Source organism: Cupriavidus sp. FW305-46, assembly GCF_058787075.1.
The window spans coordinates 56,468-105,222 of record NZ_JBYSZI010000005.1 but is presented as its reverse complement, the minus strand read 5'-3'; the positions used below and the strand labels follow the sequence as shown (position 1 = coordinate 105,222).

General features: G+C 67.0%; 45 protein-coding genes and 1 tRNA gene (1 of these 46 cut by a window edge). 27 read left to right on the top strand and 19 right to left on the bottom strand.

The features are described 5' to 3' along the window. Nucleotides 1-38: 38 nt before the first annotated feature. The 4 genes from nadB to radC form a co-directional block, all read right to left on the bottom strand. Nucleotides 39-1,631 carry an L-aspartate oxidase gene (nadB, locus tag AC3WON_RS03965; RefSeq protein WP_010814981.1) on the bottom strand — a complete coding sequence of 531 codons (1,593 nt, stop codon included), beginning with the start codon at nucleotides 1,629-1,631 and terminating at the stop codon, nucleotides 39-41. Between the two features lie 187 nt (nucleotides 1,632-1,818). Continuing rightward, on the bottom strand, nucleotides 1,819-1,989 hold the full coding sequence (gene rpmG, locus AC3WON_RS03960; protein WP_010814980.1) for a 50S ribosomal protein L33: 171 nt from the start codon (nucleotides 1,987-1,989) through the stop codon (nucleotides 1,819-1,821). 13 nt (nucleotides 1,990-2,002) lie between these two features. Further along, nucleotides 2,003-2,236, bottom strand: a complete 234-nt coding sequence (gene rpmB, locus AC3WON_RS03955) for a 50S ribosomal protein L28 (protein WP_006575661.1) — start codon at nucleotides 2,234-2,236, stop codon at nucleotides 2,003-2,005. Nucleotides 2,237-2,427: 191 nt separating this feature from the next. Further along, the gene (gene radC, locus AC3WON_RS03950) at nucleotides 2,428-3,114 is read right to left on the bottom strand and encodes a RadC family protein (RefSeq protein ID WP_492351193.1); all 687 of its coding nucleotides are present in this window, start codon (nucleotides 3,112-3,114) and stop codon (nucleotides 2,428-2,430) included. 105 nt (nucleotides 3,115-3,219) lie between these two features. On the opposite strand from radC, the gene AC3WON_RS03945 reads away from it, so the two are divergent. The 7 genes from AC3WON_RS03945 (at nucleotide 3,220) to AC3WON_RS03915 (ending at nucleotide 10,329) form a co-directional block, all read left to right on the top strand. After that, complete coding sequence (locus tag AC3WON_RS03945) at nucleotides 3,220-3,708, top strand: FKBP-type peptidyl-prolyl cis-trans isomerase (RefSeq protein ID WP_010814978.1); 489 nt, start codon at nucleotides 3,220-3,222, stop codon at nucleotides 3,706-3,708. A gap of 39 nt (nucleotides 3,709-3,747) precedes the next feature. Next, on the top strand, nucleotides 3,748-4,713 hold the full coding sequence (gene ispH, locus AC3WON_RS03940; RefSeq protein ID WP_492319665.1) for a 4-hydroxy-3-methylbut-2-enyl diphosphate reductase: 966 nt from the start codon (nucleotides 3,748-3,750) through the stop codon (nucleotides 4,711-4,713). 567 nt (nucleotides 4,714-5,280) lie between these two features. Continuing rightward, nucleotides 5,281-6,483: a branched-chain amino acid ABC transporter substrate-binding protein gene (locus AC3WON_RS03935; protein WP_492319666.1), complete on the top strand. Its 1,203-nt coding sequence runs from the start codon at nucleotides 5,281-5,283 to the stop codon at nucleotides 6,481-6,483. A gap of 215 nt (nucleotides 6,484-6,698) precedes the next feature. Continuing rightward, a complete protein-coding gene (locus tag AC3WON_RS03930) occupies nucleotides 6,699-7,634 on the top strand; it encodes a branched-chain amino acid ABC transporter permease (RefSeq protein WP_439668224.1) in 936 nt (311 codons plus the stop codon). 13 nt (nucleotides 7,635-7,647) lie between these two features. After that, entirely contained in the window at nucleotides 7,648-8,805 is a 1,158-nt protein-coding gene (locus AC3WON_RS03925; RefSeq protein WP_010814974.1) for an ABC transporter permease subunit, read from the top strand. Nucleotides 8,806-8,818: 13 nt separating this feature from the next. Next, nucleotides 8,819-9,595: an ABC transporter ATP-binding protein gene (locus tag AC3WON_RS03920; protein WP_492319667.1), complete on the top strand. Its 777-nt coding sequence runs from the start codon at nucleotides 8,819-8,821 to the stop codon at nucleotides 9,593-9,595. Nucleotides 9,596-9,612: 17 nt separating this feature from the next. Further along, nucleotides 9,613-10,329 (top strand): ABC transporter ATP-binding protein, encoded by a 717-nt coding sequence (locus AC3WON_RS03915; RefSeq protein ID WP_492319668.1) that lies wholly within the window; start codon nucleotides 9,613-9,615, stop codon nucleotides 10,327-10,329. Between the two features lie 226 nt (nucleotides 10,330-10,555). On the opposite strand, the gene AC3WON_RS03910 is transcribed toward AC3WON_RS03915, so the two are convergent. Together AC3WON_RS03910 and AC3WON_RS03905 are read right to left on the bottom strand one after the other, a co-directional pair. Then, nucleotides 10,556-11,743 (bottom strand): acetylornithine transaminase, encoded by a 1,188-nt coding sequence (locus AC3WON_RS03910; protein WP_492351192.1) that lies wholly within the window; start codon nucleotides 11,741-11,743, stop codon nucleotides 10,556-10,558. A gap of 279 nt (nucleotides 11,744-12,022) precedes the next feature. Then, on the bottom strand, nucleotides 12,023-13,081 hold the full coding sequence (locus tag AC3WON_RS03905; protein ID WP_492351191.1) for a CDP-6-deoxy-delta-3,4-glucoseen reductase: 1,059 nt from the start codon (nucleotides 13,079-13,081) through the stop codon (nucleotides 12,023-12,025). Between the two features lie 9 nt (nucleotides 13,082-13,090). On the opposite strand from AC3WON_RS03905, the gene AC3WON_RS03900 reads away from it, so the two are divergent. The 11 genes from AC3WON_RS03900 to hutG all read left to right on the top strand — a co-directional run bounded on the left by AC3WON_RS03900 (nucleotide 13,091) and on the right by hutG (nucleotide 25,318). Beyond that, a complete protein-coding gene (locus AC3WON_RS03900) occupies nucleotides 13,091-14,098 on the top strand; it encodes an NAD-dependent epimerase/dehydratase family protein (RefSeq protein WP_492351190.1) in 1,008 nt (335 codons plus the stop codon). Between the two features lie 311 nt (nucleotides 14,099-14,409). Continuing rightward, the gene (locus tag AC3WON_RS03895; RefSeq protein ID WP_492319672.1) at nucleotides 14,410-15,378 is read left to right on the top strand and encodes an ABC transporter substrate-binding protein; all 969 of its coding nucleotides are present in this window, start codon (nucleotides 14,410-14,412) and stop codon (nucleotides 15,376-15,378) included. A gap of 27 nt (nucleotides 15,379-15,405) precedes the next feature. Further along, nucleotides 15,406-16,275, top strand: a complete 870-nt coding sequence (locus tag AC3WON_RS03890; protein ID WP_492351189.1) for an ABC transporter permease — start codon at nucleotides 15,406-15,408, stop codon at nucleotides 16,273-16,275. Further along, nucleotides 16,272-17,051: an ABC transporter ATP-binding protein gene (locus AC3WON_RS03885; protein ID WP_010814966.1), complete on the top strand. Its 780-nt coding sequence runs from the start codon at nucleotides 16,272-16,274 to the stop codon at nucleotides 17,049-17,051. Before AC3WON_RS03890 ends, AC3WON_RS03885 begins: the two co-directional genes overlap by 4 nt. Before the next feature lie 16 nt (nucleotides 17,052-17,067). Then, the gene (hutC, locus tag AC3WON_RS03880) at nucleotides 17,068-17,829 is read left to right on the top strand and encodes a histidine utilization transcriptional repressor HutC (RefSeq protein ID WP_492319673.1); all 762 of its coding nucleotides are present in this window, start codon (nucleotides 17,068-17,070) and stop codon (nucleotides 17,827-17,829) included. A 62-nt stretch (nucleotides 17,830-17,891) separates the two neighbouring features. After that, nucleotides 17,892-19,469, top strand: coding sequence for a histidine ammonia-lyase (hutH, locus tag AC3WON_RS03875; RefSeq protein ID WP_492351188.1), 1,578 nt, complete (start codon nucleotides 17,892-17,894; stop codon nucleotides 19,467-19,469). 51 nt (nucleotides 19,470-19,520) lie between these two features. Next, complete coding sequence (gene hutU / locus AC3WON_RS03870) at nucleotides 19,521-21,221, top strand: urocanate hydratase (protein ID WP_492319675.1); 1,701 nt, start codon at nucleotides 19,521-19,523, stop codon at nucleotides 21,219-21,221. After that, a complete protein-coding gene (locus tag AC3WON_RS03865) occupies nucleotides 21,218-21,820 on the top strand; it encodes a HutD/Ves family protein (RefSeq protein ID WP_492351187.1) in 603 nt (200 codons plus the stop codon). The genes hutU and AC3WON_RS03865 overlap by 4 nt, the downstream gene beginning before the upstream one ends. Next, nucleotides 21,817-23,070 carry an imidazolonepropionase gene (gene hutI / locus AC3WON_RS03860; RefSeq protein WP_492319677.1) on the top strand — a complete coding sequence of 418 codons (1,254 nt, stop codon included), beginning with the start codon at nucleotides 21,817-21,819 and terminating at the stop codon, nucleotides 23,068-23,070. Before AC3WON_RS03865 ends, hutI begins: the two co-directional genes overlap by 4 nt. Next, a complete protein-coding gene (locus tag AC3WON_RS03855; RefSeq protein WP_492319678.1) occupies nucleotides 23,067-24,473 on the top strand; it encodes a formimidoylglutamate deiminase in 1,407 nt (468 codons plus the stop codon). The genes hutI and AC3WON_RS03855 overlap by 4 nt, the downstream gene beginning before the upstream one ends. Nucleotides 24,474-24,505: 32 nt before the next feature. Then, on the top strand, nucleotides 24,506-25,318 hold the full coding sequence (hutG, locus tag AC3WON_RS03850) for an N-formylglutamate deformylase (protein ID WP_492351186.1): 813 nt from the start codon (nucleotides 24,506-24,508) through the stop codon (nucleotides 25,316-25,318). A 42-nt stretch (nucleotides 25,319-25,360) separates the two neighbouring features. Here hutG and AC3WON_RS03845 read toward each other — a convergent pair whose 3' ends face one another. From AC3WON_RS03845 to AC3WON_RS03820, 6 genes are all read right to left on the bottom strand, one after another. Beyond that, entirely contained in the window at nucleotides 25,361-26,269 is a 909-nt protein-coding gene (locus tag AC3WON_RS03845; protein ID WP_492351185.1) for an SMP-30/gluconolactonase/LRE family protein, read from the bottom strand. A 40-nt stretch (nucleotides 26,270-26,309) separates the two neighbouring features. Continuing rightward, nucleotides 26,310-27,323, bottom strand: coding sequence for a GntT/GntP/DsdX family permease (locus tag AC3WON_RS03840; protein ID WP_492351184.1), 1,014 nt, complete (start codon nucleotides 27,321-27,323; stop codon nucleotides 26,310-26,312). Nucleotides 27,324-27,596: 273 nt separating this feature from the next. After that, a complete protein-coding gene (locus AC3WON_RS03835; RefSeq protein ID WP_492319682.1) occupies nucleotides 27,597-29,222 on the bottom strand; it encodes a bifunctional aspartate transaminase/aspartate 4-decarboxylase in 1,626 nt (541 codons plus the stop codon). A gap of 95 nt (nucleotides 29,223-29,317) precedes the next feature. Continuing rightward, a complete protein-coding gene (gene aspT / locus AC3WON_RS03830) occupies nucleotides 29,318-31,003 on the bottom strand; it encodes an aspartate-alanine antiporter (protein ID WP_492351183.1) in 1,686 nt (561 codons plus the stop codon). A gap of 483 nt (nucleotides 31,004-31,486) precedes the next feature. Then, a complete protein-coding gene (gene loiP / locus AC3WON_RS03825) occupies nucleotides 31,487-32,230 on the bottom strand; it encodes a metalloprotease LoiP (RefSeq protein ID WP_010814953.1) in 744 nt (247 codons plus the stop codon). Nucleotides 32,231-32,424: 194 nt separating this feature from the next. Further along, a tRNA-Leu gene (locus tag AC3WON_RS03820) sits at nucleotides 32,425-32,509 on the bottom strand. Between the two features lie 150 nt (nucleotides 32,510-32,659). Here AC3WON_RS03820 and AC3WON_RS03815 point away from each other — a divergent pair. Next, nucleotides 32,660-33,580 carry an alpha/beta hydrolase gene (locus AC3WON_RS03815; protein WP_492351182.1) on the top strand — a complete coding sequence of 307 codons (921 nt, stop codon included), beginning with the start codon at nucleotides 32,660-32,662 and terminating at the stop codon, nucleotides 33,578-33,580. A gap of 22 nt (nucleotides 33,581-33,602) precedes the next feature. On the opposite strand, the gene AC3WON_RS03810 is transcribed toward AC3WON_RS03815, so the two are convergent. From AC3WON_RS03810 to AC3WON_RS03795, 4 genes are all read right to left on the bottom strand, one after another. After that, nucleotides 33,603-34,529: an NAD(P)-dependent oxidoreductase gene (locus tag AC3WON_RS03810; protein WP_492319685.1), complete on the bottom strand. Its 927-nt coding sequence runs from the start codon at nucleotides 34,527-34,529 to the stop codon at nucleotides 33,603-33,605. Next, a complete protein-coding gene (locus AC3WON_RS03805) occupies nucleotides 34,513-35,679 on the bottom strand; it encodes an ABC transporter substrate-binding protein (protein WP_492351181.1) in 1,167 nt (388 codons plus the stop codon). The genes AC3WON_RS03810 and AC3WON_RS03805 overlap by 17 nt, the downstream gene beginning before the upstream one ends. Before the next feature lie 85 nt (nucleotides 35,680-35,764). Beyond that, nucleotides 35,765-36,928 (bottom strand): methyltransferase, encoded by a 1,164-nt coding sequence (locus AC3WON_RS03800; RefSeq protein ID WP_492351180.1) that lies wholly within the window; start codon nucleotides 36,926-36,928, stop codon nucleotides 35,765-35,767. Nucleotides 36,929-37,015: 87 nt separating this feature from the next. Then, a complete protein-coding gene (locus AC3WON_RS03795) occupies nucleotides 37,016-37,957 on the bottom strand; it encodes a CysB family HTH-type transcriptional regulator (protein ID WP_010814948.1) in 942 nt (313 codons plus the stop codon). Between the two features lie 166 nt (nucleotides 37,958-38,123). On the opposite strand from AC3WON_RS03795, the gene AC3WON_RS03790 reads away from it, so the two are divergent. From AC3WON_RS03790 to cobA, 7 genes are read left to right on the top strand one after another with little or no spacing between them, the layout of a single operon-like run. Continuing rightward, nucleotides 38,124-38,897 (top strand): sulfite exporter TauE/SafE family protein, encoded by a 774-nt coding sequence (locus AC3WON_RS03790; RefSeq protein WP_492319688.1) that lies wholly within the window; start codon nucleotides 38,124-38,126, stop codon nucleotides 38,895-38,897. Between the two features lie 28 nt (nucleotides 38,898-38,925). After that, nucleotides 38,926-40,608: a nitrite/sulfite reductase gene (locus tag AC3WON_RS03785; protein ID WP_492351179.1), complete on the top strand. Its 1,683-nt coding sequence runs from the start codon at nucleotides 38,926-38,928 to the stop codon at nucleotides 40,606-40,608. Between the two features lie 16 nt (nucleotides 40,609-40,624). Then, nucleotides 40,625-41,206, top strand: coding sequence for a DUF934 domain-containing protein (locus AC3WON_RS03780; RefSeq protein ID WP_492298988.1), 582 nt, complete (start codon nucleotides 40,625-40,627; stop codon nucleotides 41,204-41,206). Beyond that, nucleotides 41,203-42,006 carry a phosphoadenylyl-sulfate reductase gene (locus tag AC3WON_RS03775; RefSeq protein ID WP_492351178.1) on the top strand — a complete coding sequence of 268 codons (804 nt, stop codon included), beginning with the start codon at nucleotides 41,203-41,205 and terminating at the stop codon, nucleotides 42,004-42,006. Before AC3WON_RS03780 ends, AC3WON_RS03775 begins: the two co-directional genes overlap by 4 nt. A gap of 14 nt (nucleotides 42,007-42,020) precedes the next feature. After that, complete coding sequence (cysD, locus tag AC3WON_RS03770; protein ID WP_492319692.1) at nucleotides 42,021-42,998, top strand: sulfate adenylyltransferase subunit CysD; 978 nt, start codon at nucleotides 42,021-42,023, stop codon at nucleotides 42,996-42,998. A 25-nt stretch (nucleotides 42,999-43,023) separates the two neighbouring features. Next, a complete protein-coding gene (locus AC3WON_RS03765) occupies nucleotides 43,024-44,328 on the top strand; it encodes a sulfate adenylyltransferase subunit 1 (RefSeq protein WP_492319693.1) in 1,305 nt (434 codons plus the stop codon). Between the two features lie 27 nt (nucleotides 44,329-44,355). Further along, nucleotides 44,356-45,156, top strand: coding sequence for a uroporphyrinogen-III C-methyltransferase (cobA, locus tag AC3WON_RS03760; RefSeq protein ID WP_492351177.1), 801 nt, complete (start codon nucleotides 44,356-44,358; stop codon nucleotides 45,154-45,156). 80 nt (nucleotides 45,157-45,236) lie between these two features. Here the strand turns inward: cobA and AC3WON_RS03755 are convergent, their stop codons facing one another. Genes AC3WON_RS03755 through lptF form a run of 3 tightly spaced genes read right to left on the bottom strand, consistent with a single transcriptional unit; the run spans nucleotide 45,237 to nucleotide 47,930 of the window. After that, entirely contained in the window at nucleotides 45,237-45,629 is a 393-nt protein-coding gene (locus AC3WON_RS03755) for a sirohydrochlorin chelatase (protein ID WP_010814940.1), read from the bottom strand. A 13-nt stretch (nucleotides 45,630-45,642) separates the two neighbouring features. Continuing rightward, entirely contained in the window at nucleotides 45,643-46,806 is a 1,164-nt protein-coding gene (gene lptG / locus AC3WON_RS03750) for an LPS export ABC transporter permease LptG (protein WP_492351176.1), read from the bottom strand. Continuing rightward, nucleotides 46,803-47,930: an LPS export ABC transporter permease LptF gene (gene lptF / locus AC3WON_RS03745; protein ID WP_492319695.1), complete on the bottom strand. Its 1,128-nt coding sequence runs from the start codon at nucleotides 47,928-47,930 to the stop codon at nucleotides 46,803-46,805. Before lptF ends, lptG begins: the two co-directional genes overlap by 4 nt. A 187-nt stretch (nucleotides 47,931-48,117) precedes the next feature. Between lptF and AC3WON_RS03740 the strand changes: the two genes are divergently transcribed. Continuing rightward, on the top strand, nucleotides 48,118-48,755 hold the 5' end (the start) of the coding sequence (locus AC3WON_RS03740) for a leucyl aminopeptidase (protein WP_492351175.1). Its footprint extends 901 nt past the window's final position; only the first 638 of its 1,539 coding nucleotides appear in the window; its start codon is at nucleotides 48,118-48,120; the stop codon falls past the right edge of the window.

The following is a 48,755-nucleotide window of genomic DNA, read 5'->3' as shown; positions in this document are numbered from 1 at the left end:
TTGCGGCCCCACCCCGTTTTGTTTTGCCTGGCCAGCCGTCAGCGCTTCCTTGTGGCTGGCGGCTGAATCACCGTCGGCAGCGCCTTGGGCAGGGTATCCGGATAGTCCCGGCTGAAGTGCAGGCCCCGGCTTTCATGGCGCGAGTAGGCGCTGTCCACGATCAGCGAGGCCACTTCGACCAGGTTGCGTAGCTCCAGCAGGTCGCTGGTGACGCGGAAGTTGGCGTAGTACTCGGCGATTTCCTCGCGCAGCAGGCCGATGCGGTGCTGAGCGCGCTCCAGCCGCTTGCTGGTGCGCACGATGCCGACGTAGTTCCACATCATGCGGCGCAGCTCGTCCCAGTTGTGCGACACCACCACTTCCTCGTCGGCATCGGAGACGCGGCTTTCATCCCAGGCCGGCAGCGTGATGTCAGGCAGGCCGGCCTTGTCCTTGGAAGCGATGTCCTCGGCCGCGGCGCGGCCGATCACCATGCATTCGAGCAGCGAGTTGGAGGCCAGCCGGTTGGCGCCATGCAGGCCGGTGCAGGCGGTTTCGCCCACCGCGTACAGATTGCCGATATCGGTGCGCCCGGAGGTGTCGGTGACCACGCCGCCGCAGGTGTAGTGGGCGGCCGGCACCACGGGAATCGGCTCGCGCGTGATGTCGATGCCGAGCTCCAGGCAGCGCGCGTGGATGGTCGGGAAGTGTTCTTTCAGGAAGGATTCGGGCTGGTGGCTGATGTCCAGGTAGACGCAGTCCAGGCCGCGCTTCTTCATCTCGAAGTCGATCGCGCGCGCCACCACGTCGCGCGGGGCCAGTTCGGCGCGCGCATCGTGTTCGGGCATGAAGCGGGTGCCATCGGGCAGCTTGAGCAGGCCGCCTTCGCCGCGCACCGCTTCGGAGATCAGGAAGGACTTGGCGTAGGGGTGGTACAGGCAGGTCGGGTGGAACTGGATGAACTCCATGTTCGAAACCCGGCAGCCCGCGCGCCAGGCCATGGCGATGCCGTCGCCGGTGGCCGTATCCGGGTTGGTGGTGTACAGGTAGACCTTGCCGGCACCGCCCGCGGCCAGCACGGTGTGCGTGGCGGTGAGGGTGCGCACCGCGCCGGTGCTGTCGTCCAGTACGTACAGGCCGTAGCAGCGGTTGCCCGGCAGCCCCAGCTTGCGCGAGGTGATCAGGTCGATCGCGAAGTGGTCTTCCAGGATGGTGATGTTCGGGTGCTGCATGGCCTGCTGCAGCAGCGTGCTGACCACGGCATGGCCGGTGGCGTCGGCGGCGTGGATGATGCGCCGGCGGCTGTGGCCGCCTTCGCGCGTCAGGTGGAAGCCCAGTTCGGCCTGCTCGTCGCGCGTGAACGGCACGCCGCGGTCGATCAGCCACTGGATGGCCTCGCGCCCATGCTCCACGATGAAGCGCGTGGCCTCTTCGTCGCACAACCCCGCACCGGCGACGAGCGTGTCCTGCGTATGCTCGTCATGGCTGTCGCCGGAATCCAGCACGGCGGCAATACCGCCCTGCGCCCAGTCGCTGGCGCCCTGGGTCATGGCGCGCTTGCTGAGGATGGCCACCCGGTGGGTGTCGGCCAGTTGCAGCGCGACCGTAAGGCCGGCCAGGCCGCTGCCGACGATGGCGACGTCGAAATTCATGGTGCGGAGTGCGCTGGGGGGCGCCAGGCAAAAAGGAGGAAACGGGAAAGTCTACACCTGAAGCGCCATCCCGCGCATCAGCGCGTCGCGTGGGGGTGGGCGCTTATCGCCGCGCGGGCCTGCGCGGCGCGCAGGCAACAAAAAGCCCCGCGGCATGGCGGGGCTTTCTGGCGGGAACCGGGATCAATTACTTGATCTTGGTTTCCTTGTAAGCGACGTGCTTGCGGGCGACGGGATCGAACTTCATGATCTCCATCTTTTCCGGCATGGTGCGCTTGTTCTTGGTGGTCGTGTAGAAATGACCCGTACCTGCGGTCGATTCCAGCTTGATCTTGTCGCGGCCGCCCTTGCTTGCCATGATGTGCTCCTAATTAGACTTCGCCGCGTGCGCGCAGGTCGGCGAGCACGGAGTCGATGCCTTTCTTGTCGATCAGGCGCAGGCCGGCGTTCGAGACGCGCAGGCTCACCCAGCGGTTTTCGGATTCAACGAAGAAACGACGATTCTGCAGGTTGGGCAGAAAACGGCGCTTGGTCTTGTTGTTTGCGTGGGAAACGTTGTTGCCGACCATCGGCGCTTTCCCGGTCACTTGACAGACGCGTGCCATGAAGCACTCCTAAATCTTCTATTCGTGGACAATGTTCGCAACAGATCAACAAAAGGCGCGCGGGCCCGGACTGCAGCGGTTGAGACTTCAGCAAAACGGGCATTATAGACCGGATTCCCTCGCCGAATCAATGCCTTCTGTGCTTTGGCGTTATCCGGTGTTGCTGCGCTGTATATGCCGTGGCGTTGGCGTCACAGCCCGGGCAGGCGGTCGCAGCAGTCGGCCAGCGAGCGGATTTCCTGGCCGGCCACGATGAAATGGTCGAGCAGCCGCACGTCGATCAGATCGAGGGTGCGCGCCAGTTCGTGGGTCAGGCGGATGTCGCTCTGGCTCGGCGCGGTGGTGCCGCGCGGGTGGTTGTGCGCGACGATGATGCCGGCCGCATTATGCACCAGGGCCTGGCGCGCCACCTCGCGCGGGTAGACGGCGGTGCGCGTCAGCGTGCCGCGGAACAGTTCTTCACTGGCCACCATGCGGTTGCGCGGATCCAGGAACAGGCACAGGAAGACCTCGTGCGGCAGCGGCGCCAGCGTCAGGCGCAGGTAGTTGCGCACCGCCGCCGGGCCGTCGAAGCCGGTGGGCAGGCGCAGCGATTCAGCCAGCGCGCGCCGGGCCAGCTCCGGAATGGCCTGCAGCTGGGCATACTTGGTTTCGCCCATGCCCCGGACGCTTGTCAGTGCGCGCCCCTCGGCCGCGAACAGGGCTGTCAGCGAGCCGAAGCGGTGCAACAGCTCGCGTGCGAGGTCCACGGCACTTTTTCCGGCAGCGCCCACGCGCAGCAGGATGGCCAGCAGCTCGGCGTCGGACAGGGCGGCGGCGCCGCTTTCCATCAGTTTCTCGCGGGGCCGCTCGCAGGCGGGCCAGTTGGCAATGGTCATGAGCACTCCAGGGTAGTCACGCCGTGATGAGGGTGAGGCCGGGCCCGGGGCGGCGGGCAATGGGCCAGTCGAATACAATACGGGTTGTTGACCGGTTGATCACCCATGAATTTGCAAACTTTCGCGTCGGAAACCGACGGCGGCACGGCTGGCCGCAAGACTGTCCAGGCCGACTCTTTCCTGACCCTGCACTACAGCATCGCGCTCGAGAACGGCACCGAGGTCGTCAGCACGTTCGAGGAGAAGCCCGCCACGCTGCTGCTCGGCCAGGGCCAGTTCGCGCCGACGCTGGAGCAGGCGCTGCTCGGCATGCCCGAAGGCGAGCGCATGACCTACCGGCTGGCGCCGGAGCAGGCCTTTGGCCCGCGCAACCCCGAGCTGCTGCAGTGGGTGTCGCTGGCCACGCTGCGCGAGAACAGTTCCTTCGAAGAGGACTACAGCCCGGGCGACCTGGTTGAGTTCAACGCGCCCGGCGGCGGCAAGTACGCGGGTGTGCTCAAGGAGTTCGGCGAGACCGCCGCGCTCTTTGACTTCAACCATCCGCTGGCCGGGCAGACCATCCTGTTCGACGTGCAGCTGATCGGCATTCTCTGAGCGCGCCGCACGTGTGCCGAACCATCCTGATACCGCAGCATGCCTGACCTGACCCCCGCACCCGACGCAGAAATCCTGATGGCGCAGCCGCGCGGCTTCTGCGCCGGCGTGGATCGTGCCATCGAGATCGTCGAGCGTGCGCTCGAGCGCTTCGGCGCGCCCATCTACGTGCGCCACGAGATCGTTCACAACGCCTATGTGGTGGCCGACCTGCGCCGCAAGGGCGCGGTGTTCGTGCGCGAGCTCGACGAGGTGCCCGCGGGCGCCACCGTCATCTTCAGCGCCCATGGCGTGTCGCGCGAAGTGCGTGCCGACGCCGCCGCGCGCGGGCTGCACGTGTTCGATGCCACCTGCCCGCTGGTGACCAAGGTGCATGTCGAGGTGAGCAAGATGCGCGCCGAGGGCTGCGAGATCGTGATGATCGGGCATCGCGGCCATCCGGAAGTGGAGGGCACCATGGGCCAGGCCAGCAGCGGCATGCTGCTGGTGGAGTCGGTGGCCGACGTCGCCACGCTGCAGGTTGCCGACCCGTCGCGGCTGGCCTACGTGACCCAGACCACGCTGTCGGTGGATGAGACCCGCGAGATCGTGGCCGCGCTCAAGGCGCGCTTCGCGCAAATCCGCGAGCCCAAGAAGCAGGACATCTGCTATGCCACGCAGAACCGCCAGGACGCGGTGAAGTTCATGGCGCCGCAGGTGGAGGTGGTGATCGTGGTGGGCAGCCCCAACAGCTCCAATTCCAACCGCCTGCGCGAGCTGGCCGAGCGCCTGGGCGTGCCGGCCTATATGGTGGACGCCCCCGAGCAGGTGCGCCCCGAATGGATCGCCGGCAAGCGCCGCATCGGCCTGACCGCCGGGGCTTCGGCGCCCGAGGCGCTGGCCCAGTCCATCGTCGAGCGCCTGCGTGAGCTTGGCGCGCGCCAGGTGCGCCCGCTTGACGGCATCGAAGAGAACATGGCCTTCCCGCTGCCGCGCGGGCTGCTGCCGGCCAGCGCCGCCGCCTGATCCGGTGCGGGCCGTGCCCGCCTGCCAGCCCCGCCTTGAACAAGGGCGCCGCTTGATGCGGCGCCCTTTGTCTTTGGTACGCCCGATTTGCAGCCGGCCGGCGCGAATAATGCACGGCGATGGTGCAGGTAATACATGGCTGTCCTGCGGATCAGACAAATCAGGGTAATCCCCCGGTTTGGGGTTTTCCCTATTATGGTGCGGCGCTACATTCTGCACATTAGAGAACGGTGCAGCTGAATTTAAATGAAACACCTAATTAATAAAGGCGCATTATAGGTGGTGCCGGCGATGCTTATCCGCCCCATCGGGCGGCGCAGGCACGATTCTTGTAAGTAGGTGAGGCGGCCGCGTCATGTGAGCGGGAATTGCCGCAATCTGTGCATTGGGGAAATTCCCTAGCTCATTTGACCGGTAAATGGTTAAGGATGTTGCGTCGCGTATTGCATCGACTAAGAAAGGGGATACAATGCGCGCGTTTCAAATTGAAACTAAACAAAGGCGGTCCAGGGAAACGTCCGGGAGGCGTTGAAAATCCCTGTCTTCGTGAATCCTAGGAGATCACTCATGCAAATCACGTTTGCCAAGATTCTGCCGATTGCGGCCGCAGTGGCGCTGGTAGCAGCTTGCGGCAAGAAGGAAGAGAAGCCGGCTGATGCGGCGCCTTCGGCGCCGGCGGCAGCCGCTCCTGCAGCGGGCGGCGGTGAAGTCGTCGTCAAGATCGGCCACGCGGCCCCGCTGACCGGCGGCATCGCGCACCTTGGCAAGGACAACGAAAACGGCGCCCGCCTGGCCGTGGAAGAAGTCAACAAGACCGGCCTGGAGATCGGTGGCAAGAAGATCAAGCTGGAACTGATCGGCGAAGACGATGCCGCTGACCCCAAGACCGGCACCTCCGTGGCGCAGAAACTGGTCGACGCCAAGGTCGTGGCAGTGGTCGGCCACCTGAACTCGGGCGTGTCGATCCCGGCCTCGAAGATCTACAGCGACGCCGGCATCGTGCAGATCTCGCCGTCGTCGACCAACCCGGACTACACCAAGCAGGGCTTCAAGACCACCTACCGCGTGGTCGCCACCGATGCCCAGCAAGGCCCGGCACTGGCCAACTACGCCGCCAAGACCCTGCATGCCAAGAGCGTGGCCATCGTCGACGATGCCACCGCCTACGGCAAGGGCCTGGCCGACGAGTTCGAGAAGACCGCGAAGGCGGCCGGCGTGAACGTGGTGGCGCGTGAAGCCACCAACGACAAGGCCACCGACTTCAAGGCCATTCTGACCAAGATCAAGGGCAAGAAGCCTGACGTCATCATGTACGGCGGCATGGACGCCACCGGCGGCCCGTTCGCCAAGCAGGCCAAGGAACTTGGCATCGGCGCCAAGATCGTCGGCGGCGACGGCGTCTGTACCGACAAGGTGGCTGAACTGGCCGGCGATGCCGTGTCGAACATCATCTGCTCGGAAGCAGGCCTGGCCCTGTCGAAGATGGAGACCGGCGCCGAGTTCAACAAGCGCTACCAGGCTCGCTTCAACGCCCCGGTGCAGATCTACGCACCGTTCACGTATGACGCCGTGATGGTCGTGGTCGACTCCATGAAGCGCGCCAACTCGACCGAGCCGGCTGCCATCCTGGCCGAAATGCCCAAGACCAATTACAAGGGCGTGATCGGCAATATCGCCTTCGACGAGAAGGGCGACATGAAGGAAGGCACCATCACGCTGTACGAGTACAAGGACAAGAAGAAGTCCGTCCTCGACGTCGTGAAGATGTAATCTGGGCTTACCGGCCCATCCGAACGGCACCGTGAGTATTTTGCGGTGCCGTTCTTTTTAGCCTCGCCTAATGTAGAAGCATCCTTACCATGGATGGAGCAGGGCAGGTCGCTTACCAGCAAACCAACCACCGCAACGTTACCCATTACACACCATGGTCCCCCCCCCGGCATCCACACCATGCCGCAAGGTCCGGGACTGAAGCAGGAGTTTTCATGGATATCTTTATCCAGCAGATCGTGAACGGTCTGGTGCTCGGCAGCATCTATGCGCTGATCGCACTGGGCTACACCATGGTCTACGGTATTCTCGGCATCATCAACTTCGCCCACGGCGATGTGCTGATGATCGGCGCGCTGACCGCCCTGTCAGCCATCCTCGGATTGCAGAAGTTCGCCCCCGGCCTGCCTGAATGGCTGACGCTGGTGATCGCCACGCTGGTCGCGATGCCGGTCTGCGCGATCCTGTCCTATTCGATCGAGCGGATCGCCTACCGGCCCTTGCGCAATGCGCCACGGCTGGCCCCGCTGATCACCGCCATCGGCGTCTCCATCATCCTGCAGACGATGGGCATGCTGATCTGGTCGCGCAACCCGCTGACCTTCCCGCAGCTGCTGCCGTCTGAGCCGATCGACATCGGCACGACCGGCGCCACCATCACCGGCAAGGAAATGGTCATCATCGGCATGGCCGTGATGGTGATGTCCGGCCTGCTGGCCCTGGTCAACCGCACCAAGCTCGGCCGCGCCATGCGCGCCACCGCCGAGAACCAGAAGGTGGCCGGCCTGATGGGCGTGAACCCCAATTTCGTCATTTCCGCCACCTTCATGATCGGCGCCACGCTGGCCGCGCTGGCCGGCGTGATGATGGCCACCAACTACGGCAATGCCCACTTCTACATGGGCTTCATCCCCGGCCTGAAGGCGTTTACCGCCGCAGTGCTGGGCGGCATCGGCAACCTGGCTGGCGCCATGGTCGGCGGCATGCTGCTGGGCCTGATCGAAGCGCTCGGCGCCGGCTATATCGGCGACCTGACCAACGGCGTCTTCGGTTCGAACTACCAGGACGTCTTTGCCTTTATCGTGCTGATCACCGTGCTCGTCTTCCGTCCGTCCGGCATCATGGGCGAACGCGTGGCGGATCGCGCCTGAGGAGAGCGAATCCATGAATACTCCGATTCCATCCACGGCAGCCGTCGCGGCGCCCACCAAGGTGCCGGCCAAGACCCTGGCCGCACTGATTGGCTTCCTGGTGATCGCCCTGTGCGCACCGTTCTTCGTCCAGACCCTGGGCGGCAACTACTGGGTCCGCGTGCTGGACTTCGCGCTGCTGTACATCATGCTGGCGCTGGGCCTGAACATCGTGGTGGGCTTTGCCGGCCTGCTTGACCTGGGCTATATCGCGTTCTACGCGGTCGGCGCCTACCTGATGGCGCTGCTGGGCTCGCCCCACCTGGCGAACCAGTTCGAATGGATCCAGCAACTGTTCCCCACCGGCATCCACCTGTCGATGTGGTTCGTGTTGCCGATCGCGATCCTGGTAGCCGCCACTTTCGGCGTGCTGCTCGGGGCGCCAACGCTGAAGCTGCGCGGCGACTACCTCGCCATCGTGACGCTGGGCTTCGGCGAGATCGTCCGCATCTTCATGAACAACCTTGACCGCCCGGTCAACATCACCAACGGGCCCAAGGGCATCACCGCGGTGGACCCGGTCCATATCTTCGGCTTCGACTTCTCGAAGTCGCACGAGATCTTCGGACTCAAGTTCACGCCGGTGTTCATGTACTACTACCTGCTGGTGTTCCTGGTCATCGTGATCGTGTTCGTGAGCCTGCGGCTGCAGACCTCGCGTATCGGCCGCGCTTTCGTGGCCATCCGCGAAGACGAGATCGCCGCCAAGGCAATGGGCATCAACACCCGCAACATCAAGCTGCTGGCCTTCGCCATGGGCGCTTCGTTCGGCGGCGCCTCGGGCGCGGTGTTCGGCGCATTCCAGGGCTTCGTGTCGCCGGAATCGTTCACGCTGTGGGAATCGATCTACGTGCTGGCCATCGTGGTGCTCGGCGGCATGGGCCATATCCCGGGCGTGATCCTGGGCGGCGTCCTGCTGGTGGGCTTCCAGGAGTTGCTGCGCGTGGTGGCGGAGCCGATGCAGACCGGCTTGTTCGGCCATGTCATCGTCGATGCCGAAGTGCTGCGCCAGCTGCTGTTCGGCCTGGCCCTGGTCGGCGTCATGCTGTATCGCCCGGCAGGCATCTGGCCGTCGCCGCGCAAGGAAGACCGCCCGGTGGTGCGCCGTGCGGGCAGCGTGGGCCGTTTCTGACCAGGAGGACAACATGAGCAACAACGATTTCCTCCTGTCGGTACAGGGGGTCAACAAGCGTTTCGGCGGCCTGCAGGCACTGTCCGAGGTGGGCCTGCAGATCAAGCCGGGCGAGATCTACGGGCTGATCGGCCCCAACGGCGCCGGCAAGACCACCTTCTTCAACGTGATCACCGGCCTGTACACGCCGGATTCAGGCGAGTTCGTGCTGGGCGGCAAGCCCTACCAGCCGACCGCCGTGCATGAGGTGGCCAAGGCCGGCATCGCGCGCACGTTCCAGAACATCCGCCTGTTCGGCGAGATGACCGCGCTCGAGAACGTGATGGTGGGGCGCCACGTGCGCTCCAAGGCCGGCGTGTTCGGCGCGATCTTCCGCCCGCCCGCGGTGCGCCGCGAGGAAGAGGGCATCGAGGACATGGCGCACGACCTGCTCGACTATGTCGGCATCGGCAAGTACGCCAACTTCACCGCGCGCAACCTCTCCTACGGCCACCAGCGCCGGCTCGAGATCGCGCGGGCGCTGGCGACCGAGCCCAAGCTGCTGGCGCTGGACGAACCGGCCGCGGGCATGAATGCGACCGAGAAGGTGGAGCTGCGCGGACTGCTCGACAAGATCCGCAACGATGGCAAGACCATCCTGCTGATCGAGCACGACGTGAAGCTGGTGATGGGCCTGTGCAACCGCATGACGGTGCTGGACTACGGCAAGGTGATTGCCCAGGGCCTGCCGCACGAAGTGCAGAACAACCCCGCGGTGATCGAGGCCTACCTCGGCGCATCGGCACACTGATGGCCGGAGGACAAGCAATGACACAGACAGTACTGAAGATCTCCGGCCTCAAGGTCGCCTACGGCGGCATCCAGGCCGTCAAGGGCATCGACCTGGAAATCCGGGACGGCGAGCTGGTGACGCTGATCGGCGCCAACGGCGCCGGCAAGACCACCACCATGAAGGCCATCACCGGCCTGCAGGGCTGGGCCAGCGGCGACGTGGAATACATGGGCAAGTCGATCAAGGGCGTGCCCAGCTACGCGCTGCTCAAGCAGGGCCTGGCGATGGTGCCGGAAGGCCGCGGCGTGTTCGCGCGCATGACCATCACCGAGAACCTGCAGATGGGCGCCTACACGCGCAACGACGACGCCGGCATCAAGGCCGACGTCGAGCGCATGTTCGGCATCTTCCCGCGCCTGAAGGAACGCGCCAACCAGCTGGCGGGCACCATGTCCGGTGGCGAGCAGCAGATGCTGGCAATGGCGCGCGCGCTGATGAGCCAGCCCAAGGTGCTGCTGCTGGACGAGCCATCGATGGGCCTGTCGCCGATCATGGTCGAGAAGATCTTCGAGGTCGTGCGCGACATCTCGGGCCAGGGCGTGACCGTGCTGCTGGTGGAGCAGAACGCGCGCCTGGCGCTGCAGGCTGCCCACCGCGGCTATGTGATGGAGTCGGGCCTGATCACCATGAGCGGGGACGCCAAGCAGATGCTCGACGATCCCAAGGTGCGGGCCGCCTACCTGGGCGAGTAAGGCGCGCGCTGCCGCCTCCCACCCCGCCGCAAGAGGGGTGAGGGAGAGGGCAGGCGCACGCAGGCGCAAGGCCTTTCCCCTTGCTGCGGGGCCCCGCGCAACGCCTGCTCAGGCTGGCGTGCGCGGGTTCTGCGGCGCTGGCTCTCTCCCTCACTCCTTTGCGGCACCACAAAGAAAAAAGCCTCGCGCGAGCGAGGCTTTTTTTCCGTCTGGCGAATGAGCAGGCTCAGGCCAGCTTCTTCAGCAGCGTGCGCAGCATGCCGATCATCTGGTCGATCTCTTCGCGCGTCACGTTCAGCGCCGGCATGAAGCGCAGCAAATTGGCGCGCGGCGCGTTCAGCAGCAGGCCTTGCGGTGCCATGTCGCGGGCTTCTTCCACCAGTTGCGGGCCGATGTCCTTGCCCAGCATCAGCGCGCGCAGCAGACCGTTGCCGCGTTCGCCGGCCAGGCCGAACTCGGCGGACAGCGCCAGCAGCTGTTCCCTCAGGTATTCGCCCTTGGCCTTGACGTCGTCGAGGAAGCCCGGCGCGGTCAGCTGCTCGATCACGGCGCTGCCCACCGCGGTCATCAGCGGGTTGCCGTTGTAGGTGCCACCCTGGTCGCCGGCCTCGAAGCTGGCGACCTCGGCCTTGCACAGCAGCGCCGACAGCGGCACGCCGCCGCCGATGCCCTTGCCCAGCGTCATGATGTCCGGCTCCACGCCCGCCAGCTCGTAGGCGAACAGGGTGCCGCAGCGGCCGCAGCCGGTCTGCACTTCATCGACGATCAGCAGCAGCCTGTGCTTGTCGGCCAGCGCGCGCAGGCCCTGCATGAACTCGCGCGTGGCGGGGATCACGCCGCCTTCGCCCTGCACCGGTTCCAGCATGATGCCGACGGTCTTGTCGGTGATCAGCTTCTCCACCGAGGCCAGGTCGTTGAGATCGGCGCGCGGGAAGCCCGGCACCTGCGGCGCGAAGATGGTGTCCCAGCCGGCCTTGCCCGACGCGCTCATGGTGGCGAGCGTGCGGCCATGGAAGCTGTGGTCCATGGTGATGATCTCGAAGGCGCCGTCCTTGTGCTTGCGGCCCCATTTGCGCGCCAGCTTGATCGCGCCTTCGTTGGCCTCGGCGCCGCTGTTGGCGAAGAAGACCTTGTCGAAGCAGCTGTGGTCGGTCAGCTGCCGGGCCAGCTTGAGCATCGGCTCGTTGTAGAAGGCCGGGCTCGGGTTGATCAGCCGGTGCGACTGGGCCACCAGCGCGTCGATCATGCCCTGGTTGGAATGGCCCAGGCAGTTCACTGCCCAGCCCTGCACGAAGTCCAGGTATCGCTTGCCGTTGTGATCCGTCAGCCAGGAGCCCTTGCCCTCGGTGAACACGAGCTCGGGCCGGTTGGTGATGTACATCAGGGATTGGACGGGATACTCAGCAAATGCCATGGCGGACTCCAGGGGTCGGCTTTAAACGATGGACGGACGGGCGTAACAACCGGGACAAAAACAAAAAGCCACGGGGGTTGCCCGTGGCTCGTTGACATGAACAGACGCAGTCGACGGTCAGCCGCGCGGCACCCCAGCGGGGAGCGACGTACGGAAGCTGCGGCGTCGGTTGAAGGTCATGTGCATGCGGGCAAATATAAGGCGCATGCGCCCGGGTGTCAAAACGAATTTTGGCTGGCCCGGGCATTGTTGCGCTGAGGGAACGGCTCTCGGGCGGCCTCAGGCCGCGGGAGTGGCCGGGTGCATGTCGGCCTCGGAGGTGAACGAGTCGGCGAAGAACGCGTCCTCGTGCAGCTTGCACTGGCGGGTGAAGTCGCCGCGCGCGGCATTGATCATCACCGGGGCGCCGCAGGCATAGACCTCGTGGCCCGACAGGTCGGGATGGTCGGCGATCACGGCCTGGTGGACAAGGCCGGTGCGGCCCTGCCAGTTGTCTTCAGGCAGCGCGTCGGAGATCACCGGCACGTAGCGGAAGTTGGGCAGCTCGCGCGCCCACTGCTCGCACAGCGCGTGCATGTACAGGTCCTTGGGCCGGCGGCCGCCCCAGTACAGGGTCATCGGGCGCTGGATGCCGGTGTAGGCGGCGTGCTCGACGATGGCCTTGATCGGCGCGAAGCCGGTGCCGGAAGCCAGCAGGATGATCGGGGCCTCGGACTCCTCGCGCAGGAAGAAGCTGCCCAGCGGGCCCTCGAAGCGCAGGATGTCGCGCTCCTTCATGGCCGGCTGGCCTTCCCTGGCGCCGAAGACATAGTCGGTGAAGGCGCCGCCGGGCATATGGCGGATATGCAGTTCGATCGGGCCGTCTGCATGCGGCGGCGTGGCGATCGAATAGCTGCGGCGCTTGCCGTCGCGCAGCAGGAATTCCACGTACTGGCCGGCCAGGTACTGCATGCGCTCGGTCGCCGGCAGCTGCAGCTTGATGGCGATCACGTCGTCGGCCAGGCGCTCGATCGCGGTCACGCGGCACGGCACCTTCTTGATCGGGATGTCGCCCGCGCCGTGGACTTCGCGGCACTCGATGGTGACGTCCGAGGCGGCGTTGGCGCAGCAGAACAGGGCGCGGCCCTCGGTCTTCTCCTGCGCGGTCAGTGCCGCCGGGGCGTGGTCGCCCTGCACGATGGTGCCTTCGAGCACGCGGCCCTTGCACGAGCCGCAGGCGCCGTTCTTGCAGCCGTAGGGCAGCCCGATGCTGTGGCGCAGGGCCGCGCCGAGGATGGTTTCGTCCGCTGCCACTTCAAACTTGTGGCCGCTGGGCATGACGGTTACTTGATAAGCCATAATCGGTCTATGAGCCAAATTCTGTCGAAGCTGCAGCCCTCGCGCCTCTCACAAGTCCCGCGGCTGCCGGCGCCTTCGCGCCGGCTGGGCCGCCCGCGCCTGTTGATCGTCGGCTGCGGGGATGTGGGGACGCGCTGCCTGCGAATCCTGTCGTCGCGCATGCGTGTCTTTGCCGTGACTTCACAGCCGGCGCGCCGCGCTGAACTGCGCGCCGCCGGCGCGGTGCCGCTGGTGGCGGACCTGGACCGGCCGGCCACGCTGGCACGGCTGCGCGGGCTGGCCACGCAGGTGCTGGACCTGGCGCCGCCGCCCGGGCAGGGCGAAGGCGATCCGCGCACGCGTGCCTTGCTCGCCGCCTTGCGCCGGGCGGCCTGGCGCAAGGCCAGGACGTCGGCCGGCATGCTTCCCGGCGAGCCCGCCATTCTACCCGACCGGGGCAGGCCCCGCGCTGCGTTTGTCTACGCCAGCACGTCGGGCGTGTACGGCGACCGGCAGGGCGCCCGGGTCTCGGAATTCCACGCCGTGCGGCCCCAGACCGCCCGCGCGCGCCGCCGCGTGGCCGCCGAGCAGGCAGTGCGCGGCTTCGGCCGCGATGCCGGCTGGCGTGCCAGCATCGTGCGCATCCCCGGCATTTATGCCGAAGACCGCCTGCCGCTGGCGCGCCTGCACCGCGGCACGCCCGCGCTGGTGCCGCAGGACGATGTCTACACCAGCCATATCCATGCCGACGACCTGGCGCGCACCATGGTCGCGGCGCTGTTCCGCGGCCGCGCGCAGCGCGTGGTCCATGCCAGCGACGACACCGAGCTGCGCATGGCCGACTACTTCGACCTGGTCGCCGACCGCCGCGGCCTGCCGCGCCCGCCGCGCATCACGCGCGGGCAGGCGCATGAAGTGATCGACAAGACGCTGCTGAGCTTCATGAGCGAATCGCGCCGCCTCGACAACCGCCGCCTGAAACGCGAGCTGCGCCTGCGCCTGCGTTACCCCACCGTCACGTCCTTCTTCGACACCTGACCGCCTTGCCGGCGCGCCCCAGTGCGCCTGGCACGGGGTTTGCTGCGCCTTTGCGCCGTTTTATTCCTGTCTATACAGCAGCACTTCCATCGCCCCGGCCTGGTGCCGGCACCGCAATCCGTGAACCGGGGTGGTGCGAGGCCCTGTTGAGGAGTCCCGCTCTGGAAAGCGCCTTTCAAGGTGTTTATCCGCCTGGTTGGTTGGTGGAAGCCCTACGTTGACTTGTATATACAGGTACTGTTTAATGTCCGAAAACGAGCGCGGCCGCACGCATGGCCTGCCGTCGACGGACACACCAAAGGAGCGTACAGATGAGGAATCACAGCAGGATTCGCGGTCGGATGGCAGTTCAGGCCGCGGTGCTGGTTGCGGCATTGGGGGCTGGTGCGGCCCAGGCGCAGAACACCCAGGTCACGCTGGGCATGAGCGGCTGGACCGGTTTCGCGCCGCTGACGCTGGCCGACAAGGCCGGCATCTTCAAGAAGCACGGCGTGGACGTCGACATCAAGATGATCCCGCAGAAGGACCGCCACCTGGCGCTGGCCTCGGGCGCGATCCAGTGCGCGGCCACCACGGTGGAAACGCATGTGGCCTGGAACGCCAACGGCGTGCCCATCACCCAGATCGTGCAGCTCGACAAGTCCTACGGCGCCGACGGCCTGGCCGTGCGCAGCGACGTCAAGACCTTTGCCGACCTGAAGGGCAAGACCATCGGCGTCGATGCGCCGGGCACCGCGCCGTATTTCGGCCTGGCCTGGATGCTGAAGAAGAACGGCATGACGCTCAAGGACGTCAAGACCACCACGTTGTCGCCGCAGGCGGCCGCGCAGGCCTTCGTGGCCGGCCAGAACGACGGCGCCATGACCTATGAGCCGTACCTGTCGACGGTGCGCCAGAACCCGGACAAGGGCAAGATCCTGGCGACCACGCTCGACTACCCGATGGTGACCGACACGCTGGGCTGCGCGCCGAAGTGGCTTAAAGAGAATCCCAAGGCCGCGCAGGCGCTGGTCGACAGCTACTTCGAGGCCCTGGAGATGATCCAGAAGGAGCCGGCCAAGGCCAACGACATCATGGGCGCTGCGGTCAAGCAGACCGGCGAGCAGTTCGCCAAGTCCTCCGCCTACCTGCGCTGGCAGGACCGCGAGGCCAACCGCAAGTTCTTTGCCGGCGAGCTCGCCAGCTTCAGCAAGGAAGCAGCGGCGGTGCTGCTGGAAATCGGCGTGATCCGCCAGGTGCCGGACGTGACGGCGCTGTATGACGCGCGTTTCCTCAAGTAACCGACAGTCTTCAGGAGGCGTGACGTCATGACGCAAGCCAGACTTGGAACACCCGCCCCGGCCGCTGCCGCGGCGGTCCCTGCCGCAGCGGCGGCGCCGGTGCGCCGGCGCCACCCGTGGCTGGCCCCGCTGGTGCCGGTGGCGCCCAACACGCGCTGGATGCTGGGCCTGTCCTTCTTCGTGCTGTTCTTCGGCATCTGGGCCGTGGTAACGCTGGGCGGCTTCGTGCCGCGCACGTTCCTGGCCGACCCGATGACGATGGCCAAAGAGGGCTTCGTCCTGTTCACCGAGCACAACTTCATCGGCGACATCGGCATGACCGTGTGGCGCGTGGTCGGCGGCTTCGTGCTGGCCGCGGTGCTGGCGGTGCCGCTGGGCATCTTCATGGGCGCGTACAAGGCGGCCGAGGCGTTCTTCGAGCCCTTCGTGTCGTTCTGCCGCTACCTGCCCGCGTCGGCCTTTATCCCGCTGCTGATCCTGTGGGCTGGCATCGGCGAGACCCAGAAGCTGCTGGTGATCTTCATCGGCTCGTTCTTCCAGATCGTGCTGATGGTGGCGGTCGCCGTCGGCGGCGCGCGCAAGGACCTGGTGGAGGCGGCCTACACGCTGGGCGCCAACAGCGCCGGCATCGTGCGGCGCGTGCTGATCCCCGGCGCCGCGCCCGAGATCGCCGAGATCCTGCGGCTGGTGCTGGGCTGGGCCTGGACCTACGTGATCGTGGCCGAGCTGATCGGCTCGTCGTCGGGCATCGGGCACATGATCACCGACAGCCAGGCGCTGCTCAATACCGGGCAGATCATCTTCGGCATCATCGTGATCGGCTGCATCGGCCTGGTCTCGGACCTTGTCTTCAAGCGCGCCAACCAGCGCCTGTTCCCGTGGAGTTCGATCCAATGAGCGCACTGTCCATCCAGCAGGTCTCGCGCACCTTCTCCAACCCGCGCGGCGGCCAGACCCTGGCGCTGCAGCCGGTCGACTTCGAGGTCCGCGACAATGACTTCGTCACCATCCTCGGGCCTTCGGGCTGCGGCAAGTCCACGCTGCTGCGCATCGTCGCAGGGCTGGATACACCCTCCAGCGGCCGCGTGCTGCTCGACGGCCAGCCGGTGTCCGCCCCCGGCGCGGACCGCGGCATGGTATTCCAGTCGTACACACTGTTCCCGTGGCTGACGATCGAGCAGAACGTGCGCTTCGGCTTGCGCGAGCGCGGCATGAGCGCGGCCGAGCAGAAGGAGCGCAGCGACTTCTTTATCCAGCGCGTGGGACTGCGCGGCTTCGAGCACCATTTCCCCAAGCAGCTGTCGGGCGGCATGCAGCAGCGCACCGCGATTGCGCGCGCGCTGGCCAACGATCCCAAGATCCTGCTGCTCGACGAACCGTTCGGCGCGCTCGACAACCAGACCCGGGTGCTGATGCAGGAGTTGCTGCTGGGAATATGGGAGGCGTCGCGCAAGACGGTATTATTCGTGACCCATGATATCGACGAGGCCATTTTCATGGCCAACCGGGTGGCGGTGTTTTCTGCCAGGCCGGGTCGGATCAAAAGCGAGATCGCGGTGGATTTCCCGCATCCGCGCCACTACACCGTCAAGACCACTCCGGAGTTCTCCGCGCTCAAGGCGCGGCTGACCGAGGAGATCCGCGCCGAGGCCATGGCCTCGGCCGAGCACTAGGCATCCAACCAACGCCATGAACCACGCCGCCGGCACCGCTTCTTCCGCTTCTGCCTCTCCCACCGCGCTCTACCAGCAGGTGAAGGAGTACATCGCCCGCCAGATCCAGAGCGGCGCGTGGCAGCCGGGCGACCGGGTGCCGTCGGAGCAGGAGCTGGTGAACCGCTTCAGCGTCTCGCGCATGACCGTCAACCGGGCGCTGCGCGAGCTGCAGGAGCAGGGCCGGGTGGTGCGGGTGGCCGGCGTGGGCACCTTCGTGGCGGAGCACAAGCCGCAGTCGACGCTGCTGTCCGTGGTCAACCTGCAGGACGAGATCCGCATGCGCGGCCATGACTATGCCTGCGACGTGATCCTGGTTGAGCGCGTCTCGGCCTCGATCGAGGTGGCCGCCGCGCTGGAGCTGCGCACCGGCGAATCGGTGTACCACTCGGTCTGCGTGCATCGCGAGGACGGCGTGCCGGTGCAGCTGGAGGACCGCTACGTCAACCCGCGCGTGGCGCCGGACTTCATCGGCCAGGATTTCAGCGAGACCCAGCCCGGCGAATACCTGCTGCGCCATGTGCCCTACGATCAGGTAGAGCACGTGGTCGATGCCATTGCCGCCACGCCGGAGCAGGCCGCGCAACTGGAAATGCCGGCCACGCAACCTTGCCTGATGCTGACGCGCCGCACCTGGACCAACGGCGTGCCGGTGACTTTCGTGCGCTGCCTGCATCCGGGCAACCGCTACCGCCTCGGCAGCCGCTTCCGCGCCGACGGCAACCCTGCTTTCGGCTGAATCACAAGATCCGGCCGCACGGTCCAACTTTTACTCTAAGCTGTATAGACAGGAACATACAAATGAGCGCCAGCCAACACGACGACCAAGCTTCCCGCCCGCTGCTGACCCTGCAGCCGGGCCAAGTCACCCTGGCCGACCTGCGCCGCATCTACCGCGGCGAGGTGCGCCTGGCCATGGCCGAATCGGCCTGGGCCGGCGTGCGCGCCGCGCAGGCCACGGTGCAGGACATCATCGACGCCGACGCCGTGGTCTACGGCATCAACACCGGCTTCGGCAAGCTGGCGCAGAGCCGCATCCCGCACGACAAGCTGGCCCAGCTGCAGCGCAACCTGGTGCTGTCGCACAGCGTCGGCACTGGCCCGGACCTGGCCGAAGACACCGTGCGCCTGATCCTGGCGATCAAGGCCGTGAGCCTGGCGCGCGGCCATTCGGGCGTGCGGCCGGAACTGATCGAGGCGCTGCTGGCGCTGGCCAACCACGGCGTGACGCCGTGCATCCCGGCCAAGGGGTCGGTGGGCGCCTCGGGCGACCTGGCGCCGCTGGCGCATATGTCGTGCACGCTGATCGGCGTGGGCGAGGTGCTGGTCGACGGCAAGCGCGTGCCTGCCGCCGAGGGCCTGGCGCACGCCGGCCTGCAGGCCTTCGAGCTGGGCCCCAAGGAAGGCCTGGCGCTGCTCAACGGCACCCAGGTGTCGACCGCGCTGGCGCTGGCCGGCCTGTTCGCCGCCGAAGACGCCTTTGCCGCCGGGCTGGTGGCGGGCGCGCTGTCGCTGGAAGCGATCAAGGGCTCGGTCAAGCCGTTCGACGCCCGCATCCATGAGGCGCGCGGCCAGGCCGGCCAGATCGCCGTGGCCGGCTCAGTGCGCGCGATGCTGGACGGCAGCGAGATCGTCGACTCGCACAAGACCTGCGGCCGCGTGCAGGACCCGTACTCGATCCGCTGCCAGCCGCAGGTGATGGGCGCGTGCCTGGACAACCTGCAGCACGCCGCGCGCATCCTGCAGATCGAGTCCAACGCCGCCTCGGACAACCCGCTGGTGTTCTCCGCGCAGGGCGACGTGGTCTCGGGCGGCAACTTCCACGCCGAGCCGGTGGCCTTTGCCGCCGACATCATCGCGCTGGCGATTGCCGAGATCGGCGCGATTTCCGAACGCCGCCTGGCGCTGCTGCTCGATACCGGGCTGTCGGGCCTGCCGCCGTTCCTGGTGCGCGATGGCGGCCTGAACTCGGGCTTCATGATCGCGCAGGTGACCGCGGCCGCGCTGGCCTCCGAGAACAAGGCGCTGGCGCATCCGTCCAGCGTCGACAGCCTGCCGACCTCGGCCAACCAGGAAGACCATGTGTCGATGGCCACCTACGGTGCGCGCCGCCTGGGCGAGATGGCCGCCAACACCGCGGTGGTGGTCGGCATCGAGGCCATGGCCGCGGCGCAGGGCATCGAGTTCCACCGCCCGCTGAAGTCGTCGCCGCTGGTGGAGCAGGAACTCGCCCGCATCCGTGCGCGCGTGGCCTTTGTCGAAGAGGACCGCTACCTGGCACCGGATATCGAAGCGATGAAGCAATGGGTGGTGCAGGGCGATGCGGGCGCGGGCTGGCCCGATGCCGTGCGCGCGATCCTGCCGACCAACCTGTCGTAACGCGCCCCGCGCCGACACTGCCAGACCAGACCCGCAGCAGGAGAACAAGACATGAACGCCAACGAAAACCAATTCATCCAGCGCGGCCAGCGCGAAATCCGCGCGCCACGCGGCAGCCAGCTGCACTGCAAGAACTGGCTGATCGAAGCCGCCTACCGCATGATCCAGAACAACCTCGACCCGGACGTGGCCGAGCGCCCGCAGGACCTGGTGGTCTACGGTGGCATTGGCAAGGCGGCGCGCAACTGGGAGTGCTTCGACGCCATCCTGGACAGCCTGCGCCGCCTGGGTGAGGACGAGTCGCTGCTGGTGCAGTCGGGCAAGCCGGTGGGCGTGTTCCGCACCCATGCCGATGCGCCGCGCGTGCTGATTGCCAACTCCAACCTGGTGCCGCACTGGGCCAACTGGGACAAGTTCAACGAGCTGGACCGCGCCGGCCTGATGATGTACGGCCAGATGACCGCGGGCTCGTGGATCTACATCGGCACGCAGGGCATCGTGCAGGGCACCTACGAGACCTTTGTCGAGGCCGGCCGCCAGCACTACAACGGCGACCTGTCGGGCAAGTGGATCCTGACCGCGGGCCTGGGCGGCATGGGCGGCGCGCAGCCGCTGGCGGGCGTGCTGGCCGGCGCCTGCGTGCTGGCGATCGAGTGCCAGGAGTCGCGCATCGATTTCCGCCTGCGCACGCGTTATGTCGACAAGAAGGCCACCACGCTCGACGAGGCGCTGGCGATGATCGCCGAGGCCACGCAGAAGAAGGAAGCGATCTCGGTCGGCCTGCTCGGCAACGCCGCCGAGATCCTGCCGGAGCTGGTCAAGCGCGCGCAGGCCGGCGGCATGCGCCCGGACATCGTCACCGACCAGACCTCGGCGCACGACCTGGTCAACGGCTACCTGCCGGCCGGTTGGACTGTCGACCAATGGGAAGCGGCGCGCACGCAGGATCCCAAGTCGGTGGAAGCCGCCGCGCGCCCGTCCATCGTCAAGCACGTCCAGGCCATGCTCGACTTCCAGAAGATGGGCGTGCCGACGGTCGACTATGGCAACAATATCCGCCAGGTCGCGTTCGACGAGGGCGTGAAGAACGCCTTTGATTTCCCGGGCTTCGTGCCGGCCTATATCCGTCCGCTGTTCTGCCGCGGCAAGGGCCCGTTCCGCTGGGTCGCGCTGTCGGGCGATCCGGAGGATATCTACAAGACCGATGCCAAGATGAAGGAGCTGTTCCCCGAGGACAAGCACCTGCACCGCTGGCTCGACATGGCGCACGACCGCATCGCCTTCCAGGGCCTGCCCGCGCGCATCTGCTGGGTGGGTCTGGACGAACGCCACCGCGCCGGCCTGGCCTTCAACGAGATGGTCAAGTCTGGCGAGCTGAAGGCGCCGGTGGTGATCGGCCGCGATCACCTGGACTGCGGCTCGGTGGCTTCACCCAACCGCGAGACCGAGGCCATGCGCGACGGCTCGGATGCGGTGTCGGACTGGCCGCTGCTCAACGCGCTGCTGAACACCGCGGGCGGTGCCACCTGGGTCAGCCTGCACCATGGCGGCGGCGTCGGCATGGGCTTCTCGCAGCATTCGGGCGTGGTGATCGTGTGCGACGGCACCGATGCCGCGGCCCGGCGCATCGAGCGCGTGCTGTGGAACGACCCGGCCACCGGCGTGATGCGTCATGCGGATGCGGGCTATGACATCGCCATCGAATGCGCGCACGAGAAGGGCCTGAACCTGCCGATGGTGAAGGGCGCATGAGCCTGACGCTATTTCAACGGTTCGCGCTGGCCGAGATCGCGCCCACGCGCTGGAAGAACGGTGGCGGCAACACGCGCGAGATCGCGGTGTGGCCGCCGGGCGCCGGCATGGATGAATTCATGTGGCGCCTGAGCGTGGCCGATATCGGGCAGGACGGCCCGTTCTCGGCGTTCCCCGGCATCGATCGCCAGATCGTGCTGCTGGAGGGCGCCGGCGTCACGCTGCGTGCGGACGACGCCAGCTTCAGCCACCGCCTTGAACATATCGGCGAGCCCTTCGCCTTCTCCGGCGATACCAGCCTGCAGGCGACGCTGATCGACGGCGTTACGCGCGACTTCAATGTGATGACGCGGCGCGGCCACTGCCGCGCGCGCGTCGAGGCGTTCCGGCATGGGTTTGCGCCTGGTGCCGGCGGCCATGCCGTCTGCCTGCTGGCCGTCAGCGGCGCATGGCAGGCGCAGGATGCCGGCCTGCTGCTGCAAGCGGGCGAAGGGGCGCTCTACGGCGCTGCGGAACCCCCATCCACGCCATCGTTTGAACCTGTGGGCGACGCGGCCCTGTGCCTGTGCGTCACCCTTGAGACGGAGCCCGGTCAATGACGCTACCCTCTGTATCGTCCGCGCCCAGCGCGGACGGCGTCTGGCACAACTGCCACCTGCTGCCCGATGCCGATCCGGCGCACGCGATCCCCGATGCCGCGCTGGTGGTGGAGCATGGGCGCATCGCCTGGCTGGGCGCCGCCGCGGACCTGCCCGACGCCTATCGCGGCGCGGCGCGCCATGATGCCCACGGGGCATGGATCACGCCCGGGCTGGTCGACTGCCATACGCACCTGGTCTACGGCGGCCAGCGCGCCGACGAGTTCGCGATGCGGCTGGCCGGCGCCGGCTACGAAGAGATTGCGCGCGCCGGCGGCGGCATCGTCTCGACCGTGCGCGCCACGCGTGCCGCAGATGAAGACACGCTGTTTGCCCAGGCCGCCGCGCGCCTGCAGCCGCTGCTGGCCGAGGGCGTCACCGCCATCGAGATCAAGTCGGGCTACGGGCTGAACCTTGAAGCCGAGCGCAAGCAGCTGCGCGTGGCGCGCCGGCTTGGCGAGCACTTTGGCGTCTCGGTCCACACCACCTTCCTGGGCGCGCATGCATTGCCGCCGGAATACGCGGGCCGTGCCGATGACTACATCGACCTGGTCTGCAACACCATGCTGCCGGCACTGTCCGACGAAGGGCTGGTCGACGCCGTCGATGCCTTCTGCGAATCGATCGGCTTTTCGATTGCGCAGACCGGGCGCGTGTTCGAGGCGGCGGCGCGCCATGGCGTGCGCGTCAAGCTGCATGCCGAGCAACTGAGCAACCTCGGCGGCGCCGCGCTCGCCGCTCGCCACCGCGCCTTGTCCGCCGATCACCTCGAGCATCTCGACGAGGCCGGCGTCGCGGCGATGGCGGAGGCCGGCACGGTGGCGGTGCTGCTGCCCGGCGCCTACTATTTCCTGCGCGACACCAACCTGCCGCCGATCGCGCTGCTGCGCCAGTACGGCGTGCCGATGGCAATCTCGACCGATCACAATCCGGGCACGTCGCCGGTCACTTCGCTGCTGCTGATGATGAATATGGCCTGCACCCTGTTCCGCCTGACCGTGCCCGAAGCGCTTGCCGGCGTGACCGGGCACGCCGCGCGTGCGCTGGGCGCATCGGATCGCCACGGGCGGCTGGAAGCGGGGCGCGTGGCCGACTTCGCGCTGTGGCGCATCGATTCGCCCGCCGAGCTGGCGTACTGGTTCGGCCGCAACCCGGTCGCGACGGTGGTGCGGCAAGGGCGTGTGCATGCGCACGAAGGAGCCTCGGCATGAGCGGCACGCAACTCTTCGCTCCGTTTGCGCTGCTGCCAACCGGCTGGGCGCGCGATGTGCTGCTGGCCTGGGATGAGCAGGGCCGCTTCACCACCGTGCAGACCGGCGTACTGCCGGGTGCAGGCGTGCCGCATGCGGCCGGTCCCGTGCTGCCCGGCATGCCCAACCTGCACTCGCATGCGTTCCAGCGCGGCTTTGCCGGCCTGACGGAATTCCGAAGCCGCCCGCAGGGCGACGATCCGGCTGGCGCCGATTCATTCTGGAGCTGGCGCACGCTGATGTACCGCTTCGCGCAGCGGCTCTCGCCGGACACGCTGGAGGCCATTGCCACCCAGCTTTATATCGAGATGCTGCGGGCGGGCTACACCAGCGTGTGCGAGTTCCACTACGTCCATCACGATGCCGGCGGCAAGCCCTATGCCGATGCCGCCGAGATGTCGCTGCGGCTGCTGCGCGCGGCGCAGCGCACCGGCATCGGCATGACGCTGCTGCCGGTGCTGTACCAGACCGCCGGCTTTGGCGGCAAGCCGCCGCTGGCCGAGCAGCGCCGCTTCCTGCACGACACCGACGCGATGCTGCGGCTGCTGGAACGGCTGGCTCCCGCGTGCGCGCAGTCCGGCGCGCGGCTGGGGCTGGCACCGCACTCGCTGCGCGCGGTGCCGGAGGAAAGCCTCGCGCACGCACTGGCGGGACTGCAGGCGATCGATCCGCAGGCGCCCATCCATATCCATATCGCCGAGCAGCAGAAAGAGGTCGACGACTGCATCGCGTGGTCGGGCACGCGCCCGGTGACGTGGCTGTTCGACCATGTACAGGTCGACGCGCGCTGGTGCCTGGTGCACGCCACCCATATGGACTGGGACGAGCGCCGGCGCCTGGCGCACAGCGGCGCGGTGGCCGGCATCTGCCCGACCACCGAGGCCAACCTGGGCGACGGCGTGTTCGAGGCCGCGCCCTACCTGGCGCAGCAGGGCGCATGGGGCATCGGCTCCGACAGCCATGCCAGCGTCAGCGTGGCCGAGGAGCTGCGCTTGTTCGAATACGGCCAGCGGCTCGGCCTGCAGCGGCGCAATGTGCTGGCGTCCGACACGCATGCACAGGTGGCTGACCGGCTGTATCTCGAAGCCGTGGCTGGTGGCACGCGTGCCAGCGGCCGCGCCGTGGCGGGGCTTGTGCCAGGGCAGCAGGCCGATTTCGTGGTGCTGGATGGCGCGCATCCGACGCTGGCGGGCCTCGACGGGCCGCAGGCGCTGGCCACCCATGTGTTTGCCTGCCACGGTCATGAGACACTAGCGGATGTCCGCACCGCCGGACGCAGCCGCGTGCAGCATGGCGCGCATCCGCTGCAGGCGGATGCGGGGCGCCTGTTCATCGCGGCGCGCGCCGGCCTGCTGGCCGACTGAAACCGGGCTACGCCCACTGCATCGCAAAGACAATGTCCTTCTCCACCGATACCCCCGCCTTCACCCTGCATCGCGGCACGCGCCCGTTGCTGGTATCGATGCCGCACGTCGGCACGCACCTGCCGGCTTCGGTCTCGCAGCGCCTGACGGCCGAAGCGCGCACCGTGCCCGACACCGACTGGCACCTGGAACGCCTCTACAGCTTCGCCCGCGAGCTGGGTGCGTCGGTGCTGGTGGCCACGCATTCGCGCTACGTGGTCGACCTGAACCGCCCGCCCGATAACGCCAACCTGTATCCCGGCCAGGACACCACGGGCCTGTGCCCGGTCGACACCTTCGACAAGACGCCGCTGTACGCCGACGGCAACGGCCCCGACGATGCGGAAATCGCCGCACGCCGCGATGCGATCTGGCGCCCGTACCACCAGGCGCTGGCCGCGGAACTGGCCCGCCTGAAGGCGGAGCACGGCACCATCGCGCTGTGGGATGCGCATTCGATCCGCTCGGTGCTGCCGCGCTTCTTCGAAGGCAGGCTGCCGGACTTCAACCTCGGCACGGCCAACGGCGAGAGTTGCGACGCGTCGCTTGCGGACCAGCTGCTCGAGCAGGCCGGCGCGGTGGCCGGCCATACCGCGGTGCTCAACGGGCGCTTCAAGGGCGGCTATATCACGCGCCAATACGGCAAGCCGCAGGACGGCGTGCACGCGGTGCAGCTCGAGCTGTCGCAGGTCGCCTACATGAGCGAGACGTATCCGTTCGCCTACGACGAGGCGCGTGCGGTGGCATTGCAGCCGGCTTTGCGAGGGATGCTGGCGACGGTGCTTGAGTTCGTCGAAACGCGCTAGGGCGCTGGCGCGGCACGATGGCTGCCGCGCAGCGCTGCCAGCTCACGCCAAGCGCTGACCAAGCCGCAGGCGGTAGAGCGAAGTGCTGGCGGCGATGAACAAGGCATTGCCCTCGGCGCCGCCGAAGGTGAGGTTGCCGACCTTCTCCGGCACGGGAATATGCGCCAGCCGCGTCCCGTCCGGATGGAAAACCTGCACGCCGCTGGCGCTGCTGGCAAAGAGCCAGCCGCGCCGGTCCACGCGAAATCCGTCCGGCAGCCCGGGCGCGATGACGGCGAAGACCCGCGGGTTGGCCAGCACCCGCCCCGCAACGACGTCGAAGGCGATGATGTGGTGATGACCATCGTCGCGCAATGCCGCCGAGGTATCGGAGACATAGAGCACGTCTTCATCGGGCGAGAATGCCAGCCCGTTCGGCTCTTCTATAAAGTCGCTGGCGACTTCCAGCGCACCGACGGCGGGATCGTAGCGAAACACATAGTTGTGCCGCAGCTCGGGATCGGCCCGGTGGCCTTCGCGGTCCGACAGGATCCCATACGGCGGATCGGTGAACCACAGGGTGCCATCGCGCTTGACCACGATGTCGTTGGGCGAATTCAGGCGCCGCCCCTGATAGTGGCTGACGACCAGTTCGTCTTCGCCCTGGCGGGCACCGCTGCGATGCGTCCGCACGATGGCCCGCTGTCCGTGCGAGCAATGCAGCAGCGAGCCGTCCGCTTCCAGGGCGTGGCCGTTGGTGAACTCGGCGCCAGCGCGCCAGACCGACATGCCATCCGCGGCGCTCCAGCGCAGGATGCGGTCGTTGGGGATGTCGCTCCACAGCACCGCATCTTCGTCAGGCAACCATACCGCCCCCTCGCTCCAGGTCGCCCCGCGTGCCAGTTGCTCGAGCCGTTCGCCCGCCAGCGGCAGCTCGCGTGCGCGCTCATCGAATATCTGGACTGTATCCATGGTCTTCCTTTATCCCGTTGCAAAGACACCCAGGCGGTCTTTACACGAACTGCCACAGCAAGAGGACCAGGCCAAGGGCTGCGATACCGGCAAGCGTCGTCAGCACCGTCCAGCTCCTTAGTCCATCACCGACGCTCAGGCCCAGCATCCGGGTCACGATCCAGAAGCCCGCATCGTTGACATGGGAGACCGCCATGCCGCCCGCTCCCATCGCCAGGCCGATCAGGGCCAGATGGTTGGGGCCGAGCGATGCCTGCTTGACCAGCGGGGCGATGATGCCGGCAGTGGTCATCAGCGCTACGGTGGTGGGCCCCTGTGCCGCGCGCCACAGCATCGCCAGCAGGAACGCGAGGACGGCCAGCGGCAGACCCGAAGACTGCAGCGACGTCGCCAGCGCGGGGCCGATTCCGGTCGACACCAGGATCTTGGCGAAAGCGCCGCCGGCGCCGGTGATCAGGATCACCACCGATACGGTCGGGATGGCGGCGCCGGCCACCTCGGACACCGTCGCCAGCGGCGCGCCGCGACGGATGCCAAGCAGGTAGGCACAGAGCATCAGGCCCAGCAACAGCGCGACGTACGGGATGCCGAGAAATATCAGCGCCGAGCGCCCGAAGAAGTCTTGCGGCAACAGCAACTGGGCCAGCGTCCCGGCCAGGATCAGCACGATCGGCAGCGCGATCAGCCCGGCGACGAGACGGGCGCCTGGCGGCACGCCGCTGCCCAGACTGGCGGATGCCGCATGGACCTTTGGCGCGCTGCCTGTGACCTGGCCCGTTTCGGCGGCGATATCGGCTGCCATCTGGAACGGCCGCCTGGTCACTCGCTGCGATGCCAGGAAAGTCACGAGGCCAGTGACCAGCGCGACCGGCAGGCCGATCAGCAGCAGGCGACCGATCTCGATGCCGAGTTCTCCGGCCACTGCCACCATGCCCGGGTGCGGCGGCAGCAGGGCATGCACCACCAGCAACACCGCGCACACCGGCAGGCCAATCACCACCAGCGGAATGCCGCGGGTGCGCGTGAGCCCGTAGACCAGCGGCATCAGCATCATGAACCAGAATGCGGCTTGAGCCTGCTGCAGGGCCAATGGCCAGCGCGCAGGAAAGTGGAGACAACTATAGCAATGGCCGGAATATGCTTCTAATCAAATGATCGAATCTCCGCTTTACCTCAGGTTATCGCTTGGGGATTCTGGAAAACGCTGCGGCGTTATCGGGCGCAGGATCCGCTTGAGGGTTTGATCGCACCTCGGCCCCGACATAACGCAACACTGAACAAAAAAAGCCCGGCCTGAAGCCGGGCTGCGAGCCACGCCAGCGAAGGCCTATTTCTTCACGACATTCTTGTCGGCCTTGCTCCCCGTCGCCGCGTTGTACTTCTCCACATACGCTTCGAACAACTTGCGGATCGAGCGCCCGATCTTGGCGTAGTCAGCTTCATTCAGGTTGGCCAGCGACACCCGCCCTGACGGGTGGCGCGTGCCGAAGCCGCGGCCCGGCAGCAGCACCACGCCTGCCTCATCGGCCAGCTGGAACAGCAGTTCGTTCGGCTCGACCGAGTTCATCACCCATTTGACGAAGTCCGGACCGATCGCCTTGCCGCCCAGCTGCTCGATATCGAGCAGCGTGTAGTAGTCCACGGCATTCGGGTCGTCGCTTTCCGGCGCGATGCCGATCTCGCGGTACAGCGCGGCCTTGCGGCTGCGGATCAGCCGCTTCATCGCATTCTTGTAGTTGTCCGGCGTATCCATCAGCGAGAACAGCGAGAACAGCACCATCTGCACCTGCTGCGGGGTCGACAGGCCGGCCGTGTGGTTCAGCGCCACCGTGCGGCTGTCGGCCACCAGGCGGTCGATGAACTTGAGCTTCTGCGGCTCGGTGGTGATCGAGCTGTAGCGCTGGTTCAGTTGCTGGCGTTGCGCGTCGGGCAGCTTGCCGATCTGCAGGTCGAAGATATTGTCGCGGTGCGTGGCGATCACGCCCAGGCGCCAGCCGGTCGCGCCGAAGTACTTGGAGAACGAGTACACCAGGATGGTATTCTTCGGGCACATCGCGAACAGCGAGACGAAGTTGTCGGCAAAGGTGCCGTAGACGTCGTCGGTCAGGATGATCAGGTCCGGGCGCTCCTTGACGATCGAGGCCAGGTACTCCAGGCTTTCGTCGCTCATGCGCACCGAGGGCGGGTTGCTCGGGTTGACCAGGAAGAAGGCCTTGACCTTGGGGTCGCGCAGCTTGTCGAGCTCCTTCTTCGAATACTGCCAGTGCGACTCGGGATCGGCATTGACCGACACTTCCACCAGCTGGTAGTCGTTCAGTTCCGGGATCTCGATATACGGCGTGAAGATCGGCATGCCCAGCGCGATGGTGTCGCCGGCCTTGAGCAGGTGGTTCTCGCGAATGGAGTTGAACAGGTAGGTCATCGCCGCGGTGCCGCCTTCAACCGCGAACAGGTCGAAATCGCCGATGAACGGATGGTCGCCGATCATCTCCTTGCGGATGTACTGGCCGACCACGACCTCAGACAGCTTCAGCATGCGGTCCGGCACCGGGTAGTTGCAGGCCAGGATGCCTTCGCACATTTCATAGAGGAAATCTCCCGCGCTCAGGCCGAGCTGGTCGCGCACATACGACACCGCGCCGGCCAGGAACTTCACCCCCGGGGTGTCGGCAAACTCGCGCGCAAACAGGTTGAAGCGTTCCTCGATGCCTTCGCGGCGCGGGAAGCCGCCCACGCCCTCGGGCATGTAGGAGAACGAGCGCTCGGACTCGCGCATGGCAAACAGGCCCAGTTGCCAGAAGCCGTGGCGCGGCACGGTGGCGAGAAAGTTGGGGTTGCCGCGGCCGGCGTTCAGCATCAGGCGTTCCGCGTCGCTGCTGGCCAGCTTGATCAGCTCGTCCTTCAGCTCGAAGGGGGAGAGGCTGGACAGCTTGGAGATATCGAACTTGCTCATGGCTTGCTCCTGTGTGGACGCTTGTCGGTAGGGCTGGCGGGCCGGGGGGAGAGGGAAGACCCGCGCAGCAGGAGAGATATCGAAGGAAACGCGCGCTAGACGAGCCCGACCACCAGTGGCCCCAGCAGCGTCAGCAGCACGTTGGCCAGGGCGTAGGTGATGGCGAACGGCACCGTCGGCACCGGGCTTTCGGCCTTGTCCAGGATGCCGCCGAAGGCCGGGTTGGCACTGCGCGAGCCTGACAGCGCGCCAGCCAGCACGGCGGCGTTGTCGTACTTCAGCACGTAGCGGCCGAACAGCATGGTCAGGAACAGCGGCAGCAGCGTCACCACCGCGCCCAGCAGGAAGATGGTCAGCCCGCTCTGGCGCAGCGTGGTCACCGCCTGCAGGCCGGAGTTGATGCCGACGATGGCCACGAACGCGGCCAGCCCGAAGTCCTTCAGCAGCTGGCACGCCGCGGTCGGCATCGCGCCGAACATCTTGTGCTTGGACCGCGCCCAGCCAAACACCAGGCCCGACAACAGCGCGCCGCCGCCGGCGCCGAGCGTCAGCGGGATCGAGCCCACACGCCACACCAGCAGGCCGATCAGCAGGCCCACCAGCACCCCGGCGCCGAAGTAGACGAAGTCCGTCTTCTCGCTGGGCACCAGCTCATAGCCGGCGGTCTGCGCGGCACGCTTGGTGTCGGCGGGGGTGCCGTACAGCGTGATGATGTCGCCGTGCTGCAGCTTGAGGTCCGGCAGCAGCGGCAGCGGATGGTCGAAGCGCTCGATGCGCTCGATATACACGCCGTGGCGCATGTCGCGGCCGACAGTGTCGACGATCTCGGCCACGGTCTTGTTGTTCATGCCCTTGGCGGTGAACACCACGTTGCGCGACTGCATCACCGCGCCCATACCGTCGGCATCGGCCACTTCCACGCCGATCTGCGCGGCCGTCGGCACGATCGCATCGCGGCGACCGACCAGCAGTACCAGGTCGTCGTGCTGCAACACCAGGTCCTGCGTGACTTCGATCTGCTTGCCGCCGCGCTGCACCTTCTCCACGGTCACCAGGTCCTCGCCGCCGATCTCTAGCTGCGAGACGGTCTTGCCGGAGGCATCGTTCACGCGGTACAGCCGGCCCACCAGGCGCGGCAGCGCGCCGCGCTGGCCCGGGCCATATTGCGGCAGGCCGCCGCTGAGCTGGGCTTCCATCTTCTTGGCGTCGGTCTTCAGGTCCGACTTCATGAAGCGCGGCAGAATGTTCACGCACACGATGATCGCACCCAGCGAGCCGAACACATAGGTCACGGCATAGCCGATTGCCACATTGGCCTGCATCGTCTTGACCTGGTCGGGCGGCAAGCCCAGCTTGGTGATGGCGTCACCTGCGGTGCCGATGATCGCCGACTGGGTCATGCCGCCGGCGGCCAGGCCAGCCGCCAGGCCCTTGTCGAGGTGGAACAGCCTGGCCAGCACCACCACCGTGACCAGGCCGCACATCGCCATGAACACCGCCATGGCGATCTCGCGCAGCGAGCTGCGGTTCAGCGAGTTGAAGAACTGCGGGCCGCTTTCATAGCCCACGGCGTAGATGAACACCGCGAACATCACGGCCTTGACGCCGTTGTCGATCTCGACGCCGACCTGGCTGATCACCACCGCGGCGAGCAGCGAGCCAGCCACGCCGCCCAGCTGGAAGCGCCCGAAGGTGATCTTGCCGATGGCGTAGCCGACCGACAGCGCTAGGAACAGCGCCGATTCCGGCGACTTCTGGAAAATCTCATGCAACCATTCCATCGAAGGCTCCTGAAGCGAGTGATGCGGGTTGGGTGAGTCGTTGCATCGGATTGCGGGGGTGGCGGAAATTCGGGGCAGGACGGGGCAGCGCAGGACTACGGGTGCGGGGCGAGCGGAGGCGGGGCATGTCCATGGCGCGGCGGCGTGTCCTTCGGGCATGAAGGTGATCATGGCGATCACGGCAATCACGGTGGCGGCGCGCACACCGCAGCTGGCAGGCGTTGGCGCCGCGGATCGCGCATGCAGTGGCGCGACCGCATCAACCGCGTTAATGCAGCGTGAGGCATTATCCCCGCCGGTTTCCGAACAGCGTAGTGAAAGCTTTTGTCGGCGAATTAAGCGCAGTCAACACGCCGCGCGCATGACGGCGCGAGTGTGGAAGCGGTGTCGGGAGCGGTGCGCGAGGGAAGTGAAGCGGGGCAGTCGGGAGGGAGGTGCCGCCTCACCCGAACGGGTGCGGCGGCAAGGGCAAATGCGCCGCTGTCAGCGCCCGCCGGCCAGGCGGGCTTCGATATGCTTGGCGCGCTCCAGCGATCCCGGGTGCGAGCTGAGCATGCTCGACTGTCCGCCATCGAGGGTCGACATCTTGCGGAACGCCGATGCCAGGGCCTGGCGGTTGGCGCCGTTTTTGGTCAGCAGGTCGAACGAATAGTCGTCGGCCGCGGTTTCCTGCCGCTGCGAGAACTGCGCATTGACGAACTGCTCGGCGAGCGCGCCGATCTGCGACGACGACAGCGCCGTCAGCGAAGCCACGCCAGTCGACCCCAGCAGCCCGCGCGCCGCAGCCGTGGTGTAGGCCACCTGCATCGCGGCCTTGGTATGGCCCAGCGACACATGGCCGATTTCATGGCCCACCACGCCACGCACTTCATCGTCGCTGAGCAGGTCCATCAGGCCGCTGTAGACCCGCACGCAACCGTTGGCCATGGCCCAGGCATTGACGTCCTTGGTCACATACACCTTGGCATTGAGTGGCAGCCCGGTGTTGCCCAGCCCGCTCATCACATTGGCCAGGCGCTTGGCGTAGGTGCTGTCCGCCGGCGCGATGGTGTTCTTCTGGTCCATTTCCGCGCAGGACTGGTCGGACAGCATCTTGACGTTGCTGTCCGACAGCGTCGCGGCGGTAAAGAGGCTGCCGCCGGCCTGCGTCAGGCTTTCCATATTGGCGCCGGCACAGCCGGCCAGCAGCGCGGAACAGGCGAGGGCGGAAAGGGCGAGTCGCTTCATGGTTCGCTCCGGGAACGGGGGTTGGCAATGCCATAGGATAGGAAGCCGGGCGAGGGCGCGCCAGTGGGCGCCGTCCGACAGGCGCTCAGGCAAAGTGGCTGGCAGGGCACGTCCGAGGCCAGGAGGCGTGCGCCGACCCGCGGCCGGGATGGCACCACGGAGGCAATGCTGGGAACAAGTCGGGAAGAAGCTGATGGTGCCCGGGGTCGGACTCGAACCGACACGCCTTGCGGCGGGGGATTTTGAGTCCCCTGCGTCTACCTGTTTCACCACCCGGGCAGGGTGTAGGGCACCGGAACCGGTACCTTGCTGAGCCGGCGATTATGCCGGAAATCCCGTCGTCGGACAACCGGCGCGGGGCCGCGCAAATCCGGTAGCATGGCGCCCAGCTTCTCACACGCCCATCGTCCCGATCACTCCCGAACCGCCATGACCGACCAAGCTTCGCTGGCGCGCCTCGCCAGCCTGCCTTCGCAGGACCCCGGCTTCTACGACCGGGAATACAACAACCGCGCCAATGTGCCGGACAACGCCGTGCATATGGCGCGCTGGGCGCAGTGGTCCGCCGGGGTGCGCGCACGCAGCCGTTATCTGGCGGACCTGAGCTATGCCGGCGAGGACTCGCGCCATGCGCAGGGCGAGACGCTGGACTACTTCCCCGCGCAGCGGGCCAACGGGGCGCTGCCGCCGCTGCTGGTCTTCGTGCACGGCGGCTACTACCGGGCGCTGGACAAGCACGACCACAGCTTTGTTGCCAGCGCGCTGCCGGCGCTGGGAGTGTCGGTGGCGGTGGTGAATTACACGCTGGTGCCCGCGGTGACGGTGCCGGAGATCGTGCGGCAGGTGTTGCGCAGCGTCGCCTGGCTGTACCGGCAGGCGGACCGGCTGGGCCATGATCCGGACAAGCTTTTCCTGGCCGGGCATTCCGTCGGCGGCCACCTGGTGGCGATGCTGATGGCCGCGCGCTGGCCGCAGCTGGGCGTGGACCTGCCGGCCGACCTGGTCAAGGGCGGGCTCTCGGTCAGCGGGCTGTACGACATGGAGCCGCTGCGGCGCGCGGCCTTCCTGCAGCGCGACCTGCGGTTCTCTGAAGACGATGTCGCGCGGCTGTCGCCCGCGTATATGCCGCCGGCCAGCGGTGCCCCGCTGGCGATCGCGGTGGGGGAACTCGAGGCCGCCGAATACCACCGCCAGCACGCGCTGATCCGCGCGGCGTGGCCGGCCAAGGTTGCGCATCCGGCCGCGAGCGACCTGGTGCTGCCGGACTGCCATCACTTCAATGTGCTGGACAGCTTTGCCAGCCCGGACGGTGCCCTGACGCGCGCGGTGCTGCGGCTGATGGAGCGCTGAGCGCGCACCGGGCGCGAGGGCGTCAGCCCTCCAGCACGCGCAGCAGCGACGAGGTGTCGTCCTTGCCCCAGCCATTGGCCATCAGCGCGCGCAGCTGCGCCGAGGTGGCCTGCATCGCGGGCAGGTCCAGGCCGATTTCCTCGGCGATATCGCGCGCCAGCCCGAAGTCCTTGTCGTGCAGCCGCGCCTCGATGCCGGCGGCAAAGTTGCGCGCCACCATCTTGGGGCCCATCAGGTCGAGCATGCGGCTGCCGGCCATGCCGGTCGCCATGGCTTCGAACACGCGGCCGGTGTCGACGTTCTGCGCGGCGGCAAAACGCATGGCCTCGGCAATGCCTTCGATATTGACCACCTGCGCGATCTGGTTGCACAGCTTGGCAACCTGGCCCGCGCCGTGGTCGCCGATATGGGTGATGGTCTTGCCCAGCTGCTGCAGCAGCGGGCGCACGCGCTCGAGCATCTCGGGCTTGCCGCCGACCATGATGGTCAGCGTGCCCGCCTCGGCGCCCATGGTGCCGCCCGAGACCGGGCAGTCCAGCGCCTCGATGCCGCGCGCGGCCAGCGCCGCGGCGATCTCGCGCGTGACGATCGGCGAGATGGTGCTGTGGTCCACGCAGATGGTGCCCGGCGCGGCGCCGTGGATCACGCCCTGCTCGCCCAGCAGCACTTCGCGCACGTCTTCGGACGAGGTCACGTTGGTGAAGACGACGCTGGCGCCGCGTGCCGCTTCGGCGGGGGTGAAGAAGGGCTCCGCCCCCAGTGCGCGCGCGGCCCCGGCGGCTTCCGGGCGACGCACGAAGGCGCGCACGGTGTGGCCGGCGGCCAGCAGGTGGCGGACCATGTGCGAGCCCATGGCGCCCAGGCCGATGAAGGCGACGGTGGTGGGGGTGAGAGTGGTGCTCATGCCATGCTTCCTTTCTTGATGCGGCGGGCTACTTATCGCCCGCATAGGCGAACTTGCCGTTGCGGATCACCCCCATCACGCGCGAACGCTGGTCGAAGCCCTGGTGGTCCTTCGGGTTCAGGTTCATCACGCCGTTGGGGATGGTGAGATTGGTGGTGGCTTCCAGCGCGTCGCGCATGGCGGCGCGGAAGTCGCGCGTGCCGGGCTGGGCGCCGGTCTTCAGCGCGCGGCGGGCGGCGTCGTCCAGCAGCATCCACGCGCCCCAGGCGTCGCCGGCAAACTGCGTGACGCTGTCGGCGCCGTACTTGCTTTCGTAGCGGTTGACGAAGTCCAGCGCCACCTTGCGCACCGGGTGGCTCTCGGGCAGCTGGCGCGCGACCACCACCGGCCCGGTCGGGAACAGCGTGCCTTCCACATCCTTGCCGCCCATGCGCAGGAAGTCCCAGGTGGCGATGCCGTGGGTCTGGTAGACCTTGCCCTTGTAGCCGCGCTCGCCCAGCGTCTTCTGCGGCAGTACGGACGGCGTGCCGGCACCGGCGATCAGGATCGCGTCCGGGTTGGCCGCCATCAGCTTGAGCACCTGCCCGGTCACCGAGGTGTCGTTGCGCGAGAAGCGTTCGTTGGCGACCACCTTGATCTTGCGCACCTCGGCCAGCTTCGAGAACTCGCGCCACCAGCTCTCGCCGTAGGCGTCGGCAAAGCCGATAAAGCCGACGGTCCTGACGCCATGGTTGCTCATGTACTCGGTCAGCACGGTCGCCATGTGCGAGTCGTTCTGCGGCATCTTGAAGGCCCAGCGGCGCTTGGCGTCGGTCTGCGGCTCGACGATGGAGGCCGAGGCGGCCAGTGCCACCATCGGGGTCTCGCCCTCGGCCACGGCGTCGAGCGCGGCGATGGCGGTGGGGGTGATGTTGGGGCCGACGATCACGTCGACCTTTTCCTCGGAGATCAGCTTGCGCACGTTGCGCACCGCCGCGGCCGGGTCGCTGCCGTCGTCCAGGATCACGTAGTGCGCCTTCTGGCCGCCCAGCGTCTGGGGCCACATCAGCACGGTGTTCTTGGAGGGGATGCCGATCGAGGCCGCCGGACCGGTGGTGGACACATCGATGCCGACACGGATGTCGGCATGTGCGGCGGCGCTGGTGAAGAGCAGGGCGCCGGCCAGCAGCAGGGGGCGCAGGGGCAGTGTCAGCATGGTCTCCTCCGTTCTTATATGTGACGGGAAGGATAGCCGAACTCGGCCGCCGGGGCACGCCTGCGCCCCGCCACGGCCGTGCTGGTCAGCGCACGCCCAGGCGCCAGAGCGTGGTCACCTCGGCGGAACGCGCCGCGTGCAGCGGGTCGGCGGCATCCGTCGCGCGCGGGTGGCGCGGGCGGATATCGGAGCGGCCCAGCACCTTCAGCCCGGCGGCGTCGATCCAGCCCATCAGTTCCTCGCGCGGACGCAGGCCGAGATGCTCGGCCAGGTCCGACAGCAGCAGCCAGCCTTCGCCGCCCGGCGCCAGATGCTCGGCCAGCCCCTGCAGGAAGCCGCGCAGCATGGCGCTGTCAGGGTCGTAGACCGCGCGCTCCACTGGCGAGCTGGGCCGGGCCGGCACCCAGGGCGGGTTGCACACTACCAGCGGGGCCCGGCCTTCGGGGAACAGGTCGGCCTGGACGATCTCGACCTGCCCGGTGTAGCCAAGCTGGGCGATGTTCTCGCGCGCGCAGGCCAGCGCACGCGGGTCCTGGTCGGTGGCGACCACGCGCTGCACGCCGCGGCGGGCCAGCACCGCGGCCAGCACGCCGGTGCCGGTGCCGATATCGAAGGCGAGGGTCTTGGCCGGCAGCGGCTCGGTCGCGACCAGGTCGACATACTCGCCGCGCACCGGCGAGAACACGCCGTACCAGGGGTGGATGCGGTCTTCCAGCGCCGGGATCTCCACGCCCTTCTTGCGCCATTCATAGGCGCCGATCATGCCCAGCAGCTCGCGCATCGATGCCACGTAGGGCTCGCTGGCCGGGCCGTAGACCTGTTCGCAGGCGTCGCGCACATCCGGCGCGCGGCGCAGCGGCACCTCGTGGCTGGCATTGAACGGCAGCAGCAGCATGCCCAGCGTGCGGGCGCGCTGCGACTGGGCCAGCCGGTGCAGGTTGAAGGCCTCGATTGGCGAAACGGCCCCGCCCTTGGCCTTGTCCTTGGCTTTCTGGCCGGGGCGGCTGGCCTTCTTGGGCTTGCGCTCGGTGCGGCGGGCCAGCGCGTGCAGCAGCTGGCGCGCGTTCTGGAAGTCGCCGCGCCACAGCAGCGCGGTGCCCTCGCAGGCCAGGCGATAGGCGGTGTCGGCGCTGGTGGTGTCGTCGGCGATGACCACGCGGCGCGGCGGCGGCAGGCCGGCTTCAGAGCGCCAGGCGGCGCTGCGCTCGACGCCGTCCTCGGTCCAGTGAATGCGGGGTAGGTCGCTCACAGGGCCTCCGGCCGGCAGGGCGTGATGGGCAGCAGATGCATGGTTGGGTTTGCTTCTTATATAGGGAGAGGCGGCGGCGGACCGTCCTCAGAGTTCGTAGGCTTCGTGTTCGCCGGACATGGCCTGCTCAACCAGCTTGCGGTTGAGCGTCGGCGAGAACAGCTCGATGAAGGTGTAGACAAAGCTGCGCAGGTAGGCCCCCTGCTTGACGGCCAGGTGGGTCACGTTGCTGCCGAACAGGTGGCCGGCCGAAATGCCGCGCAGGTTGCGGTCGCGCTCGGCATCATAGGCGACGCCGGCGACGATGCCCACGCCCAGCCCGATCTCCACATAGGTCTTGATCACGTCCGCGTCGATGGCCTCCAGCACGATGTCCGGCTCCAGGTGGCGCAGCGCGAAGGCCTTGTCGATCTTGGTCCGGCCGGCAAAGTTGGCATCGTAGGTGATCAGCGGGTAGCCCATCAGGTCTTCCAGCGCCAGGTGCTTCTTGTCGAGCAGCGGATGCTCGGGTGGCGTAATCACCATATGGGTCCACTGGTAGCCCGGCAGCGACACCAGGTTCTTGTCGGCGGAGATGCCTTCGGTCGCGATGCCGATATCGGCCTGGTCGTGCAGCAGCATGTCGGCGATCTGCGCCGGGTTGCCCTGCTGGATCGACAGCCGCACCTTGGGGTAGCGCTTGGTGAACTCGCTGATCACCCGTGGCAGGGCATAGCGCGCCTGGGTGTGGGTGGTGGCGATGGTGAAGTTGCCCTGGTCCTGTGCCGCATAGTCCATGCCGACGCGCTTCAGGCTTTCCACCTCCTGCAGGATCTTCTCGACCGAGCTCAGGATGCGGCGGCCCGGCTCGGTCAGGCTGCGGATGCGCTTGCCGTGGCGGGTAAAGATATCGACGCCCAGCTCTTCTTCCAGCTCGATGATGGCCTTGGACACGCCGGGTTGTGACGTGTAGAGCGCTTTTGCGGCCTCAGTCAGGTTGTAGTTCTGCCGGACGGCCTCACGCACGAAGCGAAACTGGTGCAGGTTCATATATCTGGGTTCGTATAAACAAACAACTTCTTATTAGTTTGAGGTATGAGGCCAGTTTATTACGATTCTCGAACTTTGTTAATTAATGGCCAGCCCTCAGTGCGTCCTCTCGCAGCAGCCACTTTGTGATGCGAGACCCACGGGCCAGGTTCCCACCGAGTCCCCCATGTCTGTTGCCTATACGGTTTCCGGTCTGTTTGTAGGCGTCCTCGTCGGTCTGACCGGGGTGGGTGGGGGCTCGTTGATGACGCCGCTGCTGACGTTGCTGTTCGGCTTTTCGCCGGCCACCGCGGTTGGCACCGACCTGGCCTTCGCCGCCATCACCAAGGGCTTCGGCACCATCGCGCACCGTGCCCACGGCCATGTGCAGTGGCAGGTGGTGCGGCGCCTGTGCATCGGCAGCCTGCCGGCGGCAGTGGCCGCCATCCTGGTGCTGAAGAGCGCCGGCGAGCTCAACGCCCAGTGGCTGCACGCGATTCGCGTGACCATCGGCGTGTCGGTGCTGCTGACCGTATTGTCGCTGCTGTTCCGCAAGCAGATGCTGGCCTGGCTGGAACGCAATCCGCGCTTCCAGCTGCACGGCCGCGCCCAGGTCATTGCCACCATCGTGGTCGGCGCCGTGATCGGCGTGCTGGTGACGGTGTCGTCGATCGGCGCCGGCGCGGTTGGCGCCACGCTGATCCTGCTGCTGTATCCCCATATGAAGCCGGCTGAAGTGGCCGGCACCGACATTGCCTACGCCGTCCCGCTGACGGCGCTTGCCGGGCTGGGCCATGTGTGGCTCGGCACGGTCGACTGGAATTTGCTGCTGGCGCTGCTGGTGGGTTCGATCCCCGGCATCTGGCTGGGCGCGCAACTGTCGCGGGCGCTGCCCGAACGGCTGGTGCGTGCCGCACTGGCGACCACGCTGACGCTGGTCGCCATCAAGCTCGTTTCCTGAATTCAACGAATACTGAACGGACCCCGCCATGTATCAGTACGACCAATATGACCAGCGCATCGTCGCCGAGCGCGTCGCCCAGTTCCGTGACCAGGTGCGCCGCCGCCTGTCCGACGAGCTGACCGAGGAAGAATTCCTGCCGCTGCGCCTGCAGAACGGCCTGTACATGCAGCGCCATGCCTACATGCTGCGCGTGGCGATTCCGTACGGCCTGCTGTCGTCGAAGCAGATGCGCAAGCTGGGCCATATCGCGCGCGAGTACGACCGCGGCTATGGCCACTTCTCCACGCGCCAGAACATCCAGTACAACTGGATGGAGCTGGAGCGCGTGCCCGACGTGCTGGCCGAGCTGGCCAGCGTCGAGATGCACGCCATCCAGACCTCGGGCAACTGCGTGCGCAACATCACCACCGACCACTTCGCCGGCGTGGCGCCGGACGAGTCGGTGGACCCGCGCGTGCTGGCCGAACTGCTGCGCCAGTGGAGCACCTTCCAGCCGGAGTTCGCCTTCCTGCCGCGCAAGTTCAAGATCGCCATCTCGGCCTCGGCCAATGACCGCGCCGTGGTGCAGATGCACGATATCGGCATCTACGCCTACAAGAACGCCGAAGGCGAAACGCGCCTGCGCATCCTGGCCGGCGGCGGCCTGGGCCGCACGCCGATCCTGGGCACGATCATCAAGGACGACCTGCCGTGGCAGCACATGCTGTCCTACGTCGAGTCGGCCATCCGCGTGTACAACCGCTATGGCCGCCGCGACAACAAGTACAAGGCGCGCATCAAGATCCTGGTGAAGGCCATCGGCGCAGAGAAGTTCGCGCAGGAAGTCGAGGAAGAGTGGCAGCACAGCAAGGACGGCCCGGCCACGCTCACGCAGGCCGAGTTCGACCGCGTGGCGCAGTACTTCACGCCGCCCGCCTATGAAAAGCTGGCCGACACCGATGCTTCGTACGAGAACCACCTGCTGGAAGACAAGGCCTTTGCGCGCTGGGTCAGCCGCAACGTGCACGGCCACAAGGTGCCGGGCTACGCCGCGGTGACGCTGTCGACCAAGCCGGGCGTGGCCTCGCCCCCGGGGGACGCCACCGACGCGCAGATCGAAGCCGTGGCCGACCTGGCTGACCAGTTCGGCTTCGGCGAGCTGCGCGTCGCGCACGAGCAGAACCTGATCCTGCCGGACGTGAAGAAGCAGGACCTGTACGCGCTGTGGCAACTGGCCAAGAAGGCCGGCCTGGCCACCCCGAACATCGGCCTGCTGACCGACATCATCGCCTGCCCGGGCGGCGATTTCTGCTCGCTGGCCAACGCCAAGTCGATCCCTATCGCGCAAGCGATCCAGGACCGCTTCGACGACCTCGACTACGTCTATGACCTGGGCGAGATCTCGCTGAACATCTCGGGCTGCATCAACGCCTGCGGCCACCACCACGTCGGCAATATCGGCGTGCTGGGCGTCGACAAGGACGGTTCGGAGTGGTACCAGGTCACGCTGGGCGGCGCCCAGGGCAACCAGACCGCGCTGGGCAAGGTGATCGGCCCGTCGTTCAGCGCCGAGGAAATGCCCGAGGTGGTGACCCGCATCATCGACACCTTCGTGGCCAACCGCATCGAAGACGAACGCTTTATCGAAACCCTGTCCCGCATCGGCATCGCCCCGTTCAAGGAGCGCGTTTATGCCGACAAGCAGCCGCGCGAGCGCGCTGAAGCCTGAGGACCGGAGACTGAACATGGCAAAGATCATTCAACTGCAACAGGACGGCGCTACCGTCGCCCCCGTCATCGTCGATGACGCCTGGACCGTGCTGCGCGGCACCGCCGAGCAGCCGCTGACCGACGAGCAGATCGCAGCGGCCGTGCAAAGCCAGGACGCGGTGCTGTTCCCGCTGTCGGTGTTCAAGGCCAACGAAGCGCTGCTGGCCGGCCGCGACGCGGCCCGCACCGGCGTGTGGCTGGCCCCGGAAGACGAGCCGGGCGATGCCGAGGCGTACTTCGCGCGCGTGGCGCTGGTGGCGGTGGACTTCCCGGTGTTCCGCGACGGCCGCGGCTTTTCCACGGCCTACCTGCTGCGCACCCGCTACCACTGGAAGGGCCAGCTGCGCGCCATCGGCGACGTGCTGCGCGACCAGCTCAACTTCATGAAGCGCTGCGGCTTCGATGCCTTCGCGGTGCGGGCCGACAAGAACATCGAGGACGCCATCAAGGGCTTCACCGAGTTCACCGTGACCTACCAGGCTTCGGTGGATGAGCCGCTGCCGCTGTTCCGCCGCGCGCGGGCAGAGGTTGGCGCGCAACCGAAGGAAACGGCATGAGCACGGTGCTGAGCGAAATCGCCGTGGTCGACGCCGGTGCGGCGTCGGTGCTGCGTCCGCCTGCGCTGTGGGTTGCGCCGGAATACACCGGCAGCATTGCCGCGCTGGAGCAGAAGGAGCGCGAGCTGGGCGAGCGCCTGGCGGGCATCGCCGGCCGCTTCTTCCGCGCGCGCTTTGCCTCGAGCCTGGCGGCCGAGGACATGGTGCTGACCGACGCGATCCTGCGCGGCACCGAAGCCGTGCGCGCCGGCATCCGCGTGTTCACGCTGCAGACCGGGCGCCTGCACGCCGAGACGCTGGCGGTGCTGGACAAGGTGCAGGCGCACTACGGCTACAGCATCGAGCAGTTCACGCCGGACGCCGAGGCCGTCGAGAACTACCTGAAGAAGCATGGCCTGAACGGCTTCTACGACAGCATCGACCTGCGCAAGGAATGCTGCGGCATCCGCAAGGTCGAGCCGCTCAACCGCGCGCTCTCGCACGCCGACGCCTGGCTGACCGGCCAGCGCCGCGAGCAGGCGGTCACGCGCGCCGAGCTGCCGTTCGAGGAACTGGACGAAGCCCGCGGCATCCCGAAGTTCAACCCGCTGGCGGACTGGAGCGAGCCGGAGGTGTGGGCTTACCTGAAGCGCCACAACGTGCCGATCAATGACCTGCACGCCAAGGGCTATCCCAGCATCGGCTGCGAGCCGTGTACGCGTGCGGTGCGCGCGGGCGAGGATGTGCGCGCGGGACGTTGGTGGTGGGAGAGCAAGGACTCGAAAGAGTGCGGGCTTCACGAACAGAACATCAAGCATTGAGGCCGGGTACAAAAATGGGCATCATGAACGACATCGCAGAAGCAGGGTTGACGCAAACGAGCAGCGTGGCGCACCTGTTGCAAGTACAGAACGATCACCTCGACCGCCTCGAAGCGGAGTCGATCTACATCATCCGCGAGGTGGTGGCCGAGTGCCGCAACCCGGCGCTGCTGTTCTCGGGCGGCAAGGACTCGATCGTGATGCTGCACCTGGCGCTGAAGGCCTTCCGCCTGGGCGAGCGCAAGATCGAGCTGCCGTTCCCGCTGGTGCATATCGACACCGGCCACAACTATCCGGAAGTGATCGCCTTCCGCGACCAGCGCGTGGCTGAGCTGGGCGCGCGCCTGGTGGTGGGCCATGTCGAGGACTCGATCAAGCGCGGCACCGTGCGCCTGCGCAAGGAAACCGATTCGCGCAACGCGGCCCAGGCCGTGACGCTGCTGGAAACCATCGGCGAGCACCAGTTCGACGCGCTGATGGGCGGTGCCCGCCGCGACGAAGAGAAGGCCCGCGCCAAGGAGCGCATCTTCTCGTTCCGCGACGAGTTCGGCCAGTGGGACCCCAAGGCCCAGCGCCCCGAGCTGTGGAGCCTGTACAACGCCCGCATGGCGCAGGGCGAGCAGATGCGCGTGTTCCCGATCTCGAACTGGACCGAGCTGGACGTGTGGCAGTACATCGCCCGCGAGAAGCTGGCGCTGCCGCCGATCTACTATTCGCACCAGCGCGAAGTGGTGCGCAAGAACGGCCTGCTGGTGCCGGTCACGCCGATCACGCCCAAGCAGGACGGCGACGTCAGCGAAGTGCTGTCGGTGCGCTTCCGTACCGTTGGCGACATCAGCTGCACCTGCCCGGTGGCCAGCGTTGCCGATTCGCCGGAAACGATCATCGCCGAGACCGCGGTGACCGAGATCACCGAGCGCGGCGCCACCCGCATGGACGACCAGACGAGCGAAGCCTCGATGGAACGCCGCAAGAAGGAAGGCTACTTCTAAGCCGCACGCAGCAAAGGATCCAGACATGACTCACCAAGCAACCCATCAAGGCCTGCTGCGCTTTATCACCGCCGGCTCCGTCGACGACGGCAAGAGCACGCTGATCGGCCGCCTGCTGTACGACAGCAAGGCCGTGCTGTCGGACCAGCTGACCGCGCTGGCCAATGCCAAGAACAAGCGCACTGCCGGCGAGCAGATCGATTTCTCGCTGCTGACCGACGGCCTGGAAGCCGAGCGCGAGCAGGGCATCACCATCGACGTGGCTTACCGCTACTTCTCGACCGCGCGCCGCAAGTTCATCATCGCGGATACGCCGGGCCACGAGCAGTACACCCGCAACATGGTCACCGGCGCCTCGACCGCGGACGCGGCCATCGTGCTGGTCGATGCCACGCGCGTCACCGTCACCGACGGCCGTGCCGAGCTGCTGGCGCAGACCAAGCGCCACTCGGCGATCCTGAAGCTGCTGGAAATCCGGCACGTGATCGTGGCCGTCAACAAGATGGACCTGGTCGACTACAGCGAACAGCGCTTCAACGAGATCCGCACCGCCTACACCGAACTGGCCGAGCAGCTGGGCCTCAAGGACGTGCGCTACGTGCCGGTCTCCGCGCTGCGCGGCGACAACATCGTGCACGAGAGCGATGCCATGCCGTGGTACCAGGGCGAGCCGCTGCTGCCGCTGCTGGAAGAACTGCCGGTGGAAGAGGCCGCGCCCGAGGACGACGCCGCGCTGCGCTTCCCGGTGCAGCTGGTGATCCGCCAGGACGGTTCGCAGTCGGACGACTTCCGCGGCTATGCCGGCCGCATTGAAGCCGGCACCGTGCGCGTGGGCCAGAAGCTGCGCGTGCTGCCGGCCAACCGCGAAGCCGTGGTGGCTGAAGTGCTGACGCCCAATGGTGCCGCTGAATCGGCCAACGTCGGCGATACCGTCACGGTGCGCCTGGCCGAGGACGTCGATGTATCACGCGGTGACATGTTTGTTGCCGCCGATGCGACCACGGCTTCGGCAAAGAAGCTGCAGGCCGACCTGTGCTGGTTCGACGACGAGTCGCTGAACCCGGCGCGCAAGTACGTGCTCAAGCACACCACGGCCAGCGTGTTCGCGCGCGTGTCGGCGGTGGACCGCGTGCTGGACGTGCACACGCTGTCGCACGAGACCGGTCGCCACGATATCCGCCTGAACGACATCGGTTCGGTGCAGATCTCGCTGCAGAAGCCGATCGTGTGCGATGCATACGGCGACAACCCGGCAACGGGCGCCTTCGTGCTGATCGACGAAGCGACCAACCACACGGTGGCCGCAGGCATGATCCGTGCGTTCTCCTGATCGGTAACGACAGGAAAGGGGCAGCAGATGGACAAGCAGGCGCAGAAGACTTACGGCAAGGTGTTCCTCATCGGGGCAGGCCCCGGTGCGGCAGACCTCATTACGGTGCGCGGTGCACGGCTTTTGGGCGAAGCCCAGGTGGTGCTGCATGATGCACTGGTAGCGCCGGAGATGCTGGCCTGGTGTCCGCAGGCCGAGCTGGTCGAGGTGGGCAAGCGCTGCGGGCAGCGCTCCACCGCGCAGCTGTTCATCAACCGCCAGATCGTCGACCTGGCCGGCAAGTACGAGCGCGTGGTGCGCCTGAAGGGCGGCGACCCGATGCTGTTCGGTCGTGCCGACGAGGAACTGCAGGCGCTGGAAGCCGCTGGCATCGAGTATGAAGTGGTGCCGGGCATCACTGCGGCGCTGGCGGCTGCTTCGGCGATCGGCAAGCCGCTGACCAAGCGCGGTGTGTCGCGCAGCGTGGCGTTTGCCACGCAGGCGAAGGCTGCGGATGGCGAGGGCTCGGCCGATATCGAAGCGGCGGTCAAGGCCGATACGCTGGTCTACTACATGGGCCGCGACCAGGCGGCGTCGATTGCCGCGCAGCTGATCGCGCATGGCAAGCCGGCGTCGACGCCGGCGTGGGTGGTGGAAGCCGCCAGCACGCCGCGCCAGCGTAGCCGTGAATTCACGCTGGGCCGGATGGCAGCAGGCGAGGCCGCTGCCTGGATCGATCCGGCGCAGCCGAGCCTGCTGATGATCGGGGCGGCGCTGGCTGCGCGGGCTACCGAAACGCCGCGCGAAGGCGTGGGCGAAACCGTCGTGCAGACGCCGCGCGCTGCCTGAGCGCGCTGCGCGCCACTAGAAAAAAGCCCTGTACCGGCATGCCGGCACAGGGCTTTTGTCATCGGGGACCACGTTTCTGCTCAGGGCTGGCCGCTTGCGGGCATTGAGGCAACGCAGTATGCGGCCATTGCATCCAGCACCGCATCGGCCTCGCCTGCCGCCGTCGCGCAATGGATGCGCAGCCCGGGATGCGCTTGCCGGCATTGGTCGAGCAAGGCTGGCAGGTCGCGCCGCAGGTGGCCGCCCTGGCCCAGGAACACCGGCACCACGGTGGCGTCGGACACGCCGCGCGCTGCCAGGTCGGCGAGCGCGTCGGGCAGAGCGGGCGTCATCAGCTCCAGGAACGCCAGCCGCACCTCGCACCCGGGCAGGGCAGCGGCCACCTTCTGCTGCAGGCGGTCGAACGGCTCGCGCCAGCGCGCGTCGCGCGCGCCATGCGCAAACAGGACCAGGGCCCGGGTGGGTGCGGTCATGGCAGCCCGCCCCTCAGTGCCTGTCAACCCAGCGCAGCGCCAGCAGCGCCACCATCAGGTAGAGCGTGCCTGGCACCAGTGCCGAGATGATCGGCGGCCAGGTGTGCAGCAGGCCGACGTGCGAGAACAGCGTGTTCGACAAGTGGAACGACAGCCCCAGCATGATGCCCCCGAACACTTTCACGCCGACGGCGCCGGCACGGGCGTGCAGGTAGGCGAAGGGCAGGGCCAGCGCCATCATCACGAACAGCGTCAGCGGGTAGATCACCTTCTTCCAGAAGGCGATCTCATAGCGCTGCGTGTCCTGCTTGTTGTCGCGCAGGTGGCGGATATAGCGGAACAGGTCCAGCGTCGACATCCGCTCAGGCGTCACCAGCAGCACCGACAGGATTTGCGGCGTCAGCTCGGAATGCATGGTCACGCGCGGGAACTTGACTTGCTCGGCGCGGAAATCCGGGGCCAGCGAATCGCGTGCCGGCTTCGCGCCCTGGGCCGGGGGCGCCAGTTCGATGAAACGGGTCTCGTTGACGCCCTGCAGCTCCCACAACTGGCCACCCTGGTAGCGCCCCTCCTGCGCCACGCGGATCACGCGCAGGCGGTATTGCGGGTCGAACTCATACATGGTGATGCCGGTGATGGTCTGGTCCGGCCGCAACCCCGCCACGTTGACGAAGCGGGTGATCTCGCCGCCGCCGGCGGCATCCTTGTCGCGGTCCTTGACCCAGACGCCGGAACGGAAGCCTGACGACACGGTTGCGCCGATCGCCTCGAGCTTGATCTTCTGCGCGTACTGCTCGGCGCGGGGGCCGATGAACTCGCCGAAGATAAAGGTCACGATGGCCAGCGGCACCGCCAGCTTGAACAGCGAGAACAGCGCCTGGCGCGTGTTCAGGCCGGCCACGCGGAAGATGGTGTACTCGGACTGGCTGGCCAGCTGCGAGAACACATAGATCGCGCTGATCAGCACCGCGATCGGCAGCACCTCATACACCCGCGTGGGTGCCTGCAGCAGGACGTGGAACAGCGCGACCAGCGAGGTGTACTGGTTGTTGACGTTCTCCAGCTCGTTGAGCATGTCGAAGAACACGAACAGGGACAGCACCGCGAACAGGATGAAGGCGAACACGCCATAGACCAGCCGGCCGAAGTAGCGTTCGTAGACGCGCAGGATCCTCATGCCCGGCCTCCGGTGGCCGCGGCATCACGCCTGCGCAGGCCGAACACGGCGCGCCACCCGCCCAGGCTGCGGTTCTGGCGGTAGCGGAACAGCAGCAGCGCCCCCAGGAACACCGCCAGGTGGATCGGCCACCACGCCAGCCAGAACGGGATCGCGCCCGAGCGCACCCAGGACTGCGTCAGGTTGATCAGGTTGCTGTAGGTCAGGTAGATCAGCACCGCGAACACCAGCGGCGTGTAGCGGCCCAGGCGCGGGTTAACGTAGGCCAGCGGGATTGCGATCATGACGAAGTTGAAGGCCAGGATCGGCAGCGAGATGCGCCAGATCAGCTCGCCCAGGTTCTCGCGCGTGGGGTTGCGGATCAGCTCGATGGTGTCGCGGCTCTTGGGTGGCAGCTTGGCTTCGGACTCGGGAGCCTTGTTGTCCACCTTGACCGCGTAGCGTTCGAACTCGACGATGCGGTAGTCGATCTGGCCGGGCGTGCCCGAGTAGCGGCGGCCGTTTTCCATCACCACCAGGCGGTCGCCGTTGGGCATGGTCTCGAACTTGCCCTGGTGCGCCAGCGCCACGCCGATCTTGTCGGCCTCGGAGTTGGCGACGAAGACATTGCGCGCGTACTTCATGTCGGCATCCATGCCCTCGATGAACAGCACGTAGTTGGCCTTGGCCGGCTCGATGAAGCGCCCCGCGGCAATCATCGACATCACGCCGCGCTGCTCGAAGCGGTCGCGGAACAGCGCGCTCTGCTGGTTGGCCCAGGGCCAGGCAAACATGCCCAGCAGCAGCGCCAGCACGACGAAGGGTGCCGCGAACTGCAGCACCGGCTTGACCAGGTCGCGCAGCGAGATGCCCGCCGAGAACCACACCACCATCTCCGAATCCTTGTACCAGCGCGTCAGCACGATCAGGGTGGAGATGAAGAGCGTGGCCGACAGCAGGATCGACAGGTAGCCGATGGTGGCCAGGCCGATCAGCATCAGCACGTCGTTGGGACTGGCCTTGCCGCTGGCAGCCATTCCCAGGATGCGGATCACGAGCGAGGTGAGCATGAAGGTCAGCATCACCAGGAACACCGCCCCGGCGGTGTAGGCAAGCTCGCGTCGCAGGGCTTGTTGAAGGATCATGCGGGTTCGGTTCCGGGCTGCCGGCCGGAGCGGGCGATGTGCCGTGCGAGGTGCCTGGCAGAACAGCTGGCTGGCAGCACAGCATGCTGTCAGCGTGACCGGGGCGTATCAGCGGCGGCAGGTCGCGGGATAAAAATCGCGGATAATGGAGGCTTTCGTGTCTAACGAGCCCCTGGAAGGAAGCGCGATGGAATTTAGCACAAAAGCCTTGGATTGGAGCAAAGCCGGCCAAAATGGTTTCCTGGCGACCAAGACCGACTGCCTGGTGGTCGGCCTGTTCGAAGGCCAGAACCTGGCCGGAGTGGCCAAGGCACTGGACGTGGCCACCAAGGGCTTGGTGGGACGGCTGGTCAAGCAGGGCGACTTCGAAGGCAAGCGCGGCACCCAGCTGATGCTGCATGAGGTGGCCGGCGTGGGCGCCGCGCGCGTGCTGCTGGTGGGCCTGGGCAAGGAAGCCGACTTCAGCGACAAGGCCTTTGCCGACGCGGTCCGCACCGCCGTGCGTGCCTTGTCGTCCACGCGTGCGGCCTCGGCCCTGTGGTGCCTGGCGCAACAGGCGCCGCAGCAGCGCGATGTCGCCTGGGCGGTGATCACCACCATCACGCTGGTGCGCGAAGCCGGCTATCGGCTGCTGGAGCGCCATCCGGGCCTGAAGCGCGCCAATGCCAACGGCAAGCCCAACGGCAACGACAAGTCCTCGCTGCGCAAGGTCGTGATCGCGGTCGACAGCGGCGATGCCCGCGCCGCGACCCAGGCCGTGGTGCGCGGCACCGCCATCGCCAACGGCATGGAGCTGACGCGCGACCTGGGCAACCTGCCGTCCAA

Excerpts from the sequence above, each read along its gene's own strand:
- hutU (WP_492319675.1), top strand. The coding sequence starts at position 19,521 with ATGAACGCCAACGAAAACCAATTCATCCAGCGCGGCCAGCGCGAAATC.
- aspT (WP_492351183.1), bottom strand. The coding sequence starts at position 31,003 with ATGGAATGGTTGCATGAGATTTTCCAGAAGTCGCCGGAATCGGCGCTG.
- AC3WON_RS03855 (WP_492319678.1), top strand. The coding sequence starts at position 23,067 with ATGAGCGGCACGCAACTCTTCGCTCCGTTTGCGCTGCTGCCAACCGGC.
- AC3WON_RS03900 (WP_492351190.1), top strand. The coding sequence starts at position 13,091 with ATGAGCCAAATTCTGTCGAAGCTGCAGCCCTCGCGCCTCTCACAAGTC.
- ispH (WP_492319665.1), top strand. The coding sequence starts at position 3,748 with ATGCCTGACCTGACCCCCGCACCCGACGCAGAAATCCTGATGGCGCAG.
- AC3WON_RS03915 (WP_492319668.1), top strand. The coding sequence starts at position 9,613 with ATGACACAGACAGTACTGAAGATCTCCGGCCTCAAGGTCGCCTACGGC.
- AC3WON_RS03815 (WP_492351182.1), top strand. The coding sequence starts at position 32,660 with ATGACCGACCAAGCTTCGCTGGCGCGCCTCGCCAGCCTGCCTTCGCAG.
- rpmB (WP_006575661.1), bottom strand. The coding sequence starts at position 2,236 with ATGGCACGCGTCTGTCAAGTGACCGGGAAAGCGCCGATGGTCGGCAAC.
- AC3WON_RS03945 (WP_010814978.1), top strand. The coding sequence starts at position 3,220 with ATGAATTTGCAAACTTTCGCGTCGGAAACCGACGGCGGCACGGCTGGC.
- AC3WON_RS03765 (WP_492319693.1), top strand. The coding sequence starts at position 43,024 with ATGACTCACCAAGCAACCCATCAAGGCCTGCTGCGCTTTATCACCGCC.
- AC3WON_RS03865 (WP_492351187.1), top strand. The coding sequence starts at position 21,218 with ATGAGCCTGACGCTATTTCAACGGTTCGCGCTGGCCGAGATCGCGCCC.
- AC3WON_RS03935 (WP_492319666.1), top strand. The coding sequence starts at position 5,281 with ATGCAAATCACGTTTGCCAAGATTCTGCCGATTGCGGCCGCAGTGGCG.
- AC3WON_RS03790 (WP_492319688.1), top strand. The coding sequence starts at position 38,124 with ATGTCTGTTGCCTATACGGTTTCCGGTCTGTTTGTAGGCGTCCTCGTC.
- AC3WON_RS03925 (WP_010814974.1), top strand. The coding sequence starts at position 7,648 with ATGAATACTCCGATTCCATCCACGGCAGCCGTCGCGGCGCCCACCAAG.
- hutC (WP_492319673.1), top strand. The coding sequence starts at position 17,068 with ATGAACCACGCCGCCGGCACCGCTTCTTCCGCTTCTGCCTCTCCCACC.
- cysD (WP_492319692.1), top strand. The coding sequence starts at position 42,021 with ATGGGCATCATGAACGACATCGCAGAAGCAGGGTTGACGCAAACGAGC.
- lptG (WP_492351176.1), bottom strand. The coding sequence starts at position 46,806 with ATGAGGATCCTGCGCGTCTACGAACGCTACTTCGGCCGGCTGGTCTAT.
- AC3WON_RS03780 (WP_492298988.1), top strand. The coding sequence starts at position 40,625 with ATGGCAAAGATCATTCAACTGCAACAGGACGGCGCTACCGTCGCCCCC.
- radC (WP_492351193.1), bottom strand. The coding sequence starts at position 3,114 with ATGACCATTGCCAACTGGCCCGCCTGCGAGCGGCCCCGCGAGAAACTG.
- hutH (WP_492351188.1), top strand. The coding sequence starts at position 17,892 with ATGAGCGCCAGCCAACACGACGACCAAGCTTCCCGCCCGCTGCTGACC.
- cobA (WP_492351177.1), top strand. The coding sequence starts at position 44,356 with ATGGACAAGCAGGCGCAGAAGACTTACGGCAAGGTGTTCCTCATCGGG.
- lptF (WP_492319695.1), bottom strand. The coding sequence starts at position 47,930 with ATGATCCTTCAACAAGCCCTGCGACGCGAGCTTGCCTACACCGCCGGG.
- hutI (WP_492319677.1), top strand. The coding sequence starts at position 21,817 with ATGACGCTACCCTCTGTATCGTCCGCGCCCAGCGCGGACGGCGTCTGG.
- AC3WON_RS03845 (WP_492351185.1), bottom strand. The coding sequence starts at position 26,269 with ATGGATACAGTCCAGATATTCGATGAGCGCGCACGCGAGCTGCCGCTG.
- AC3WON_RS03920 (WP_492319667.1), top strand. The coding sequence starts at position 8,819 with ATGAGCAACAACGATTTCCTCCTGTCGGTACAGGGGGTCAACAAGCGT.
- AC3WON_RS03835 (WP_492319682.1), bottom strand. The coding sequence starts at position 29,222 with ATGAGCAAGTTCGATATCTCCAAGCTGTCCAGCCTCTCCCCCTTCGAG.
- AC3WON_RS03840 (WP_492351184.1), bottom strand. The coding sequence starts at position 27,323 with ATGATGCTGATGCCGCTGGTCTACGGGCTCACGCGCACCCGCGGCATT.
- AC3WON_RS03895 (WP_492319672.1), top strand. The coding sequence starts at position 14,410 with ATGAGGAATCACAGCAGGATTCGCGGTCGGATGGCAGTTCAGGCCGCG.
- nadB (WP_010814981.1), bottom strand. The coding sequence starts at position 1,631 with ATGAATTTCGACGTCGCCATCGTCGGCAGCGGCCTGGCCGGCCTTACG.
- AC3WON_RS03810 (WP_492319685.1), bottom strand. The coding sequence starts at position 34,529 with ATGCGGGCGATAAGTAGCCCGCCGCATCAAGAAAGGAAGCATGGCATG.
- rpmG (WP_010814980.1), bottom strand. The coding sequence starts at position 1,989 with ATGGCAAGCAAGGGCGGCCGCGACAAGATCAAGCTGGAATCGACCGCA.
- AC3WON_RS03910 (WP_492351192.1), bottom strand. The coding sequence starts at position 11,743 with ATGGCATTTGCTGAGTATCCCGTCCAATCCCTGATGTACATCACCAAC.
- AC3WON_RS03775 (WP_492351178.1), top strand. The coding sequence starts at position 41,203 with ATGAGCACGGTGCTGAGCGAAATCGCCGTGGTCGACGCCGGTGCGGCG.
- AC3WON_RS03785 (WP_492351179.1), top strand. The coding sequence starts at position 38,926 with ATGTATCAGTACGACCAATATGACCAGCGCATCGTCGCCGAGCGCGTC.
- AC3WON_RS03795 (WP_010814948.1), bottom strand. The coding sequence starts at position 37,957 with ATGAACCTGCACCAGTTTCGCTTCGTGCGTGAGGCCGTCCGGCAGAAC.
- AC3WON_RS03890 (WP_492351189.1), top strand. The coding sequence starts at position 15,406 with ATGACGCAAGCCAGACTTGGAACACCCGCCCCGGCCGCTGCCGCGGCG.
- AC3WON_RS03905 (WP_492351191.1), bottom strand. The coding sequence starts at position 13,081 with ATGGCTTATCAAGTAACCGTCATGCCCAGCGGCCACAAGTTTGAAGTG.
- AC3WON_RS03930 (WP_439668224.1), top strand. The coding sequence starts at position 6,699 with ATGGATATCTTTATCCAGCAGATCGTGAACGGTCTGGTGCTCGGCAGC.
- AC3WON_RS03885 (WP_010814966.1), top strand. The coding sequence starts at position 16,272 with ATGAGCGCACTGTCCATCCAGCAGGTCTCGCGCACCTTCTCCAACCCG.
- loiP (WP_010814953.1), bottom strand. The coding sequence starts at position 32,230 with ATGAAGCGACTCGCCCTTTCCGCCCTCGCCTGTTCCGCGCTGCTGGCC.
- AC3WON_RS03755 (WP_010814940.1), bottom strand. The coding sequence starts at position 45,629 with ATGACCGCACCCACCCGGGCCCTGGTCCTGTTTGCGCATGGCGCGCGC.
- hutG (WP_492351186.1), top strand. The coding sequence starts at position 24,506 with ATGTCCTTCTCCACCGATACCCCCGCCTTCACCCTGCATCGCGGCACG.
- AC3WON_RS03805 (WP_492351181.1), bottom strand. The coding sequence starts at position 35,679 with ATGCTGACACTGCCCCTGCGCCCCCTGCTGCTGGCCGGCGCCCTGCTC.